44 protein-coding genes and 1 pseudogene (1 of these 45 running past the window's edge) are annotated in these 57,155 nt (G+C 73.1%); 26 read left to right on the top strand and 19 right to left on the bottom strand.

Going from position 1 to position 57,155, the window contains the following annotated elements; genetic code table 11:
- Positions 1–1,228, bottom strand: partial view of a hypothetical protein gene (locus QC283_RS06810; protein ID WP_279560451.1) — the 5' end (the start) only. It extends 2,132 nt beyond the left edge of the window; the window shows 1,228 of its 3,360 coding nt (coding positions 1–1,228); its start codon is at positions 1,226–1,228; the stop codon falls past the left edge of the window.
- A gap of 91 nt (positions 1,229–1,319) precedes the next feature.
- Positions 1,320–1,565: a WhiB family transcriptional regulator gene (locus tag QC283_RS06805; protein WP_279560450.1), complete on the bottom strand. Its 246-nt coding sequence runs from the start codon at positions 1,563–1,565 to the stop codon at positions 1,320–1,322.
- Positions 1,566–1,755: 190 nt separating this feature from the next.
- Between QC283_RS06805 and QC283_RS06800 the strand changes: the two genes are divergently transcribed.
- Positions 1,756–2,544 (top strand): VOC family protein, encoded by a 789-nt coding sequence (locus QC283_RS06800; protein WP_279560788.1) that lies wholly within the window; start codon positions 1,756–1,758, stop codon positions 2,542–2,544.
- Between the two features lie 132 nt (positions 2,545–2,676).
- On the opposite strand, the gene QC283_RS06795 is transcribed toward QC283_RS06800, so the two are convergent.
- Positions 2,677–3,687: a multicopper oxidase domain-containing protein gene (locus QC283_RS06795; RefSeq protein ID WP_279560449.1), complete on the bottom strand. Its 1,011-nt coding sequence runs from the start codon at positions 3,685–3,687 to the stop codon at positions 2,677–2,679.
- A 209-nt stretch (positions 3,688–3,896) separates the two neighbouring features.
- On the opposite strand from QC283_RS06795, the gene QC283_RS06790 reads away from it, so the two are divergent.
- Entirely contained in the window at positions 3,897–6,377 is a 2,481-nt protein-coding gene (locus tag QC283_RS06790; RefSeq protein ID WP_279560448.1) for a ThuA domain-containing protein, read from the top strand.
- A 14-nt stretch (positions 6,378–6,391) separates the two neighbouring features.
- Entirely contained in the window at positions 6,392–8,581 is a 2,190-nt protein-coding gene (locus tag QC283_RS06785; RefSeq protein ID WP_279560447.1) for an OmpL47-type beta-barrel domain-containing protein, read from the top strand.
- A 4-nt stretch (positions 8,582–8,585) separates the two neighbouring features.
- On the opposite strand, the gene ligD is transcribed toward QC283_RS06785, so the two are convergent.
- Together ligD and QC283_RS06775 are read right to left on the bottom strand one after the other, a co-directional pair.
- Positions 8,586–9,608 carry a non-homologous end-joining DNA ligase gene (gene ligD, locus QC283_RS06780; protein ID WP_279560446.1) on the bottom strand — a complete coding sequence of 341 codons (1,023 nt, stop codon included), beginning with the start codon at positions 9,606–9,608 and terminating at the stop codon, positions 8,586–8,588.
- A gap of 95 nt (positions 9,609–9,703) precedes the next feature.
- Positions 9,704–11,404: a TlrC/CarA/OleB/SrmB family ABC-F type ribosomal protection protein gene (locus QC283_RS06775; RefSeq protein ID WP_279560445.1), complete on the bottom strand. Its 1,701-nt coding sequence runs from the start codon at positions 11,402–11,404 to the stop codon at positions 9,704–9,706.
- Between the two features lie 256 nt (positions 11,405–11,660).
- On the opposite strand from QC283_RS06775, the gene QC283_RS06770 reads away from it, so the two are divergent.
- The gene (locus QC283_RS06770; protein WP_279560444.1) at positions 11,661–12,728 is read left to right on the top strand and encodes an ATP-dependent DNA ligase; all 1,068 of its coding nucleotides are present in this window, start codon (positions 11,661–11,663) and stop codon (positions 12,726–12,728) included.
- A gap of 25 nt (positions 12,729–12,753) precedes the next feature.
- Here the strand turns inward: QC283_RS06770 and QC283_RS06765 are convergent, their stop codons facing one another.
- Entirely contained in the window at positions 12,754–13,944 is a 1,191-nt protein-coding gene (locus tag QC283_RS06765; RefSeq protein ID WP_279560443.1) for a zinc-dependent alcohol dehydrogenase, read from the bottom strand.
- A 210-nt stretch (positions 13,945–14,154) separates the two neighbouring features.
- Here QC283_RS06765 and QC283_RS06760 point away from each other — a divergent pair, with 210 nt between their 5' ends.
- Positions 14,155–15,180: a DUF3048 domain-containing protein gene (locus tag QC283_RS06760; protein ID WP_443032560.1), complete on the top strand. Its 1,026-nt coding sequence runs from the start codon at positions 14,155–14,157 to the stop codon at positions 15,178–15,180.
- 59 nt (positions 15,181–15,239) lie between these two features.
- On the opposite strand, the gene QC283_RS06755 is transcribed toward QC283_RS06760, so the two are convergent.
- Positions 15,240–15,707, bottom strand: coding sequence for a MarR family winged helix-turn-helix transcriptional regulator (locus QC283_RS06755; protein WP_279560442.1), 468 nt, complete (start codon positions 15,705–15,707; stop codon positions 15,240–15,242).
- 224 nt (positions 15,708–15,931) lie between these two features.
- Here QC283_RS06755 and QC283_RS06750 point away from each other — a divergent pair, with 224 nt between their 5' ends.
- The 7 genes from QC283_RS06750 to pcaDC are packed head-to-tail and all read left to right on the top strand — an operon-like array spanning position 15,932 to position 22,388.
- Complete coding sequence (locus tag QC283_RS06750) at positions 15,932–16,687, top strand: CoA transferase subunit A (protein WP_279560441.1); 756 nt, start codon at positions 15,932–15,934, stop codon at positions 16,685–16,687.
- Positions 16,687–17,331, top strand: coding sequence for a CoA transferase subunit B (locus tag QC283_RS06745; protein WP_279560440.1), 645 nt, complete (start codon positions 16,687–16,689; stop codon positions 17,329–17,331). The genes QC283_RS06750 and QC283_RS06745 overlap by 1 nt, the downstream gene beginning before the upstream one ends.
- On the top strand, positions 17,328–18,533 hold the full coding sequence (locus QC283_RS06740) for a thiolase family protein (RefSeq protein ID WP_279560439.1): 1,206 nt from the start codon (positions 17,328–17,330) through the stop codon (positions 18,531–18,533). The genes QC283_RS06745 and QC283_RS06740 overlap by 4 nt, the downstream gene beginning before the upstream one ends.
- Positions 18,534–18,556: 23 nt before the next feature.
- Positions 18,557–19,330 carry a protocatechuate 3,4-dioxygenase subunit beta gene (gene pcaH / locus QC283_RS06735; protein WP_279560438.1) on the top strand — a complete coding sequence of 258 codons (774 nt, stop codon included), beginning with the start codon at positions 18,557–18,559 and terminating at the stop codon, positions 19,328–19,330.
- A 6-nt stretch (positions 19,331–19,336) separates the two neighbouring features.
- Positions 19,337–19,942, top strand: coding sequence for a protocatechuate 3,4-dioxygenase subunit alpha (pcaG, locus tag QC283_RS06730; protein ID WP_279560437.1), 606 nt, complete (start codon positions 19,337–19,339; stop codon positions 19,940–19,942).
- Positions 19,939–21,270 (top strand): 3-carboxy-cis,cis-muconate cycloisomerase, encoded by a 1,332-nt coding sequence (gene pcaB, locus QC283_RS06725; RefSeq protein ID WP_279560436.1) that lies wholly within the window; start codon positions 19,939–19,941, stop codon positions 21,268–21,270. The genes pcaG and pcaB overlap by 4 nt, the downstream gene beginning before the upstream one ends.
- A 2-nt stretch (positions 21,271–21,272) precedes the next feature.
- Positions 21,273–22,388 carry a bifunctional 3-oxoadipate enol-lactonase/4-carboxymuconolactone decarboxylase PcaDC gene (gene pcaDC / locus QC283_RS06720; protein WP_279560435.1) on the top strand — a complete coding sequence of 372 codons (1,116 nt, stop codon included), beginning with the start codon at positions 21,273–21,275 and terminating at the stop codon, positions 22,386–22,388.
- Between the two features lie 2 nt (positions 22,389–22,390).
- On the opposite strand, the gene QC283_RS06715 is transcribed toward pcaDC, so the two are convergent.
- Positions 22,391–25,069, bottom strand: coding sequence for an ATP-binding protein (locus QC283_RS06715; RefSeq protein WP_279560434.1), 2,679 nt, complete (start codon positions 25,067–25,069; stop codon positions 22,391–22,393).
- A 323-nt stretch (positions 25,070–25,392) separates the two neighbouring features.
- On the opposite strand from QC283_RS06715, the pseudogene QC283_RS06710 reads away from it, so the two are divergent.
- A pseudogene (locus tag QC283_RS06710) lies at positions 25,393–26,458 on the top strand (DUF2510 domain-containing protein).
- A gap of 144 nt (positions 26,459–26,602) precedes the next feature.
- Here QC283_RS06710 and QC283_RS06705 read toward each other — a convergent pair.
- Positions 26,603–27,217 carry a TetR/AcrR family transcriptional regulator gene (locus QC283_RS06705; RefSeq protein WP_279560433.1) on the bottom strand — a complete coding sequence of 205 codons (615 nt, stop codon included), beginning with the start codon at positions 27,215–27,217 and terminating at the stop codon, positions 26,603–26,605.
- A 211-nt stretch (positions 27,218–27,428) separates the two neighbouring features.
- Between QC283_RS06705 and QC283_RS06700 the strand changes: the two genes are divergently transcribed.
- Together QC283_RS06700 and QC283_RS06695 are read left to right on the top strand one after the other, a co-directional pair.
- Positions 27,429–28,235: a phosphatase PAP2 family protein gene (locus QC283_RS06700; protein WP_279560432.1), complete on the top strand. Its 807-nt coding sequence runs from the start codon at positions 27,429–27,431 to the stop codon at positions 28,233–28,235.
- Complete coding sequence (locus QC283_RS06695) at positions 28,232–29,266, top strand: hypothetical protein (protein ID WP_279560431.1); 1,035 nt, start codon at positions 28,232–28,234, stop codon at positions 29,264–29,266. Before QC283_RS06700 ends, QC283_RS06695 begins: the two co-directional genes overlap by 4 nt.
- A gap of 19 nt (positions 29,267–29,285) precedes the next feature.
- On the opposite strand, the gene QC283_RS06690 is transcribed toward QC283_RS06695, so the two are convergent.
- The 5 genes from QC283_RS06690 to QC283_RS06670 form a co-directional block, all read right to left on the bottom strand.
- On the bottom strand, positions 29,286–31,340 hold the full coding sequence (locus tag QC283_RS06690; RefSeq protein ID WP_279560430.1) for a phosphocholine-specific phospholipase C: 2,055 nt from the start codon (positions 31,338–31,340) through the stop codon (positions 29,286–29,288).
- 380 nt (positions 31,341–31,720) lie between these two features.
- Positions 31,721–33,601 (bottom strand): SWIM zinc finger family protein, encoded by a 1,881-nt coding sequence (locus QC283_RS06685; protein ID WP_279560429.1) that lies wholly within the window; start codon positions 33,599–33,601, stop codon positions 31,721–31,723.
- Positions 33,598–37,116 (bottom strand): DUF5682 family protein, encoded by a 3,519-nt coding sequence (locus tag QC283_RS06680; protein WP_279560428.1) that lies wholly within the window; start codon positions 37,114–37,116, stop codon positions 33,598–33,600. Before QC283_RS06680 ends, QC283_RS06685 begins: the two co-directional genes overlap by 4 nt.
- A 91-nt stretch (positions 37,117–37,207) precedes the next feature.
- Complete coding sequence (locus QC283_RS06675; protein ID WP_443032559.1) at positions 37,208–42,211, bottom strand: DNA-binding protein; 5,004 nt, start codon at positions 42,209–42,211, stop codon at positions 37,208–37,210.
- Positions 42,212–42,243: 32 nt separating this feature from the next.
- Positions 42,244–43,128, bottom strand: a complete 885-nt coding sequence (locus QC283_RS06670; protein ID WP_279560427.1) for a DUF4132 domain-containing protein — start codon at positions 43,126–43,128, stop codon at positions 42,244–42,246.
- Positions 43,129–43,335: 207 nt separating this feature from the next.
- Here QC283_RS06670 and QC283_RS06665 point away from each other — a divergent pair, with 207 nt between their 5' ends.
- From QC283_RS06665 to QC283_RS06655, 3 genes are read left to right on the top strand one after another with little or no spacing between them, the layout of a single operon-like run.
- Positions 43,336–44,409, top strand: a complete 1,074-nt coding sequence (locus QC283_RS06665; protein ID WP_279560426.1) for an aromatic ring-hydroxylating dioxygenase subunit alpha — start codon at positions 43,336–43,338, stop codon at positions 44,407–44,409.
- Positions 44,406–44,600, top strand: coding sequence for a hypothetical protein (locus tag QC283_RS06660; RefSeq protein WP_279560425.1), 195 nt, complete (start codon positions 44,406–44,408; stop codon positions 44,598–44,600). Before QC283_RS06665 ends, QC283_RS06660 begins: the two co-directional genes overlap by 4 nt.
- Complete coding sequence (locus tag QC283_RS06655) at positions 44,597–45,535, top strand: PDR/VanB family oxidoreductase (RefSeq protein ID WP_279560424.1); 939 nt, start codon at positions 44,597–44,599, stop codon at positions 45,533–45,535. Before QC283_RS06660 ends, QC283_RS06655 begins: the two co-directional genes overlap by 4 nt.
- Here the strand turns inward: QC283_RS06655 and QC283_RS06650 are convergent.
- On the bottom strand, positions 45,486–46,331 hold the full coding sequence (locus QC283_RS06650; RefSeq protein ID WP_279560423.1) for an IclR family transcriptional regulator domain-containing protein: 846 nt from the start codon (positions 46,329–46,331) through the stop codon (positions 45,486–45,488). The two genes, QC283_RS06655 and QC283_RS06650, sit on opposite strands and share 50 nt — an antisense overlap.
- Positions 46,332–46,581: 250 nt before the next feature.
- On the opposite strand from QC283_RS06650, the gene QC283_RS06645 reads away from it, so the two are divergent.
- Genes QC283_RS06645 through QC283_RS06630 form a run of 4 tightly spaced genes read left to right on the top strand, consistent with a single transcriptional unit; the run spans position 46,582 to position 49,932 of the window.
- Entirely contained in the window at positions 46,582–47,550 is a 969-nt protein-coding gene (locus tag QC283_RS06645; protein WP_279560422.1) for an ABC transporter substrate-binding protein, read from the top strand.
- Positions 47,547–48,320, top strand: a complete 774-nt coding sequence (locus QC283_RS06640; protein ID WP_279560421.1) for an ABC transporter permease — start codon at positions 47,547–47,549, stop codon at positions 48,318–48,320. Before QC283_RS06645 ends, QC283_RS06640 begins: the two co-directional genes overlap by 4 nt.
- Positions 48,317–49,096 (top strand): ABC transporter permease, encoded by a 780-nt coding sequence (locus QC283_RS06635; protein WP_279560420.1) that lies wholly within the window; start codon positions 48,317–48,319, stop codon positions 49,094–49,096. Before QC283_RS06640 ends, QC283_RS06635 begins: the two co-directional genes overlap by 4 nt.
- Positions 49,093–49,932, top strand: a complete 840-nt coding sequence (locus QC283_RS06630; RefSeq protein WP_279560419.1) for an ABC transporter ATP-binding protein — start codon at positions 49,093–49,095, stop codon at positions 49,930–49,932. Before QC283_RS06635 ends, QC283_RS06630 begins: the two co-directional genes overlap by 4 nt.
- Before the next feature lie 14 nt (positions 49,933–49,946).
- Here QC283_RS06630 and QC283_RS06625 read toward each other — a convergent pair whose 3' ends face one another.
- Positions 49,947–50,606, bottom strand: coding sequence for an MmyB family transcriptional regulator (locus QC283_RS06625; protein ID WP_279560418.1), 660 nt, complete (start codon positions 50,604–50,606; stop codon positions 49,947–49,949).
- 231 nt (positions 50,607–50,837) lie between these two features.
- Here QC283_RS06625 and QC283_RS06620 point away from each other — a divergent pair, with 231 nt between their 5' ends.
- From QC283_RS06620 to QC283_RS06610, 3 genes are all read left to right on the top strand, one after another.
- Positions 50,838–51,494, top strand: a complete 657-nt coding sequence (locus tag QC283_RS06620) for a helix-turn-helix domain-containing protein (protein ID WP_279560417.1) — start codon at positions 50,838–50,840, stop codon at positions 51,492–51,494.
- 32 nt (positions 51,495–51,526) lie between these two features.
- Entirely contained in the window at positions 51,527–52,066 is a 540-nt protein-coding gene (locus QC283_RS06615) for a toxin-antitoxin system, toxin component (RefSeq protein WP_279560785.1), read from the top strand.
- 137 nt (positions 52,067–52,203) lie between these two features.
- Positions 52,204–52,440, top strand: a complete 237-nt coding sequence (locus QC283_RS06610) for a hypothetical protein (RefSeq protein WP_279560416.1) — start codon at positions 52,204–52,206, stop codon at positions 52,438–52,440.
- A gap of 103 nt (positions 52,441–52,543) precedes the next feature.
- Here the strand turns inward: QC283_RS06610 and QC283_RS06605 are convergent, their stop codons facing one another.
- Positions 52,544–53,224: a 4'-phosphopantetheinyl transferase family protein gene (locus QC283_RS06605; protein WP_279560415.1), complete on the bottom strand. Its 681-nt coding sequence runs from the start codon at positions 53,222–53,224 to the stop codon at positions 52,544–52,546.
- Complete coding sequence (locus QC283_RS06600) at positions 53,221–54,090, bottom strand: metallophosphoesterase family protein (protein ID WP_279560414.1); 870 nt, start codon at positions 54,088–54,090, stop codon at positions 53,221–53,223. The genes QC283_RS06605 and QC283_RS06600 overlap by 4 nt, the downstream gene beginning before the upstream one ends.
- A gap of 283 nt (positions 54,091–54,373) precedes the next feature.
- On the opposite strand from QC283_RS06600, the gene QC283_RS06595 reads away from it, so the two are divergent.
- Positions 54,374–55,561: an ATP-grasp domain-containing protein gene (locus QC283_RS06595; RefSeq protein WP_279560413.1), complete on the top strand. Its 1,188-nt coding sequence runs from the start codon at positions 54,374–54,376 to the stop codon at positions 55,559–55,561.
- A gap of 48 nt (positions 55,562–55,609) precedes the next feature.
- Here the strand turns inward: QC283_RS06595 and QC283_RS06590 are convergent, their stop codons facing one another.
- On the bottom strand, positions 55,610–56,947 hold the full coding sequence (locus QC283_RS06590) for a 6-phospho-beta-glucosidase (RefSeq protein ID WP_279560412.1): 1,338 nt from the start codon (positions 56,945–56,947) through the stop codon (positions 55,610–55,612).
- Between the last annotated feature and the right edge of the window lie 208 nt (positions 56,948–57,155).

Genomic DNA, 57,155 nt, shown 5'->3' with positions numbered 1-57,155 from the left:
CGGTGACGGCGGCCGGGTCGCCCCAGCGGGCGGCGTTGCGGACCAGCAGGCGCCAGGCGTGGGCGCGGTCGTCGGCGTCCGGGCGCCCGGTGGCGGCCAGCAGCCGGTCGCGGACCTCGGCGACGGGCAGGAAGGACTCGGCGGTGAGGACCGTGTTCTCGGCGGCACCGCCCTCACGCGCGCGTGCCGCCGCCTTGCGGGCCTCCCGCGCGGCGTGGCGGCGCGGCAGCACCTCCAGCAGCGTCTCGTCGACGACGGCCGTGCCGGTCCCCCGCCCCTCGCGGACGGCCGTCCACAGGGCGTGGCGCCGGGCGGGCGGGAGCGCCTTCAGCAGTCGCGGGAGATCGCCGTAGGGCAGCAGGGTCCGGCCGTAGGCGACGAGTTCGGGCGAGTCGGCGCGGGTCAGCCGGTCGAGCCCCGTGCGCCCGATCCCGTGGACGCTCACGACGGGGGCCCAGGCGGGCGTGGCCAGCAGCCGCAGTACCCCTCGCGGGTCCACGGCGGCGAACGCGGGGAGGTGGCCCCGCAGTTCGTACGGCAGGCGGCTCGGTCCCCGCCGGTCCAGCAGCGTCAGCACGTGCGCGGGTTCGGCGGGCGCGAGGGTGGCCATCGCGTGCGTGTACCGGTGCCACCAGTTGTCGCGCAGGGCCTCGGGCAGCGCGGTCAGCTCCTCCTCCAGCGCGCCGAGCAGTGCGGCACGGTGCCGCTTGGCGAGGGGCGTCCACGTCCGGACGGCGTACAGCAGTCCGGGCAGCAGCCGGGTGACCGTGGGCGCGGTACAGCCCGGCAGCAGCCGGGCCGCCTCGGCGTCGCCCCAGTCGCGCCGCAGTCCGTCGACCAGCCGGTCCGCGAGAGCGGTGCGCCCGCCGGTCACGACGGCGCGCAGCAGGTCCCGGCGTGCCGCCTCGGGGGCGTCGGCCAGCGCGGCCTCGAACGCCGCGTCCGGCACGCCCAGGCTGCCGGCGACACGCAGGGCATGGCCGCGCACGTAGGGGTCGGCGTCGGCGATCCGGTCCGCGATCCATTCGGCGTCGCCCGCGGCGGACGCGGCGACGACGGCGAGCTGACGCCCGTAGGCACCGTGCCGTTCGAGCTCGAGCAGTACCGGCCGCGGTGCGGTCGACGCCCGTGCGCGTACGGCGAGTTCACGCATCCGCTCCGGGTGCGCGAGCGGATCGAGGGCGTGCAGCAGGCCCTCGGCCTCATCCTGGGCGGCGGTTCGCGACATGCGAGGATTCTGCCTGCCGGGGCGGGCACGGCACAGCGAATTAACGGCACGGGCGGCACGGCGTGCGGCACCGGGACCGGGGCGACCGAGGTCAGCGCGGGACGCGCCGCAGCGCCACCCGCTCCTTCTCCGACAGTCCGCCCCAGACGCCGAAGCGCTCGTCGTTGCTCAGCGCGTACTCCAGGCAGGCCGAGCGGATCGGGCAGAGGGCGCAGATCCGCTTGGCGTCCCGTACGGAGCTGCCGGGCTCGGGGAAGAAGAAGTCTCCCCCGGTCTGAGCGCACAACGCCTCCTGCTGCCAGGCGAGGTCGGGCGTCGCGATCGTTTCGATGTGCATGTTCCAGAGCGTGCCGGGCCGCGGAAAACGTTCGATCAACGCGGGATCAACGCCCCGCGGACGGACCCCCGGCCGACCCGATGGTCCCCCGCCGGACGCGGGTGCGCACGGCGGCGCGCGGAAGCGGTTGTCAGTGGTGGGTGCGAGACTCGGCAGGGCAGGCAACGGGACCCTTCCGAGGAGGGCGATGATGCTCACCACCCGTTTCGTCACCGGCGCCCCGAACTGGATCGACGTCGGCACGTCCGACATCGACGGCGCCGCTTCCTTCTACGGTGGCCTCTTCGGCTGGCGGTTCCGGTCGGCGGGCCCCGAGGCCAGGGGGTACGGCTTCTTCGAGCTGGACGGCCGGATCGTGGCCGGCGGCATGCGCACCACGCCGGAGCAGGGCCCGCCGTCCTGGACGGTGTACTTCCAGACCCCGGACGCGGAAGCCGCCGCCAAGGCCTCCGAGCAGGCCCGGGGCAGTGTGCTCGTGCGTCCGGCGGACGTCATGGGCCAGGGCACGACGGCGATCCTCGCCGACCGGGCCGGGGTGCCGTTCGGCGTCCGGCAGCCTCAGCGGCTGGGCGGCCTGACCGTGGCCGGCGAGGCCGGTGCGCTGTGCTGGGTCGAGCTGTACACGGCGGACGTCGCGGCGGCCGCCGCGTACTACGACGCGGTGCTGGGGCTGGAGACGTCCGCCGTCGCCTTCCCCGGCGCCGGGACGTACACGTGCGTCAACCCGTCCGGGGAGGGCGAGGAGAGCATGTTCGGCGGCGTCGTTCCGCTCGCCGACGACCCGGTGGAGACGGACGCCCACTGGCTGCCGTACTTCGCGGTCGACGACACGGACGCCGCGGTCGCCCGGGCCGGGGAGCTGGGCGGCACGGTGCGGATGCCTCCGGCGGACATCGAGGGTGTCGGGCGCCTCGCCCGGCTCGCCGACCCGTACGGCGCCCGGTTCGCGGTGCTCAGACCGATGCCGCGGGAGGCGTAGGGCCTGTCCGGCCGGGGCCTGATCGGCCCTGTGCCGTCGAAACCGGACGCCGCCACGTCCTCCGGCACCCCACGCCCGGCACCCGGCACCCGCGCGGCGCGGGACCCGCGGGGCGCCCGTGCGTGAAGCACCTCAGTGCTGGTGAGCGGAGGGCTCCTCCCCGGTCGTGGACTCCTGCCCGTGCGCGTGCTCGTGCGGGTCGTAGCCGGGGATCGTGCCGTCCGGCTTCTTCACCAGGAACAGGCCCACCATCCCCATGTCGGAGTGGCTCTGCACGTGGCAGTGGTACATCCACGCCCCGGCGCCCACCCCCTCCCCCGCGATGATCTGGAAGCCGAAGGAGTCCGCCGGACCGGTGATCTTGTTGTCGATGACCTGACTCGGGTCGTCGGGCCCGGTGAGCATGCCGGTGCGGTTGTCCGCCCAGCGGTGACCGTGCATGTGGAAGGTGTGGTAATACTCGCCGTGCGTGATCATCACGATCTCGACGCGATCACCCACCGTGGCCTCGAAGTCGGGCCCGGTGTGAGGCGCCCGGTTGTTGATGAGCATGTCGTTGAAGACGATCGTGTGCGTGGCGTCCGGCAGCACGTCGCCCTTGCGGCGCACGATCACCGGGCCGTACAGGCCCTTGCGGATGCCGCCGGTGCCGTGTTCCGTGCCGACGACGTGGTCGTGGTAGTGCCAGTAGCCCGCGCTGCCCGCCCGCCAGGTGCCGTCCGCCCGGCGGCCGGGCCTGTGGGTGCGCCAGGTGTAGGTGCGGGTGCCGCCGGGCTCGACGTCGCTCTTGTTCATCGCCGTGCCGTCGCTGGAGATCTCGTAGTCCAGGCCGTGGACGTGCAGACTCGCCCGCACGTCCATCGTGTTCTCGAACTCGATGTGCAGCGTGTCGCCCTCGTTGAGCTCGATCAGCGGGCCGGGGATGGACGCCTTGCCCTTCTCGAGGCCGTAGCCCATCTGACCGTCGGGCAGCTTCTCGGCGTACATCTTGATGTGTCTCACCTCGCCCCCGGCCGGTGCCGTCTTCGCGCTGACTCCCTTGGCGGCATCCGCCGCGTCGGCGACCTCCGGAGCGATGGACAACGATGTCGCGACGGCCGCGCCGCCCAGCAGGACACGTCGGTTGAAGCCTCGCCTGTCCATGTCGAACTCCCCACGTCGGTACGGAACTTGCGGAGACGTAGCCAATAAGTGGCCTGATTGGCTGTGATGAACCTGTGGGACGGTACCGGTTGCCGCCTCGTTTATCCACACTCAGGACAAAGTTCGTTCGATCCTGGTCATACCTATTGGCGAACCACGCAAAGAGGTCTAACTTCCTTGGCGCTGCTGCCGTGACCGAGGAGGTGCCCATGCACTTACGAGGGTTGAGCACGAGAAGAAGAAAGGGCTGGGCGGCGTTCGCGACCGCCGGATTCGTCGCCGCCGGGCTGCTGTCCGGCCCGGCCGCCAGCGCCCGCCCGGCGCCGGATCCGTCCCTGACAACGATGTCGATCAAGTCGCCGCCGGGCGGTGCCAACGTACGGGTGCTGATCTTCTACGGGTCCGCCGCGGCCGGGGACGAGTCCCCGGTCGTGAACGCCGGGATCGCGGCCATCGAACGGATCGGGCTGTCCGGCCCGGAGAAGGAGCGTTTCAGCGTCGAGGCCACGGACAACGCCTCGGTCTTCACCAACGAGAAGAGGCTCGGCCGCTTCAACGCGGTCGTGTTCCTGACCGGCGGCGGCGACGTCCTGACGCCGGCGCAGGAGGCCGGTCTGGAGGCGTACATGGAGGCCGGCGGCGGGTTCGTCGGCATCCACGACGCGGCCCGCGCCGAGCCCTACTCGGACTGGTTCACCGGTCTGGTCGGGGCCCGTCCGGCCGCCTCCAGCCCGGACAAGGTCCAGCGGGCCACCGTCGAGGTCGGTGACCGGCGCCATCCGGCCACCAAGGACCTGCCGGTGCAGTGGAAGCGGCCCGACCAGTGGATGAACTGGGTGGAGAACCCGTCCGGCGACGTGCACACCGTGGCCCGGGTGCGCGAGTCGACGTACCAGCCCGGGGCGAGCGCCAACGGCTGGGACCACCCGGTCAGCTGGTGCCGGGACTACGACGGCGGCCGGTCCTTCTACACCGGCATGGGCGGCACGGTGTCGTCCTACGACGAGACCGACTTCCGCGCCCATCTGCGCGGCGCCCTGATGTGGACGACGCGGCTGGCGCAGGCCGACTGCAAGGCGACCATCGACGGCAACTACAAGGCCGAGCGGCTCACCGATCCCAACCAGCCCGGCCAGAACGACCAGATCGGCGAGCCGCACGGCCTGGTCACCGCGCCCGACGGCCGCGTGTTCTACATCGGCCGCGGCGGCGCGGACTCCTCCCAGCCCGTGGTGACCGACTGGAACGACCCGGACATCGGCAAGGGCCGGGGCGAGATCCACGTCTGGGACCCGGAGACCGACAAGGTCACGCTCGCCGGTGAACTGACCGTCTTCGGCAACAAGGGCGGCGGCGAGGAGCTGGTCAAGGTCGAGGAGGGCCTGCTCGGCATCGAGCTGGACCCGGAGTTCACGGAGAACGGCTGGGTGTACCTGCACTACACACCCCACTCCGAGATCAACCGCGACACCCACATGGCCGAGCGGCGGGTCTCCCGCTTCACGCTCGACCAGGAGACCAACAAGCTGGACCTGGGCAGCGAGAAGGTGCTGCTGAAGTGGCCGGTCCAGATCCACAGCTGCTGCCACGCGGGCGGCGGCCTGGCCTGGGACTCCAAGGGCAACCTGTACATCGCGACCGGTGACAACAACTCCAGCGGATTCAGCGGCGGTTACTCGGGCAACAACCCGGAGCCCAACTTCAAGGGCGTGTCCTTCGCCGACGCGCGCCGCACCGCCGGCAACACCAACAACCTCAACGGCAAGATCCTGCGCATCCACCCGGAGCCGGACGGGACCTACACGCTCCCCGAGGGCAACCTCTTCACCGGCGAGGAGACCGCCGAGGGCGGCGGCAAGACGCGCGGCGAGATCTACGTGATGGGCGTGCGCAACCCGGCACGCATCTCCGTCGACAAGAAGACCGACACCCTCTACGCCGGCTGGGTCGGCCCGGACGCCGGTTCACCGTCGCCGACGTGGGGCCCGGCGAAGTACGACACGTTCGCCGCGATCACCGAGGCGGGCAACCGGGGCTGGCCGTACTGCATGGGCAACAAGCAACCGTACCGGGACCGGAACCTGCCGGACCCGTCGAAGCCGCTGGGCTGGTACGACTGCGACGCCCCGAAGAACGAGTCGCCGAACAACGACGGCCTGGTCAACCTGCCGCCGGTGACCGGGAACAACATCTGGTACTCACCGCAGGGCGGCGGCCCCGACTTCCCGCGCGACGAGAACGGGATCCCGTCGTACAAGCAGGACGAGGCCACCTACAAGCTGCCCTGGCTCAAGGGCGGCGGCCAGGCCGCGATGAACGGCCCGCTCTACCGCTACGACGCCGAGAGCACCAGCGAGACCAAGTGGCCGGCGTACTGGGACGGCAAGTGGTTCGTCGGTGACTTCTACGACGCCGACCAGCCGCGCAACGCGGTGCTGATGGACCCGAAGACACAGGGTGACGGCGGTCTGCCGGTGCACTCGGAGTCGCTGAAGAAGATCGTGCCGATCGGCAACGACGGCATCAAGAACCTGATGGGCTGGAAGTTCGGCCCGGACGGCGCGCTGTACGTCCTGGACTACGGCCGCGGCTTCTTCACCTCGGACTCCAAGTCGGCCCTGTGGCGGGTCACCTACGAGGGCGGTGGGCCGACGCCGGCCGCCGGACAGCTGGCGAGGGGGTCTGAGTGATACGCCGACGAAGAATGTGGGCCGCCCTGTTGGCCGGCCTGCTGATGATCCTCGGTCTGCAGGCGACGTCCGCGTCCGGGCAGCCCAGGGCGCAGGCGGAGGCCGCCGCCGCGGACCAGGTCCTCACCTGGACCGCCGGGAACGACATCGACAAGTACACGTCCGCCCCCGAGACGGCGGTGGCCGGTCCGGCCACGATCGTCTTCGAGAACAGTGAGGCGACCGGGAACACCACCGGCATGCCGCACACGCTGACGTTCATGACCAGCGATCCCGAGTACAACCAGGACGTCCAGCTGAACATCCTGGCCAACCCGGGCGACGACCAGGGCGGCAAGCACACCGCCGAGGTCACCCTCACCCCCGGCCGCTACATGTACCACTGCACGATCCCCGGTCACGGGGAGATGAAGGGCGTGCTCGTGGTGACCGAGGGCGGCGGTGGCGAGGACACCACCGCGCCCGCGACGTCGGCGGACGTCGGCGGCACGCAGAACGCCGACGGCGCCTACGTCGGCTCCGCGAGCGTGACGATCGGCGCCACCGACGAGGGCGGCTCCGGCGTCGAGCGGACCGAGTACGCGATCGGCGCCGACGGTGCCTGGCAGCCGTACACCACGCCGGTCGTCGTCGACCAGGTCGGCGAGCACACGGTGCGCTACCGGGCGTTCGACAAGGCGGGCAACGCGGCCGCCGAGAAGAGCGTCACGTTCACCGTCGTCGCCCCGGACACCGACGACACGGTCGCGCCGGAGACCTCGGCGACGGTCGGCGGCGAGAAGAACCCGGACGGCGCGTACATCGACATGGCGACGGTGACCGTCACCGCCTCCGACACCGGTTCCGGGGTCAACACCATCGAGTACGCGGTCGGCGACGGCGCCTGGCAGGCGTACACCGCGCCCGTCATGGTGCACGAGGTCGGTGAGCACACCGTGCGCTACCGCGCCACCGACAAGGCGGGCAACGTCGCCGCGGAGAAGAGCGTCTCCTTCACCGTCGTCGCCGCTCCCCCCGAGGACACCACCGCGCCGGTGACCGGCGCGACCGTGGAGGGCACCAAGAACTCCGACGGCGCCTACGTCGGCAGCGCGAAGGTGACCGTCAGCGCCACGGACGAGGGCGGTTCCGGTGTGGCCGGCGTGGAGTACTCGCTCGACGCCGGGCCCTACCTCGCGTACACCGCGCCCGTGGTCGTCGACCGGGTGGGCCGGCACACCGTCGCCTACCGGGCGAGCGACAAGGCGGGCAACACCGCCGAGTCGGTGACCGTGAGCTTCTCGGTGGTGTCGGGCCAGGTGCCCGCGCCGCCCTGCCCGGAGTACGACGAGCGGGAGACGGTGATCGTCGGCACGGTCGACACGGGCGTGCCGAACCGGGTGACGAACAACCGGTGCCGGATCAACGAGATGATCGAGGACGAGAAGGAGTGGACGTCCCAGGCGCTGTTCCTCAAGCACGTACGGGAGGTCATGGACGCGCTCCTGGACGAGGGCGTCGTCGACCGGCGGGAGTACCGGGCGGTCAACAAGGCCGCGCGCCAGTCGAAGATCGGCACCCCCGGCCAGACCGAGGGCTACCGCACGATCCTCGACGGCACGGCGGAGTCCTTCGCCAAGTGGCAGCAGGTGGGCGGCGGTTCGTTCGGACTGAACCCGGACGGGTCGATCACCTCCAGCACCACCACACCGGGCATGGGCATGCTGTGGTTCCCCGAGCGCAAGTACGGGGACTTCTCGCTGAAGCTCCAGTGGCGTGACGACGCCGCGGACACCGCGAACACCAACGGCGGTGTGTTCGTGCGCTTCCCGCAGGTCCACGACCATCCGGAGGAGTCCCGGCCGGAGTGGGTCGCCATCAAGTACGGGCACGAGGTGCAGGTGTTCGACAGCCCGAGCGGCGACATGTACAAGACCGGCTCGGTCTACGGCTTCGACCGGGTGGGTCTCGCCGGGGCCGGCGTGACGGAGAAAGGCACCTGGAACGACTACGAGATCCGCGTGGTCGACCAGCACTACTCCGTCTACCGCAACGGCGTGCTGATCAACGAGTTCGACAACACCGGCGGCCAGGACTTCACCCCGCCGCGCTCGGACGACCCGGGCACGGACGGGCGGCGGTTCGCCTCCGGTTACATCGGACTCCAGGTCCACGGCACGACGGACGTGGTCTCGTACCGCGACGTGAGGATCCAGGAGTTGTAGTCCGCTATCCCTGGGGCCGCGGCTTCTTCGCGCGGCTCGGCTGTACCCGGCTGGGTTCCCCCGGCATCTTCGGATACTCGGGCGGGTACGGCAGATCACCGAGCCCGTGGTCGTGCTCGTCCTTCGTCGCCAGTTCCAGCAGGGCGTCGAGGGAGTAGGCCTCTTCGTCCATGCCCGCGTGCACGTCGCCGAGTTCGGCGAAGCGCGCGGGCATGGTCGTGATGTCGAAGTCCCGGGGGTGCGCGACGCCCACCTCGTCCCAGCGCAGCGGCGCGGAGACGGGGGCGTGCGGGCGGGGGCGTACGGAGTAGGCGGAGGCGATGGTGCGGTCCCGGGAGGTCTGGTTGTAGTCGATGAAGATGCGCTCGCCGCGCTCCTCCTTCCACCACTTGATGGTGACCTGCTCGGGCATCCGCCGTTCCATCTCGCGTCCGACGGCGATGGCGGCGCGTCTGACCTGGGTGAAGGTCCAGCGCGGCTCGATCGGCACGAAGACGTGCAGTCCGCGTCCGCCGGAGGTCTTGGGCCAGCCGTGCAGCCCGCCGAACTCCTCCAGTACCGCGCGCAGTTCGTGGGCGGCGCGGACAGCGTCGTCGTAGTCGGTGCCGGGCTGCGGGTCGAGGTCGATGCGCAGTTCGTCGGGGTGGTCGACGTCGTCACGGCGCACCGGCCAGGGGTGGAAGGTGAGGGTGCCGTACTGGGCGGCCCACAGGACCGCGGCCTCCTCGGTGGGGCACATCTCGTCGGCGCTGCGTCCGCTGGGGAAGGTGATGTGCGCGGTGGGGATCCAGTCGGGCATGCCCTTGGGGGCGCGCTTCTGGTAGAACCACTCGCCGGTGACGCCGTCCGGGTAGCGCTGCAGGGTGGTGGGCCTCTCGCGCAGGGCGCGCAGGAGGCCGGGGGCGACGGCCTGGTAGTACCGGGCCACGTCGAGCTTGGTGTAGCCGTGCTCCGGGAAGAAGACCTTGCCGGGGCTGGACAGCCGCACGGTCCGTCCGCCCGCTTCCAGTTCCACCGCTTCCGCCATGCGAGCCACGGTAGGCGCACCGCGTGGACCTCGCACATCAGACGCCGGCCCACCCTGGGGCCGTGCCGCCGTCTCTACCCGGCAAGGCCTCCGTTCTACCCGGCCAGGCGTCCGTTGCTCATCCGGACGCGGCGGCCGGTGAACCGCCGGGCGACCATGCGGTCGTGCGAGACCATCACCAGTGCGCCCCGGTAGTGGTGCAGGGCCTCCTCGAAGTCCTCCACCAGCGCGGGCGAGAGGTGGTTCGTCGGCTCGTCCAGCAGCAGCAGATCCACCGGGTCGCGCAGCAGACGGGCCAGCGCCAGTCGGCGCAGTTGCCCGGTGGACAGGTCACCGACCGCCGTCGTCAGGTCGGACGGCCGGAACAGGCCGAGGCCCAGCAGCGCGCCGCGGTGCTCCTCGTGGGCGCCCGGCAGTCCGGCGGCGAAGGCGGCCAGCAGTGTGCGCCGCGGATCGGTGATCGCGGTCTCCTGCGGCAGCCAGCCGATACGGTCCGGGCGCGCGCACGTGCCCCGGTCGGGGCACAGGTCTCCGGCGAGGACCCGCAGCAGGGTGCTCTTGCCCGCGCCGTTCGCCCCGGTGACCAGGATGCGCTCACCGGGTTCGACGGTGAAGCCGGGGACGTCGAGCCGGTCGCCGACGGCGACCCGGTGGAGGTCGGCGACCGGCCCCTTGTGGTCTGACTCGCCGCCCTCGACCCGGGCGTCGAAGCGCAGGGGCTCCGGGGGCCGCGGCACCGGGTTCTCCTCCAGGCGTCGTACCCGCTCCTTCGCCTGCCGGACGCGCGCGGAGATCTGCTTCTCCACGCTGCGCTGGTGGCGCTGGTTGTCGCGGTCGGCGTTGGAGCCGCGCCGGGGTCCGGCGGCCATGGTGTCGGCGGCGCGGCGGGCCAGGGCACGCTGCTCGGCCAACTCCCGCTGCCAGTCGGCGTACTCCCGCTCCCAGCGGCGCCGGGCGCCCTCCTTCGCCCGGAGGTATCCCGCGTAGCCGCCGCCGTGCCGGTGGACGGTGCGGCGTTCGCCGTCCACCTCCCACAGGGCGGTGGCGACGCGTTCCAGGAAGACGCGGTCGTGGGAGACCGCCAGCACGCTGCCGCGGTGGGAGCGCAGATGCTCCTCCAGCCACTCCACGGCCGGGACGTCGAGGTGGTTGGTCGGCTCGTCGAGCAGCAGCAACCGCGGTGCGGACGCCAGCAGACAGGCCAGGCTGAGGCGGGCCTGCTCGCCGCCCGAGAGGCTGCCCAGCCGCCGGTCGGGCGCGATGCGCCCAAGGCCCAGTCCGTGCGTGGCGGCCTCGACGCGGGCGTCGGCCGCGTAGCCGTCCCGGGCCTCGAACGCCTCCAGCAGTTCCCCGTACGAGGCGAGCAGGCCGTCGAGTTCGTCGGGTCCGGCCTCGGCCAGCGCCTGCTCGGTCCGGCGCAGGGCGCGTTCCAGGGCGCGCAGGTCGGCCAGGGCGTGGTCGACGGCGTCCTGGACGGTGTCGTCCGGGGGAAGGTCCGGGGTCTGCGGCAGGTATCCGGCGCCGCCCGGGCAATGGAGGCGGATCCGGCCCGCGTCCGGCCGGTCGAGGCCGGCCAGCAGGCGCAGCAGGGTCGACTTGCCCGTGCCGTTCTCGCCGATGACGCCGATGCGCTCGCCGAGCGACACCGACTGGTGCACTCCGTCCAGCAGCGGCCGGCCTCCCGGCGCGCGGACGACGTCGTCCAGGACGACCTGGAACGAACCGGAGCCGGAGTCCGAGCCGGTACCGGATGGGGTGGATGGGCAGGTGGTGGTGCCAGAAGTGGGCTGAGGCATGCGTGATCCGCCATATCGGAAGGCGTGGGCAGGTGGCCGATACGGAGGGAGGGGTCGTCGTCGCGCGGCGAAGCGGCGCGGGAATCGGCGAGATGGCCGACCCGGGGACCCTGAGGGGCAGCCGGAATCACACCGCGTACGCGCGGCGGCATCGGCGCCCGGTCTCCCGGGGTGCTGTCAGATGTAGAAGTAGTAGAACCTGATCACCAGGCAAGCCTAACAGGCAAGGACCACGGGCCGCTCATACAGTCGGAGCATGGATCTGCCCGTCATGCCGCCCGTGAAGCCGATGCTCGCCAAGTCCGTGGCGAAGATCCCGCCGGGCATGCACTACGAGGCCAAGTGGGACGGGTTCCGGGCGATCGTGTTCCGTGACGGCGCCGAGGTCGAGCTCGGCAGCCGTACGGGAAAGCCGCTGACCAGGTACTTCCCGGAGCTGGTGGAGGCGGTGCGGGAGCGGTTGCCCGAGCGGTGCGTGGTGGACGGGGAGATCGTGATCGCCCGCGAGGGGCACCTGGACTTCGACGCGCTCACCGAGCGGATCCATCCGGCGGACTCCCGGGTGCGGACGCTGGCCGACCGGACTCCGGCCTCGCTGGTGGCCTTCGACCTGCTGGCACTGGGCGACGAGTCGCTGCTCGGCGTGCCGCTCGCCGACCGTCGGGCGGCACTCGTGACAGCCCTGTCCGGGGTCACCGCCCCGGTGCACGTGGCGCCGGCGACGGACGACATCGAGGTGGCCCGGCGGTGGTTCGAGCAGTACGAGGGGGCGGGTCTCGACGGTGTCGTCGCCAAGCCGCTCGATCTGCGGTACCGCCAGGACGAGCGGGCCATGTACAAGATCAAGCACGAGCGCACGGCGGACGTGGTGGTCGCCGGGTACCGCCTCCACAAGAGCGGTCCCGTGGTCGGCTCCCTCCTGCTCGGCCTCTACGACGACCGGGGCGTCCTCCAGCACGTGGGGGTGAGCGCCGCCTTCACCATGAAGCGGCGCGCCGAGCTGGTGGAGGAGCTGGAGCCGCTGCGCATGGACGACGTCCGGGGTCATCCCTGGGCCGCCTGGGCCGAGGAGTCGGCGCACGAGACGTCCCGGCTGCCCGGCGCCCCGAGCCGCTGGTCGGGCAAGAAGGACCTGTCCTGGGTGCCGCTCAGGCCGGAGCGGGTCGTCGAGGTGGCGTACGACCACATGGAGAACGGGGCGCGCTTCCGGCACACGGCCCGCTTCCGGCGCTGGCGCCCGGACCGGACGCCGGAGAGCTGCACCTACGCCCAGCTGGAGGAGCCGGTCCGCTACGACCTGGCGGAGATCCTCGGCGGCCCCTGAGGGCGCTGCCGAGGACGCCCGGTCCCTACGGCTTCAGCAGCACCTTGACCGCGCCGTCCTGCTTCTTCTGGAACATCTCGTACGCGTGCGGCGCGTCCGTCAGCGGCACCCGGTGGGTGGCGAAGTCGTCGACGCCGAGCGGGTCCTCGTCCGTCAGGTACGGGATGATCTCGTCGCTCCACCGGCGTACGTTGGCCTGCCCCATCCGCAGCTGGATCTGCTTGTCGAACAGGGTGAGCAACGGCATCGGGTCGGCCATGCCGCCGTACACGCCGGACAGGGAGATCGTGCCGCCGCGGCGCACCAGTTCGATGGCGGTGTAGAGGGCCGCGAGCCGGTCGACGCTGAACCGTTCCGCCAGGGGGCCGCCGAGGGCCCGGGGCATCACCGCGGCGGTCTGCTGGACCAGTTTGGCGACGACGCCGCCGTGCGCCTCGGTGCCGACCGCGTCGATCACGGCGTCGGGGCCGCGGCCGTCGGTCTGGTCCTGGATCGCCGCGACGAGTTCCTTCTCGTTGTCGAAGGACCGCAGGTCGTACGTCTCCACGCCCCGCTCGCGGGCCCGCCGCAGCCGCTCCGGCACCAGGTCCACGCCGAAGACGCGTCCTGCGCCCTTGGCCTTGGCGATCCGGCAGGCCATGTCGCCGATCGGGCCGAGCCCGAGCACGGCGAGGGTGCCGCCCTGCGGGACGGCGGCGTACTGGACGGCCTGCCAGGCGGTGGGCAGGACGTCGGAGAGGTAGACGAAACGGTCGTCGGCCGGGCCCTCGGGCACCTTGATCGGTCCGTACTGGGCCTGCGGCACGCGCAGGTACTGGGCCTGCCCGCCGGGGACGGCGCCGTACAGACGGGTGTAGCCGAACAGTGGGGCGCCCATGCCCTCGCCGGTGACCTGGGTGGTCTCGCACTGGGTCGGCAGTCCGGTGCCGCACATGAAGCAGTGCCCGCACGCGATCTGGAACGGCACCACGACCCGGTCACCGGGCTTCAGCCCGGTCACCTCGGAGCCGACCTCCTCCACGATGCCCATGGGTTCGTGGCCGAGGATGTCGCCCGGTGTCATGAACGGAGTGAGCACCTCGTAGAGATGCAGGTCGGAGCCGCACAGTCCGGAGGACGTGACGCGGATGACCGCGTCCGTCGGCTCCTGGATCCTCGGATCGGGCACGTCCTCCACCCGCACGTCCCGCTTGCCCTGCCACGTCACTGCCTTCATCGCCTCGCGCTCCCTCCGTCGCCCGTGCGCCTCGGTTCTGTGTGGCGGCCGGGTACCCGAGGCGTCCCGCAGCGAACCGCCGCCCCTTTCGTCCGAACAGCGGATCATGTGCCCCGCTCCGCGTGCCGTATCAGATTCGGTCATGTATGGCACTAAAAGCTTTCAGAAGCGCACAATCAGTGACACGGGATGGGCGGACGGGTGGTCGGGATGCGACAGACGCACACGCACAGGTGGCGCGGGACGCAGCGGCGGGACGGAACGCACGGGCGACGCGGCGCCGCGCTGCTGACCGCGGCGGTGGCCGTCTCGCTGATGGCGGGCTGCACGGTCGGATCCGGGCCCGAACCCGTGAAGGAGGACGACCGACGCGCACCTGACCGGGAGTCGTCGCCCAGCGCGAAGGGCCGGGGAGGCTCGCTGCTCGCCGTGAAGGTCGACAACGTACGAGCGGCCCGCCCGCAGACGGGCCTGGACGCCGCGGACGTGGTCTACGTGGAACCGGTGGAGGGCGGGCTGAGCCGTCTGCTGGCGGTCTACGCGACCGAACTGCCCGAGTCGGTCGGGCCGGTGCGCAGCGCCCGCGAGTCCGACCTGGAGCTGCTGCGCCAGTTCGACCGGCCGACGCTGGCCTTCTCCGGTGCGCAGAACAAGCTGCTGCCGCTCATCGACAAGGCACCGCTGCGCGCGGAGCCGCCCGGCGGGGAATCCGACGCCTACGTCCGCGACGAGGGCCGGCCCGCCCCGCACAACCTCTATGTGCGGCCCGGCCGGCTGCTGCCGGGACCCGCGGGCGCCGAGGCCCTGACCACGGGCTTCCGCCACGGCGAGGCTCCCGAGGGCGGCACGGCCGCGTCCTTGCGCACCGTGCGCTACCCGTCGGCGTCCTTCACCTTCACCTGGTCCGGGAGCCGGGACCGCTGGCTGGTCTCCATGGACGGCGCCCCGGCCCGGACGGCCGGCGGCGGGCGGCTGGCACCGGCGACGGTGGTCGTGCAGCACGTGAACGTACGCGAGTCGGACTTCCGCGACTACCTGGGCAACAACTCGCCGTACGTCGAGTCGGTGGGCTCCGGGCGGGCGGAGGTACTGCGCGACGGGCGCGCCCACGCCGCGACCTGGAAGCGCGGCGCGGCCGCGGACGGCACGTCCTTCACCACCGCGGACGGCACCCCGCTGAACTTCGCCGAGGGCCAGGTGTGGGTGGTGTACGCCGATACGACGAAGCAGCCCTGATCAGCCCCGCTCTACCCCGCTCGACCCCGCTCGGCCCTTCCCGCCCTTCCCGGACCTGCTCAGCTCGGGACCGCCGCGGGCGCGGTCGGGTTGCGCAGCCCCTCGGTGGCGTCGGCGACCCGCCGGATGAGGTCGAAGAACACGGCCTGCTCGTCGGCGGAGAGCGGGGCGAGGAAGACCTGGTTCATCCGGGCCGTACGCACGGTCAGCTTGCGGTGGACGCGCAGCCCCTCGTCGGTGAGGCGCAGCAGGAAACGACGGCCGTCCCGCGGGTCACGGACCTTGTCCAGCAGTCCGCGGCGGCCGAGCCGGCTGATCACCTCGGCGATGGTGGACCGGTCCAGGCCCACTCGTTCCCCGACGGTTCGCTGGTCCAGGCGGTCCGGCTCGCTGACGAGCGCGTTGAGGACCGCGAACTGCGGCGAGGTGATCTCCTCGGAGACCATCGTGTTCCACAGCAGGTAGTGCGCCTGCTGCAGCCGCCGGGCCAGGTGCCCGGGATGGGTGGTCAGGTCGACCGCGGCCATGTGCGCTCCTGTGATCCATTTTCGTCGGTGCACTGACGATACATCGGGCAGACAGGGACTGTCCGCTGCCATGTCAAGCGATTCACCTCGTGTTTTTCGAGGTCTTGACGCCCCGGCTGTCCGGTGGCAGCGTGTGGGGAACCTCGCTGAAATACTCAGTGCCCTGACTAATTCGCCACTTCGGTCCGCGATCCGGGGCGCTTGCAAGAGATGGGGCTTCTCGGATGGACAAGGTGGTGGCCACGGCCGGTGAGGCAGTGGCCGACGTGCGGGACGGCGCGTCGCTGGCGGTGGGCGGTTTCGGGCTGAGCGGTGTGCCGAACGTACTGATCCAGGCGCTGCACGAGCGTGGGACCGGCGGACTGTCGGTGGTCTCCAACAACTGCGGCGCGATGGAGTCAGGACTGGCGGTCCTGCTGGCCGCGGGCCGGATCGCCCGGGTGACCGGGTCCTACATCGGGGCGAACAAGGAGTTCGCCCGGCAGTACCTCGGCGGGGAGCTGGAGGTGGAGATGATCCCGCAGGGCACGCTGGCCGAGCGGCTGCGGGCCGGCGGGGCCGGGATTCCCGCCTTCTACACCCCTGCCGGGGTGGGCACACAGGTCGCCGACGGCGGGCTGCCGTGGCGCTACGACGGCTCCGGCGGCATCGCGCTGGCGTCGCCGCCGAAGGAGGTCCGCGAGTTCGACGGAACCCAGTACGTGCTGGAGCACGGCATCCGTACCGACTTCGCGCTGGTGCGGGCCGCGAAGGGCGACCGGCACGGGAACCTGGTGTTCAACAAGTCGTCCCGGAACTTCAACCCGCTGGCCGCGATGGCCGGGCGGGTGACGGTCGCCGAGGTGGAGGAGCTGGTGGAGCCGGGCGAGATCGACCCGGACGCGGTGCATCTGCCGGGGATCTTCGTGCAGCGGGTCGTCGCGCTGACGGCGGAGCAGGCGGCGGACAAGAGGATCGAGCGGCGGACGGTGAGTTCCTGATGGCCTGGACACGTGAACAGATGGCCGCGCGGGCCGCGCGTGAGCTGGAGGACGGGCAGTACGTCAACCTCGGCATCGGCCTGCCCACGCTGATCCCCAACTACCTCCCGGAGGGTGTGGAGGTGACCCTGGAGTCCGAGAACGGGATCCTGGGCACCGGCCGGTATCCGACCGAGGCGGAGGTGGACCCGGACCTCATCAACGCCGGCAAGGAGACGGTGACGGTCCTGCCGGGCGCCTCCTTCTTCGACTCGGCGCTGTCCTTCGGCATGATCCGCGGCGGGCACATCGACGTCGCCGTGCTGGGGGCCATGCAGGTCTCGGCCGGCGGCGACCTGGCCAACTGGGCCATTCCGGGCAAGATGATCACCGGGATCGGCGGCGCGATGGACCTCGTCCACGGCGCCCGCACCGTGATCGTGGTGATGACCCACACCGCCAAGGACGGCTCCCCCAAGATCCTCCAGGAGTGCGCGCTGCCGCTCACGGGCAAGGCGTGTGTGAACCGGGTCATCACCGATCTCGGCGTCCTCGACGTCACCGACGACGGCCTGGTCCTGGTCGAGACCGCACCGGGCGTCGGCGTCGACGAGGTCGTCGCCAAGACCGACGCCGAACTCGTCATCGTGGAGGACCTGAAGTGAAGGACGTCTACATCGTCGACGCGGTGCGCACCCCGTTCGGCAAGTACAACGGCTCCCTGGCGGACGTACGCCCGGACGACCTGGCCGCGCACGCGATCCGTGAACTCCTCGCCCGCACCCCGGACCTGGACCCCTCCCGGATCGAGGACGTGTATTTCGGCAACGCCAACGGCGCCGGCGAGGAGAACCGCAACGTCGCCCGCATGGCGGGACTGCTGGCCGGCCTGCCCACCACCGTCCCCGGCGTGACCGTGAACCGGCTGTGCGCCTCCGGCCTCGAAGCGGTGATCCAGGCCGCCCGTGCCATCGCCGTCGGTGACGCCCGCGTCGCCCTGGCGGGCGGCGTGGAGTCGATGACCCGGGCGCCGTACGTGCTGCCCAAGTCGGACCGGCCCTTCCCGGCCGGGCACACCGAGCTGTACTCCACCACCCTGGGCTGGCGCATGGTCAACCCGAGGATGGACCCGCAGTGGACGATTCCGCTGGGGGAGTCGGCGGAGCTGATCGCGGACAAGCACGGGATCACCCGTGAGCGGCAGGACGAGTACGCCCTCGCCTCCCACCACAAGGCCGCCCGTGCCCAGGCCGACGGCCTGTTCGACGGCGAGATCGCGCCCGTACCCGTGCCGCGGCGCAAGGGCGACCCGGTGGACTTCGCCGCCGACGAGTGCGTACGCCCGACCGCTTCGCTGGAGGCGATGGCGAAGCTCAAGCCCTCGTTCCGGAAGACCGCCGACGGCACGGTCACCGCCGGGAACGCCTCCCCGCTCAACGACGGCGCCGCCGCCCTGCTCCTGGTCGACGAGGAGGGTCTGAAGGCCACCGGCCGCGAGCCGCTCGCCCGCGTCCGAGCCACCGGTGTCTCGGCGACCGACCCGCACTACTTCGGTCTCGCCCCCGTCGAGGCGGTCAACCGCGCCCTCGCCAAGGCCGGCCGCACCTTCGCCGACCTCGACGTCCTCGAACTCAACGAGGCGTTCGCCGCCCAGGTGCTGGGCTGTGTGGCCGAGTGGCCCGACTTCGACCCCGCGATCCTCAACCCCCACGGCGGCGCCATCGCGCTGGGCCATCCGCTGGGCGCCTCCGGTGCCCGCCTCGCCGGCACCGTCGCCCACCAGCTCGCCCGCAAGGGCGGCGGCACCGGCGTCGCCACCCTCTGCATCGGTGTCGGCCAGGGCCTCGCCCTCGTCCTCGACCGCTAGCCACGTCACCCACGGGAATCACGATGACTCTCACCCAGCACGACATCGACGCGGAGATCGCGGCCGAGCACGCCGCGTACGAGAAGCGGGTCGCCGGCGGCGCGCCCGTCGAGCACCACCCGCGCCGCGACTACGCCCCGTACCGCTCCTCGGTACTGCGCCACCCGAAGCGGCCGCCGGTCTCCATCGACGTCTCCAAGGACCCGGAACTGGTGGAGCTGTCCTCCCCCGCCTTCGGGGAGCGGGACATCACCGAGATCGACAACGACCTGACCCGGCAGCACACCGGGGAGCCGGTCGGCGAGCGCATCACCGTCTCCGGGCGCCTCCTGGACCGCGACGGCAGGCCCGTGCGCGGCCAGCTCGTCGAGATCTGGCAGGCGAACTCGGCTGGCCGCTACGCCCACCAGCGCGAGCAGCACGACGCCCCGCTGGACCCGAACTTCACCGGCGTGGGCCGCACCCTCTCCGACGACGACGGCTTCTACCGCTTCACCACCGTCCAGCCCGGCCCCTACCCGTGGCGCAACCACGTCAACGCCTGGCGCCCCGCCCACATCCACTTCTCGGTGTTCGGCTCGGCCTTCACCCAGCGGCTCGTGACGCAGATGTACTTCCCCAACGACCCGCTGTTCCCGTACGACCCGATCCTGCAGTCCGTGACGGACGACGCCGCCCGGCAGCGGCTGATCGCGACGTACGACCACAGCCTGTCCGTGCCCGAGTTCTCGCTCGGCTACCACTGGGACATCGTGCTCGACGGCCCGAACGCCACCTGGATCGAAGAAGGACGCTGACCCGCCATGACGAAGACCGACACGAGCATCCCGGAGAACGTGCTGCCGACGCCGTCGCACACGGTCGGCCCCTTCTACGGGTACGCGCTGCCCTTCCGCGGCGGCGAGGACATCGCACCCGCCGGGCACCCGGACACGGTCACCGTGCACGGGTACGTGTACGACGGCGAGGGCGCCCCCCTGCCGGACGCGCTCCTCGAGGTGTGGGGGCCCGGCCCGGACGGCAAGCTGCCGACGGCCGACGGCTCCATGCGCCGCGACCCGGCCTCCGGCGGCTTCCTCGGCCGCAACGGCGTGGAGTTCACCGGCTTCGGGCGCATCCAGACCGACGCGAACGGCCACTGGTACGCGCGGACGCTGCGGCCCGGGGCGCGCGGGGGCAGCGCGCCGTACGTCAGCGTGTGCGTGTTCGCGCGCGGGCTGCTCGTGCACCTGTTCACCCGGATCTACCTGCCGGGCGACGAAGCGGCGCTCGCGGCTGACCCGCTGCTGTCCCGGGTGGACGCCGAGCGCCGCGACACGCTGATCGCCACGGACGAGGGCAACGGGACGTACCGTTTCGACATCCGCCTTCAGGGCGAGGGCGAGACGGTCTTCCTGGAGTTCCAGTGACATCAGCTACCGACACGGGCGGCCTGCTCGCCCCCGGATGGACGGGCTCGCCGGCCGCCGACGCCACCGACGACCGCGCCTTCCTGCGGGCGCTGCTCGACGCGGAGGCGGCGCTGACCCGTGCTCAGGCCGGGCTGGGACTCGCCCCGGCCGAGGCGGCTGCGGCGGTGACCGACGCGGCCGACCCGGACCGGTTCGACGTCCGCTCCCTGGCCGAGCGCGCCCGCGGCGGCGGGAACCCGGTGATCCCGCTGGTGGCCGACCTGACGCGGGCGGTGGGCGAGGAGTACGGGCCGTACGTGCACCGGGGCGCGACCAGCCAGGACATCCTGGACTCGGCGACGGTTCTGGTCGCCGCCCGCACCCTGGACCTGCTGCTGGCCGACCTCGCCCGCACCGAGCGGGCGCTGGCCCGGCTGGCCGCCGAGCACCGGGACACGGCGATGCCGGGCCGGACGCTCACCCAGCACGCCGTGCCGACGACCTTCGGGCTGAAGGCGGCCGGCTGGCGCACGCTGGTCCTCGACGCACGGGACCGGATCACCGCCGTACGCGACGCGCTGCCCGCCCAACTCGGCGGCGCGGCGGGCACCCTGGCCGCCTTCGGGGCGTACGGCGCGACGGACCCGACCGCGCTGCCGGCGGCGTACGCCCGTGAACTGGGCCTGCGGGCCCCCTTGTTGCCCTGGCACACGCTGCGCACGCCGGTCGCCGACCTGGCCGGCTGCCTCGCCTTCACCGCCGGGGCGCTCGGGAAGATCGCGGCGGACGTGCTCGTCCTCTCCCGCACCGAGACCGCCGAGGTCGCCGAGGGCAGCGGAGGCGGCTCGTCGGCGATGCCGCACAAGGCCAATCCCGTACGGTCCACGCTGATCGCGGCCGCCGCCCGGCGCGCGCCGCAGCTCGCGGCCACGCTGTACGGCTCGCTGGCCGCGGAGGACGAGCGGCCGGCCGGTGCCTGGCACGCCGAGTGGGAGCCGCTGCGGGACCTGCTGCGGCTGACCGGCGGCGCGGCCCGTGACGCCGCGGAGCTGACCGAGGGGCTCCAGGTCCGCCCGGACGCGATGCGTGCGCACCTCGGCCTCACCCACGGGCTGATCGTGTCCGAGCGGCTCTCCGCCGAACTGGCGCCGGTGCTCGGGCGCGCCCGCGCCAAGGAGCTGCTCACCGAGCTGGCCGGGCGGACGTACGCCGAGGACCGTGGTCTGGGTGAACTTCTGGCCGAGGTACCGGAGTTGTCCGGCCTCGACCTCGGCGCGCTGACCGACCCCGCCCGTTACACCGGCTCCGCCGAAGCCCTGACCGACCGTGCTCTGGAGCGACGTTGACCATGCTTAACCACCTGTCCGAAGGCCCCCTCTCCGCTCCCCCGGTGCTGCTGGGTCCCTCGCTGGGCACCTCGTACGCGCTGTGGGACAAGGTGGCGCCCGAGCTGTCCATCGGGCACCGGGTGATCCGCTGGGACCTGCCGGGTCACGGGGGTTCGGCGGCGGAGCTGATCGGGCCGGGCGCCACCGTCGGTGACCTCGCCGGCCTGGTGCTCGCGCTCGCCGACTCGCTCGGGGTTCAGCGGTTCGCCTACGCCGGGGTGTCGCTGGGCGGCGCGGTGGGTCTGCATCTGGCCGTGCACCATCCGGAGCGGGTGTCGTCGCTGGCCGTCGTCTGCTCGTCGGCGCACTTCAACGGTGCGAAGGCGTGGGAGGAACGGGCCGCGACGGTGCGCGCGGAGGGCCTGGCGAAGCTCGCGGCGAGCGCGGACGACCGGTGGTTCACACCGGGGTTCACCGTGCCGGAGCTGGTCCGGGACCACCGGGACGCCGATCCGGAGGCGTACGCCGCCTGCTGCGACGCGCTGGCCGCGTTCGACCTGCGGGACCGGCTCGGCGACATCACCGCGCCGACACTGCTGATCGCGGGCCGCCAGGACCCGGCGACGCCGCCCGCGCATCTGCGGGAGATCGCCGACGCGGTGCCGGACGCGACGCTGACCGAGCTGCCGGGGGCCTCGCACCTGGCGCCGGCGGAGCGTCCCGAGGCGGTGCTGACCGCGCTGCGGGCGCACTTCGACGGCGGTGCCAGGCGGGGCATGGCGGTACGGCGCGAGGTGCTCGGCGACGCGCACGTGGACCGGGCGCAGGGGCGGCAGACCCCGTTCACCGCCCGCTTCCAGGACTTCATCTCGCGCTACGCCTGGGGCGAGATCTGGACCGACGCGACCCTCTCGCGCCGTGAGCGCAGCATGATCACGATGACGGCGCTGGTCGCGCACGGCCACTACGAGGAGCTGGCCATGCACGTACGGGCGGCGCGGCGCAACGGGCTGACGCCGGACGAGATCGGGGCGGTGCTGCTGCAGACGGCGGTGTACTGCGGGGTGCCGGCCGCGAACTCGGCGTTCGCGGCGGCCCAGCGGGTGCTGGCCGAGGAGGACGGCGCCGCCGGCTGACCTCAGCTCAGGGAGCCCGCCGCCAGTGCCTCGCGGGCCCGTGCCACCAGCCCGTCCGCGCCGCACGAGTCCGCCAGCGCCAGGCCACGGTTCAGCTCGGCCGCCGAGCGGGCCGCGATGCCGTACTCCACGCGGGCCGCGGCGTGCTCGTACTGGCAGGGCGACGACTCGAGATAGGCGACGGCCTGGGCGGCGAGCCGGACCGCGCGCTGGCCGGTCTCCAGCGCGGCGGCGCAGCGCAGGGCCTCCCCTATCGCGGTGTCCGTGCCGAAGCGCTCGGCCTGGCGACGGGCGTCGGAGGCCAGTCGGGCGGCGCGGGCGGGGTCCTCCGCGGCGAGGGCCCGGGCGAGCTCGGTCGCCCAGGGGGCCACCACCGGGTTGTGCCGGCCGCGGGCGGCCGCCGACTTCTCGGCGGCCTCCAGTTCGTTGATGCCCTCCTTGACGCGGCCCGTGGCGAGCAGCAACCGCCCGCGTACGGAGCGGGGTTCGGGCAGCACGATCGTGGACGGGTACGGCGGGTCGAAGCCGTACCGGTCGGCGACCGACCTGGCCTCCTCGACATGGCCGCGGGCCAGCAGGACGTCGACCAGGTTGCAGACCGCGGACCAGTACAGCGGCAGGCCGCGGCCGACGCGTTCCGCGATGCGCAGTGATTCGCGCAGGGTCGCCTCGGCCTCCTTGAGGCGGCCCCGCCTGCGATGGCCGAGCCCGACGTAGGTGTGCGCGAGGGCGAGGTGGCCGCCGCTCCAGCCGGCGGTCTCGTAGGCGCGCAGGGCCTCGGTGAACAGTGCCTCGGCGCGGTCGAGGCGGTCGGTGTAGGCGTAGCAGTTGGCGAGCATCATGGGCAGTTCCAGGCCCCACTCGTTGTCGGTCCAGCCGAGCCCGGAGGCGAGGCGGCCGTTGACGAGGGTGCGGTCGCACAGTTCGACGACCTCCTCGGCGTTCTCACCGCGGGTCATGGCGTCGAAGCCGCGCAGGATGAGCAGGGCGCGCTCGGTGTTGTCCCGGCCGGTGCAGGTCCCGGCGAGATCGGCGAGGCGCGCGGAACGGCCGGGCGAGGACGTCTCGCCGGGGTGGATGCCCTCCCACATGTACTGGACGGCCTGCATCCGCAGCCGGGCGGACGGGTCCGGGTTCCGGGCGGCCTCCGCCTCGACGGTGCGGACGGCCTCCTCCAGCTGGTTGTTGTGGACGAGGGCCTCGGAGAGCCGGAAGACGGCGTTGAAGCGTTGTTCGCCGTCGAGGCCGGGCATGGCGAGGGCGGTGCGCAGATGCCCGATGGTGGTGGCGGGAGCGGTGAGCAGGGACGCGCAGCCCAGTTCGTAGAGCACGCGCGCGTGCCTGTCGGGCAACGGCGGTTCCTCCAGGGCGCGTTCGAGGCAGCGGCGGGCCGCGTCCGGCGCGCCGACGGCGAGGTGCTCGCGGGCGGCTTCGCGCAGCTGTTCGACGACCTCCGGATCGTCGTCGGGATACACCTGGAGCAGATGGCGGGAGGCGGCCGCGGCACCGAGTCGGGAGTCGGCGAGCAGCTGGGCCGCTATTCCGTGCATCGCCGTGCGCAGCGCGCCGGGGATGGAGTTGTAGACGGCGGTGGCGATCAGCGGGTGGACGAACTCCAGCTCGCACACGTCCGGTTGACCGGCGGCGGGGTCGGTCGCGGCGAGGATGCGGGCGTTGCGCAGCAGTTCGGCGCAGCGGGCGGCGTCGTCGTGGTCGAGGGTGGCGAGCCGGGCCACCATGTCGACGGTGATGCCGCTGCCGAGGATGGCGGCGGCCCAGGCGAACCGGGTGGAGTCGACGCCGAGTTGCTCGAGGCGGGCGACGAGGCCGCCGCCCCGGGCGGAGCGGTTCAGCGGGCGCAGTTCGGCGGCCTGGGCCTCGACCGGTTCCAGTTCGCTGTCCTGGGTCCTGGCGAGGAGTTCGACGGTCTCGTAGGGGTTGCCGCCGGTGACGGCCCACACCTCGCGGCAGAACGCGGCGTCGGCGTGGTCGCCCAGCGTGGCGCGGGTGAGTCCGGCCGTCGCTTCGGGGGTGAGGGCGTTCAGCGGGGCGAGCGGGCGGCCCAGGGCGGAGGCCGCGTCCAGGAGGCGGGCGCTGTCGCCGCTGACGTCGCCGGGGCGGCGGGCGATCACGACCAGGACGGAGGTCTCGTCGAGCCGGTCGGCGAAGGCGGCGAGCCAGCGCAGGGTCTCCTGGTCGGCCCAGTGGGCGTCGTCGATCAGCAGCACGAGCGGCCACTCCCGGCGGGCGAGCCGGCGTACGGCGGCGACCAGGCCGTCGCACACACCCTGCGGGTCGGCCCGCCGCTCGCCGGGGTCCGCGATACCGAGGGCGGGGCCCGCGATGTCGTACCAGTCGCCGAGGTACTCGCGCGCCTCCTCCGGGAGCATGGACACGAGCGCGGGCTGGAGCAGTTGGCGTACGACGTTGAAGGGGACGGACCTGAGGGTCTCGCCGCCGCGCGCCGACCAGACGGTGCAGCCCCGGGCCTCGGCGATCCGTCGGGTCTCGGCGAGCAGCGCGGTCTTGCCGAGTCCGGCCTCGCCCCGGGCCTCCAGGAGGCTGCCGGAGGACGAGCGGTCCGCGCACAGGGTGTCGATCGCCCGTGTGAGGGTGGCGACTTCCTCCTCACGCTCCCACAGAGAGGCCGATGCGGCGCCCGTCCGCCGTACCTCCGTCATCCCGCTACCTCCCCGAGTCGCCCGAATGACGTACGACCTTGAGCCTAGCCGCCCGATGGCGCAAGTGGTGGGTGTCGGAGCAGCAGTTGCCGTGACGGGTGACATGCGGTAAAGCGCGGACGACGCGCCAAGCCCGTCATCAGCGACGGTACCGGGCGACGGCCGTCAACCCGCCGTGAGCGGCGCCGGACCGGCGAGCCGTACCGCGGACCGGCGGATGTCCTCCGGGCGGGTCGACGGGCGGCCCGCCCAGGGGGGCGCGGCGGGCGGACCGGCACCGGGCCTCTCATCCCGCTTTCACCGACGCCTCATACGGTGGGCACATGACGCAGGTGACTCCTCCCGGGTGGTACCCGGACCCCGGACAGAAGAATGACGGTCCCGCCACCGAACGCTGGTGGGACGGCAAGGCGTGGACGGACCAGGTCCGCCCCGCGGGACCGGCCGCCGCGTGGGAGCCTCCTACGCCGCCGCCGGCACAACCCCCGGCGCAGACGCCCGCCCAGCCTCCGGCGCAGCCGCCCGTGCACGACACCGTGCCCGCGTACGACACCGTGCCCGCGCCGTATCCCGTGCACCCGGGCTATCCGGGGCTCCCCGTCCAGCCGCCGTCCGCGCGGCGGCGCCGGCTGCGTACCGGTATAGCCGTGGCCGCCGCCGTGGCCGTGCTGGCCGGCATCGGTGTCGGCGTGTACGTGCTGGCCGACGACGGTCCGGGCGGCGACAGCGCCTCCTCGCAGGCGGACCGGCGCGGCCCCGGCGGCCAGAACGACCCCTTCGGCGGCCCGGGCGGCGGCGAGGGCGGCGAGTCGCCCGCGCCCGACTCCCCGGACGGATCCGAACCGCCCACGATCGACAGCGGATCGGTGACGGACCCGGTCAGCGGGATCAGCCTGCCCATTCCGGACGGCTGGTCGGGCCAGCAGATGTCGGTGGGCGCGACGGTTGACGTCGGACGACAGCTACGAGTGCCCCGGCGACACCTCCGCGACCTGCACCAAGGGCGGCGCCTACTCGGCTCCCGCGGTGGTGCTGGGCACGAAGGGCGGCACCGCCGAGGCGGTCGCGAAGGCCGACATCGAGGCGAACGCCGAGGAGTCCTACGGCGGTGAGTCCTACGGCGGGATCACCTCGCACGAGGAACTGGCGTCCAAGGCGGTCACGGTCGCCGGACAGAAGGGCTATCTGGTCCGCTGGAAGGCGGTCACCAGCGAGGGCTCCGACGGCTACGTCGAGTCGCTCGCCTTCCCGGCACCCGCCGACCCCGAGCGCATCGTCGTCGTCCGGTTCGGCGTCGACGTCGGGGAGCGGCAGTCGGTGATCGACGAGATCACCAAGGGCATCGAGGCCGACTCCTCCGCAGGCGGCGGCGACGGACAGGACGTCTGACCGGCCCCCGGACAGCAGTCGGCCGGGTGGGCCCCCTTCCGCTCAGAGGGGTCCCACCCGGCCGGGGGTGCGCGCCGCCCCCGTCCCCACGGTGCGGCGCGGGCAGGCCACCGTCCAGTCATCCCATGGACGGCGACCTGAGTCTCAGGGGAGGCCGAGCGCCGGCAGCACGACGGCCTCCACGAACCCGACGAGGTACTCCGCGTCGGCCTGCTCGCCCTCGACGACGGGCCGCATCCGCAGCATGCCGAACAGCTGCGCCGGTACGTACTCCAGTGCCGGATGGCCGGCGGGGATCTCTCCCCGCGCGACGCCCCGCCCGAGGATCTCCCTCAGCGCGGCGATCTCCGGCTCGACGAGCGCCTCGCGCAGCGCGCACTGGAGCTCCGGGTCCTGCATGACCGCGTGGCCGAGCGCCTGGAGCAGCCCGGTGTCCTTGCCCGCTCCCTCGCCCGCGGCCCGGGCCGCCTGGCGCAGGTCCTCGGCCAGCGACCCGGTGTCGATGCGGACGAAGCGCGCCCGGCGGCGGGAGCGCAGCGCCGCGGCCACGAACTGCGGCTTGGTCTTCCACTGCCGGTAGAGCGTGGACTTGCTGCACCGGGTGCTGGCCGCGACGCCGTCCATGGTGACGGCGTCATAGCCGCAGGCCCGGACCTGTTCGAGCACGGCGTCGAAGAACTCCTGCTCACGCTCCGGCGTGAGCTTGGAGCGGCGCGAGGTGCCGACCGTTTCCGGTCGGTCCGCGGCCTGCGGCGTCATCTGCTCTGCTCTCCTCTTCCGGTCCAGCGGCGCTGGTGGCCGCCTCGAGCGGCCTACGACAGTGTGTCGCGTGTCTATCGATACACGAGTGTACCGGTACATCAGCGTATCGGTACACTGGCGTATCGGAACGAGGTCGTATCGATGAAAACCGTCACATGCCCCCGTGCCCGTGAGCCACAAGCACCACCGTCAGCGAAAGGGCCGGGGGATGAACGCCCGCACCGAGCCTGCAGAAGCAGGGCAGGACGCGCACGCGCGCCCGGCGCTCGTCCGTGAGCTCCTGCTCGTGGCCGGGCTCTTCCTCGTGTACAAGCTCGGCCGGCGGCTGGCGACCGGCCACACCGCCGAGGCCTTCCGCAACGCCCACCACGTGTGGGACTGGGAACGCGCCCTCCGGCTGCCGGACGAGGGCGCGGTGCAGTCCCTGCTCCTCCACGGCGACGGCCTCGTACACGCGGCGAACACCTACTACGCCGCCGTCCACTTCCCGGCCACCGCGGCCTTCCTGGTCTGGCTCTACCTGCGACGGCCGGGACACTACGTGTGGGCCCGCCGGGTGCTGGCCGCCGTGACCGGCGCCGCGCTGGTGGTGCACCTCCTCTTTCCACTCGCCCCGCCGCGCTTGCTGGGCGCCACCGGGCTGATCGACACGGCCCGGGTCTTCGGTCCCTCGGTGTACGGCCCGCCGAGCACCGACCAGTTGTCGAACCAGTTCGCGGCCATGCCGTCGCTGCACTTCGGCTGGGCCCTGATGCTGGCGGTCGGTCTGATCGTCGCGACGCGGTCGCGCCTGCGATGGCTGTGGCTGCTGCATCCGCTGCTGACGCTGCTGGTGATCGTGGGCACCGCGAACCACTACTGGCTCGACGTGCTCGTGGCGGCGGCCCTGATCGGTCTCGCCCTCGCGGTGATCCGACCGGCGCACCGGCCGCGGGGTGCCGTGACACACCGCCGGCCCGAGTTCCGCCGCCGGACGGCGTCGGAACGGCACGAGCTGGTGGGGGCGGGCCGATGAGCGCGGCCCTGATCGCCGTCCTGCTGTCCCTGGTCTCCGCCTGTGCCTACGCCGCCGCGGCAGTCGCCCAGGAACGGCTGGCCTCCCGCGACTCCGGCACGGGCGCGCTGCGGCTGCTGGCGTCCGGCGCCTGGTGGTGGTCCGTCGCCCTCAACGCCTCGGCCGCGCTGCTGCACGTCGTGGCCCTGAAGTACGGTCCGCTCACCGTGGTCCAGCCGCTCGGCGCGCTCACCCTGGTCGCGGCGGTGCCGCTGGGGGCGCGGCTGGCGGGCCGGCGGGTGAGCGCGGTCGAGTGGCGGGGCACCGGACTGACCCTGCTGGGGCTGGGCGCACTGCTGCTCACCGCGTCCGGACCCGCGCCCGACGACGTACTGAGCGTGTCCGAGGCACTGGCGGTCTCCGGCGCGACGGCGGCGCTGATCGGCATGCTGTCGTGGCCCGGCGCCCGGCCCGGACTGCGGCACGCTTCGGCGTCGGGCATCGCCTCCGGGGTCGCCTCGGCACTCACCCAGACCGTCACGGTCGCCGTCACGGACCGCTCCGGCCCGCTGCTCAGCGCACAGGTGATCGGGGTGGCGGCGCTGGTGGCGGCCTTCGCGGCGGGCGGACTGCTGCTGTCGCAGACGGCGTACCGGGGCGGTCTGGGCGCACCGCTGGCGGTGGTGACCCTGGCCAACCCGGTGGCCGCCGCGGTGATCGGGCTGTCCCTGCTCGGTGAGCGGCTGCGGGGCGGCCCGGCCGGTGTGCTGCTCGCGCTGGCCGGTGCGGCGCTGGCCGCCTGGGGCGTGGTCCAGCTGAGCCGGGCGACACCCCGGCGGCCCGACGACGCCGGTTCACCGGCCGCCGCGCCGGAGCCGGCGGCGACCGTGACGGCGCGGGCGACAGTGGGTCGGACATCGGCCGGGCGGGAACCGGTGGGCAGGGACCCAGTCGTACCAGCGCAGGTGAAGCAGGACCAGGTCGGACCCGCACCGGTGGGGCCGGTGACAGTGCCCCGGCAGCCGGGGCCGGGGCGCCTCACGCGGCTGTAGGACGTCCTGCCGGCGACCGTCAGTCCGTGACGATCGCCGGGTCGCTCACCCCCGGCCGGCCGTTCTCCACGTGTCCGGCGAGGCGCCGCAGAAACGCGGGGTCGGCCTCGGAGGTGACGCTCAGGTCGTACCAGCGCCGGCTCCCCGCGAGGTCGACGGTGTGACGCACGGTGGCTCCGGGGCGCACGGTGATCGTCCGGCTCCGCCCGCCGTAGGCGTTCGCGACCCGGAGACGGACCGTCCCGGTCCCGGTGTTGGTGAGCGTCAGCCGGACGTCGTCGCCGGTGTGCCGCGCGGTGACCTCGGGTCCGGTGACCGTGTTGGGGCCCCGGAAGACGCGCAGGAAACCGTTGGGGCCGTGCACGGTCAGGTCGTACGAACCGTCGGAGTAGGCCGAGTTCCAGGTGTCCGCGATGCTCTTGCCGGCCTCGGTGGTGTACGTCCAGGGGCCGTCGGTGCGGTTGCCTGAGGTGACGAGGAAGGCGGCACCGGCACCGGCGCCGGAGGCGAACGTGAGCGTGAGCTTCCCTCCCGCCGCGTCCACGGCCCCGTCCACCCGCGGGGCGTACCGCAGGGGGCGGGCGGGGCGCAGGCCGCGTTCCTGCCGGGGCATGTCCGGGTCCGCGGGCGGCGTCGGGCGGTAGTCCGGGTGGCGTTCGCGGTCCGGCGGCTCGTAGGCGTCGGTGTCCGGCAGGTCGGCCGGCCGGCTGTCCTCGCGGGAGAAGTCGAAGGCGGCGGTCAGGTCGCCGCAGATCGCGCGCCGCCACGGCGAGATGCCCGGCTCCCGCACGCCGAAGCGGCGCTCCATGAACCGGATGACCGAGGTGTGGTCGAAGGTCTCCGAGCAGACGAAGCCGCCCTTGCTCCAGGGGGAGACGACCAGCATGGGCACGCGCGGGCCGAGCCCGTAGAGGCCCTCGCGGTGGGTTCCGCTGCCCTCGAAGACGTCCAGGGAGACGTCGACGGTGGACAGACCCCGCGCCGCGGACTTCGGCGGCAGCGGCGGCACCAGGTGGTCGAAGAAGCCGTCGTTCTCGTCGTACGTGATGAACAGGGCGGTCTTCGCCCACACAGCGGGGTTGGACGTGAGCGCGTCCAGCACCTGGGAGATGTACCAGGCGCCGTAGTTGGACGGCCAGTTGGAGTGCTCGGAGAAGGCCTCCGGGGCGGCTATCCAGGAGATCTTCGGCAGCCGGTCCGCCTTGACGTCGGCGCGGAGCCGGTCGAAGTAGCCGTCGCCGTTCTTCGCGTCGGTGCCGGTGCGGGCCTTGTCGTACCAGGGGTCGCCGGGCTTGGCGTCGCGGTACTTGTTGAAGTACAGCAGGGAGTTGTCGCCGTAGTTGCCGCGGTAGGCGTCGTCGATCCAGCCCCAGTGGCCGGCCGCGTCCAGGCCGTCGCCGATGTCCTGGTAGATCTTCCAGGAGATCCCGGCCTCCTCCAGCCGCTCGGGGTACGTCGTCCAGTCGTAGCCCAGTTCGTCGTTGCCGAGGACCGGGCCGCCGCCCTTGCCGTCGTTGCCCGTGTGCCCCGACCACATGTAGTAGCGGTTGGGGTCGGTGGAGCCGATGAAGGAGCAGTGGTAGGCGTCGCAGACGGTGAAGGCGTCGGCGAGGGCGTAGTGGAAGGGGATGTCGTCGCGGGTCAGGTACGCCATGGTGGTGGTGCCCTTGGCGGGCAGCCAGCGGTCGTACTTGCCGTTGTGGTACGCGTCCTGGCCGTCGGACCAGCCGTGCGGAAGCCCCTCCAGGAACCGCATGCCGAGATCGTCGGCCTCGGGGTGGAAGGGCAGCACGTCCGTGCCGTCGCCCTTGGGCTGGTGCCACACCGACTTGCCGGTGTCCAGGGTCACCGGATGCGGGTCGCCGAAGCCGCGGACGCCGCGCAGTCTGCCGAAGTAGTGGTCGAACGAACGGTTCTCCTGCATCAGGACGACGATGTGCTCGACGTCCTCGATGGTCCCCGAGCGATGGTTCGCCGGGAGCGCGGCGGCCCGCTCGACACTCGCCGACAGCGCGCCGAACGCCGTTGTCGTGCCCGCGAGTTGGAGGAACCGGCGACGGTTGACTTCGGGCATGGGGTGAGGAGCCTCTCGCCTTGGGGGGCCAACCGGCCGGACGGGTGCCGGATGGTGACGGAACGCGCGCGGAAGGAGTGTTTCAGGAGCGGCGAACGTCGGGGAAGGGACCGGTGGCGCCCAGGTGAAAGTCGCCGGTACACGTGAGGGAGGCGCGCGTGCGGAGAGCGGGCGGCAGGAAAAACACCTCGCCCGGACGGGCCCGCGTCCCTAGGCTGACCGGAGCGGGAGCGCGCGCTGCCCGCAGGCTGCGGGGCCGTGGCAGAGCGGCCCATCGCGATCGACGTGGACGAGGCTCCGTGCATGTCGACTGACGGGAACCGGGCGGGCCCTGCCCCTCCTGTCCGCGGGTTCGAATCCCGCCGGCCCCGCCGCCGAGCTCATCCGCGCCAGCTCGCGTCGCGCAGGGCTGCCTCGGCTCCGGCGAGGTAGACGGCGGTGGCGAGCCACTGGGCCGCATACCGGTCCTGATCGCCGTCGTCGAGGCGGCCGAACGCGTCGCGGGTGCGCCGAGCGGCCACCGTGCCGAGCGTGGCGGCCAGTGCGGCGCCCGTGACGAATCCGCCGCGGCGCAGCGCGAGCACGTGGCCGTGGCGGTCGTCGTCGCGCGCGGGTTCGGCGGCGGCCCGGCGTCCGCCCGCGACGGCCAGCTCGACCAGCCGGCGAACGCGCCAGAGCGGCGAGTCGGCGGCGGTGGCCGGCGCGGGAGCGCCGAAGGGCGCGGACGGAGGCGGGAGGTCCGGTGGCAAGTGGTCGCTCCCGAGATGGTCGTAGCCGAGATCGGCGCGGCCCTGCCAGGCGCCCGGGAGGCGCAGGGTGGCCTCGGTACCGGGTACCGCGCCCACGGCCAGCGGGCGGAGGGTGGTGGCCCGGTCGGGGTCGACGCGCCCCAGGACCCGGATCCGCAGCCCCGGACGCGCGCCGAGCCGCCGCAGGTTGGCGGTGTGGGCGAGACCGGGATGACGGTGCGCGGGGGCCAGCCTGACCGGCGGTCCGGGAGTGGGTCGTCCTGCCGGGGACGCGTCGCCACCCCGCCCCGGCACCACCCGGACCACGAGTTCCTCGCCGTCGGCCGCGAGGATCTCCACGTCGCAGCCGGTCAGTGGCCGGGCGTGCCCGGCTTCCCCGGGGCCACCCGTGAGGGCCGCCGGGAGCCGGTCGGTGGCGGACCCGGTGACCTGGCCGGCGGCGACCGGCGGCGCGTCCGCGGCGGTCCAGGGGCGTCCGGCGGCGAAGGTGGCACGGACCCCCTTCTCCGGCAGGAGGCGACCGTCCGGGGAGACCGCGGCGCCGGAGAGGATCAGGCCGCCGCGGGACATCTGGAAGTGGTCGCTCAGGAAGGACCGGATGGCGACATGGGCGGTGCCGGCTCGGCGGGCCCGGGCCGGGCCGCCCGGCTCGACGTCGCGGAGCGTGTACCAGCGGCCGTCGTCGGCCACCAGGTGGGTGACCACTCCGCCGAGGCCGTCCGGCCCGATGACCGGTTCGCGGCAGACTCCGTAGAGCCGCAGCGGTCCGTCGGGGTGGTGGTTGCGGCGGACGGAACCGACGAGTGCCGGGTCGGGGTCGCCGTCCTTCACCCGGCGGGTGACGAGGAGGAGTTCACGCAGGGCGGCGACCAGGTCGGCGAGGCTGTGGGGGCGGTCCGGGTCCCGCGCGTCCCGCAGGTGGCGCACCACCCCCAGGGCGGCGGTCTCCGCGCGGTGCAGGCCCGCCAGCCGGGCCGTGTGGGCGGCGCGGAGCAGTTCGGCCTGAACGACCGGTCCCGCACCGGCCCTTCCGGCGGAGAGCACGGTCGCCCCCGCCGCCCACAGTCCGGCCGCGGCACGAACCTGGTCGGCCTGGACCGCCGGGCCCCCCGCGTCGGGCGGACGGTGCGCAGACCGCGGTGCTGCCTCGGCTGTGGACCCGGTGGATGCGGAGGGGGTAGAACCGGCGGGCGGGGCGGGTTCGGCGTCGGCGACCGGGCAGGCGCCCAGGACCGCCGTCCGGTGCAGGCAGCGCGGTGCCAGGAGGCAGGTGCAGCGGGCCTGTGCGGCGTCGGTGACCGCGCCGGACGGGCCCGGCGCCAGTGTCACCGTGACGTCGTCGCCGCAGCGGACGCCGAACGTCCCGTCCCCGGTGGTGACCTGCGCGGCGGCCAGGGCCTCGACCGCCGCGTCGAGTCTGCCACGCAGCCGCGTGGTCAGACTCTCCACCGCGGAGGCGAGGACCTCCGGCGCGACCGGTGGGAGTGGGCTGTCCGGACGGGTGGGGGTCATCGGGTCGCTCCACGGACGCGCTCGCCCACCCAGCGGGCCAGCGAGAGGGGACTGAGGGCGGCCACCGGCATACCGGCGGCGACGAGTCGCCGGGTGACCGGCACCGAGTAGCGGGGCACCCCGTCACCGTCCAGGGCGGCGCAGCCCAGCGCCTGGACACCGGCACCGACCACGGCCCTGACCTCGGCCAGCAACCCCTCGATCGCGGCTCCCTCCTCGAAGTCACTGACGACCACCATCAGCGTGCGGTTCGGCACCCGCACCAGCGTGCGGGCGTGCGCGACTCCGGCCGCGATGTGCGTGCCGCCGCCCACCCTCACCTCCAGCAGCAGGGAGAGCGGGTCTGCGACCCGGTCGGTGAGGTCGACGACCTGTGTGCCGAAGGTGAGGAAGTGGGTGGAGAGCATGGGCGCGCCGCCCAGTACGGCGGCGGTGATCGCCGACCAGATGACCGAGGACTCCATGGACGCGGAGACGTCGACGACGAGGATCAGCCGCCAGTCGTTCTCCCGTGCGGCGCGGGTGGTGAAGACCGGCCGTTCGGGGATGACCTCGACCCCGCCGTCCTCCAGACGGCGGGTGTGGGTGAGGTTGGCCCGCAGCGTGCGGGGCAGGTCGAGCCGGCCGCCGGGGCGCCGGGTGGGGCGCGGCGTGGTGAGGCCGGTCAGCGTGGGACGCAGCCGGGTGGCGAGTTCCCGGGTGAGGTCGTCGATCAGCCGTTTGACGAGCGGCCTGAGGCTCTCCACGCGCTGTTCGGGCATCCCCCTGGCGAGCGACAGCACGGCGGACAGCAGCTCCACGGAGGGGCGTACCGAGGCGGGGTCGAGGTGGGCGATGACGTCCGTACGGCCGCTCTCCACGGCGCGTCCCAGGACTTCCTCCCGGATGTCCGCGCCGAAGAGTGCCTCGAGTTGCTCGGCCCAGTGCCGGGCACTGGGAAAGCCCGGGCCCCGGCCGCCGGTGCGGTCGCCGTCGTCGTCGCGGCCGCCGGGCGGGTCCGCCTCACCGCCGTCCTCCTCGCCGCCGCCCCTGCTCTCCCCGTCTTCCGTCCCGTCCTGCCCGAACAGCTCGTCGAGGGCCCAGGCGTACGGCATGAGGTCCGGGGGCAGCTTCGCCGTGTCGCGGCTCAGCAGCAGCCGCCAGCGGTCGGCGGGGCGGATCCGTGCGGCCCCGGGCCCCGGCCGGTTCGGGGCCGGGTCTTGCGTGTGCGGCGAGGAAGGGGCGCCGGTGTCCGTGCGCGCCGGCGCCGAGGGACTCACCAGCCCGGCCAGCCCCACCGCCCGCAGCACGGCGAGTCCTTCGTGGTCGGCCTCGGCCCACCGTCCGGCCAGCTCGGCGGAGGCGGGGAGCCGCAGGTCGGGCCGGTGGCCCAGACGGCCGGTCACGGCCGCGAGCAGTCGGCCCCGGCCGGCCGGGGTCAGCGCCCGGAAGCCGCCGCGCAGTGCGGGGAGCCGGTCGAGGAAGTCGCGGTCGCTCATGGTCTCGACGCGCTCGAACAGCGGGTCCAGGGCGGTGGGTACGTACTCCATCAGTGGACCGGCGGCGATGAGCACCCCCGTGAGCCGGCGCTCGAGCCGACGCCGGGTGTCCGGTCCGGTGGCCGTGTCGACCCACCCGGCGAGCCTTCGGCCGAGCAGGTCCGAACCGTCCAGGTCGAGCAGCACCCGGGCGGCGAGGGCCGCACCCTGGACCAGCGGGGACCCCGTGACGGAGAGCCGGTACAGCTCGCCGTCCAACCGCAGGCCGAGGCGTTCCTCGCCGCTTCGGACGGCCAGGGTGACGATCGCGAGAGCGTCCTCTTCCTCGCCGCTGCCCGCCAGCCCCGGCAGGGCACGCACGGCTGCTTCCAGCACGGTGTCGAAGAGCCCGGCCGCCCGGAGGCGTACCCGTTCGGTGGTGCCGGGCAGGTGTTCGCGCCGTATGGACTCCAACAGGTCCAGGGCATGGAGCAGTTCGGGCAGTGTGGCCGTGGCGGGCAGTACGCGCGCGGCCTCGGTGAGGCAGTCGCCGATCAGGTCGGGCAGCGCGCATCTGGCCGCGGCGCCCAGGACTTCGACGACCTGGGCCGGGGTGGTTCCGCCGGCGGCCCGCGACGCACGACGGTGGTTCTCGCGGAGAGTGCCGTCGGCCGCCTGGGCGGCGGTGACGCCTCTGACTCCCACCAGTTCGAGCCGGGCGACGACCGCCGGGGTCCAGGCCGCCCGCCAGCGGGTGGTGAGAGCGCTCCCGTCCCCCGTGGCGGACACCTCGGCAGGCTCGGCGTAGCCCACTCCGCACTCCCGCAGGCGCTGGAGCAGGATCTCGCGCCGGGCGTCGAGGGCGGAGCGGAGCGGCTGGAGCCGGAGCTCCCGGCGGTCGGGGCCGCCCGGGCCGGGCAGCCGCAGCGAGGCGAGCTCCGCCTCCACCCAGGGGCCGAGTCCGGAACGGGGTGTGCCGGGGGCGAGGTGACCGCGCTCCGCGCCGACGAGTACCGGTTCCAGGACCCGGCCGAGCGGTTCGCCCTGGCCCAGTACGGACGTCACCGCTTCCAGCAGTTCGCTTCGGCCGGGGGCGGGCAGGCCGCGCAGGGTGCCGAGGTCGCAGGCCAGCCGCAGGGTCTCGATCGCCTCGCCGGTTCCCGCGGTGTGCCCGGACGCGCGGATCTCCCGGCAGAGTTCGGTGATGACGCGCGCGGCGGCGTCGCGTATCCGGCCGGGATCGCCCCCGGCGTCGAGCACGGCCTGCCGCCAGCGCGGGTCGCGGACGCCGGCCGGGTAGCCGGAGCGGGGGTCCAGCAGGGCGAAGGCGTAGGGCACGAGCGAGGTGACGACCGCCGAGCCGCCACCGGGAAGGCCGTCGGCAGGCGCCGCCGGCCGCGGAGGTTCCTCTTCGCCCGTCAGGCCGGGGGCGTGGAAGGCGCCGATCACCGCCGCGACCCGGCGCCCCTTCGCGGCGGCGACGGCGGCGGCGCGGCGCATGTGTGCCTCGCGGGCCAGGTCGACGGCCGCGACACCGCCGTGCGTCCGCCGGTACCGGCGCAGCGCCCGGCCGACGTGCAGGGCGGCACGGCGTACGGCCTCGGGAGTGCTGCCCGGAGCCGACGACTCCACGGTGCGGTCCCACAGGTCGTCCTCGTCCGGCCCGGCCGGTCCCGCGCAGGCGTCGGCTCCGGCCGGCCACCGGGGGTCGGTGAGGGGGAGATCGGCGCAGATCACCTCCGCGCCCCGTGCCCGTGCCCAGCGGATCGCCGCCAGTTCCGGAGAGAAGTCGGCGAGGGGGTACGAGCGCAGCCGTCCGTCCTCGTACGCGCCGGTCAGGGCCACCGGCGCGGCGGTGCGCGGGTCGGAGAGGTACGGCAGCCACGGCTGGAAGTCGGCCGGCAGTTCGACGCAGACGACGTCGGCCGCCGCGGCGTCCAGCAGCCGGGGTACGGCGGCGGCGAGTGCGGGACTGTGGTGCCGTACGCCGATCAGGTAAGGCCGGGTGCGGGTCTCCGGCGCGGCCACCTGAGCGGCCGCCTCTTCTCTCGCGGTCATGCGGTCATGGGTCCCAGTGAGTGGTTCGGCGGGGGACGGCCGCACGCGGCGACCGTCCCCTCTCCTGGTGGTACTCGGTGACTGACGGAACTCAGCGGCGGCGCTTGCGCGGTCGCGGCACCTCCAGTGCCTCCAGTTGCGGCCCGTCCCCGTCCAGGACCCGCTGCCAGGCCTCGCGGTACAGACCGGCGACGGGCCGGGTGGGTACGACGACGCCCAGTACGGGGCTCTCACCGTGGAGCAGGTCGTACATCGGCAGCTTCCACCGCTCCAGCGGCAGGTGCGGATTGGCGAACTGTGCCCAGCCGCCGGGCAGGAACAGCGAACGTCCGGCCTTGGAGCGGTTGCCCTCGACCACGAGGTCGGTGGCCGCGAGTTCGGCGCGGGCGGCGCGGAGCCGGGCCGTTCCGCCGCGCTGCTTCCCCCAGCCGGTCCAGCGCGCGGTGTTGCGGTCGGTGGGGTCCGGCATGGCGAGCAGCATCAGGTAGAGGACGGCGGCGTCCGCGCCGACGCCGCACCGCTCGGTCACCTCTTCGACCAGGTCGGGCACGGACCGGGCGGGGTCCTGCGGCCACCACAGCCCGTCCGCGTCGCGCTCGCCCGCCACCGGGTTCCCGGGGTCGGCGAGCAGCTCGGCGAAGAGCCGGTCGTGGACCAGGCGCAGGGCCCTTGTGACGACGGTCGGCCGTTGACCGGGGAACAGCGCCGCCATGTGGGGGTCGTTTCCGGCCGGGTCGAGCAGGGCGGTCCGCAGGGCGGCGTACGGCATGGAGCCGGCGACGCCCAGCACGACCGCGCCGTGGCGTTCGAAGCCGTCGCCGGTCTCCGTGGGGTCGCCGGCGGCCAGGCGGTACGCCTCCAGGTCGAGATTCCCGCCGAGTGCGAGCAGCAGTCCCGGGTGAGCCAGCCGGTCGCGTATCGCGGTCAGCACTGAGGGCAGGACGGCCCGCATCGGGTCGCCGGACGGGAGGCGGTGGGCCAGCCACGCGGCCAGGGGTACCGCTGTCTTCAGCGCGCGGTCGTCGAAACCGACCGTGCCTTCGGCCGATACGGGACAGTAGTTGCCCGCCGTCCACGTCAGGTCCTTGCTCAGCCGTGGTTCGGCGCTCACGTCGAGGAAACCGCGCAGTGCCTCGCCCGGTGCCCAGCCCTGTGACTCCACGGTGCGGGCGGCGTCGTGGAGTACGTCCTCGGGGACGGGTACGCGCCGGCCCAGCCGCTCGTTCCAGACCTCGGCCGCCGCGGCCACGTCGGGGCCGTCCGTCCACAGCCGGGACGGCTCGGTGGGCAGCAGCGCCGCCACGACGGCCCGCAGGGCGCCGATGTCGAGGGACCTCAACTCGTCCTTGGCCACGCGGGCGTCGGCCGACTTCACACCGATCACCTTGAGGGTCGTCGGGGGCACGGCCTCGCGCTTGTCGTCGATCTGCGGCATACCGGCGAGCACCAGCCGGGCCGTGGTCGGGGTGAGACCCGTGAGCCGGGCGAACTCCTCGGCGGCCTCGGGGCGCCAGGGCGCGGGGCCGCGCTCGGCGAGCTCGGCCCGGAAGGCGGCGACCCAGCCGGGGGCCCGCGTCGGCTCCGGGACGAACGGTTCCTCGGAGACCGGTGTGTAGGGGGCGGGTGTCTCGAACCGGCCGGACGGGTCGTGGTGGATCGCGCCGTAGTGCCGGCCCCTGATCTCGTGGTGGCCGTACTGGTGGACGAACCGGTACCAGTCGTCGGGGAAGACGAGGAACGCGCCCGCGCCCAGGTCGAGGACGGTCTCGTCCGTGTAGCCCCGCACGGCGTCGGGCCCCTCGAAGAGGCTGGTCTCCAGACACAGCCGGACGCGGCGCCAGTGGCGGGGGTCCAGCTCCGTCAGCTCCCGCGCGTCCAGTTCCTCAAGGAAGGCGTCCAGGGCCCGCCGGTGTTCCTCCACGGTGGACTCCGAGGCGGCCCGCAGTGCCAGTACGGCGGGCAGTTCGGGCAGGGCCAGCGCGTTCAGGTGCTCCAGCGGTCCCTGTTCGGGCAGGGACAGGTGCGCGGTGCCCGCGGCGGCGGGTTCGGCCAGGCCCTTCATGGACCGGAAGAGCAGTTGCGGCAGCTCGAAGATGCAGTGCCGGAAGTCGTAGTACCCGCGTGCGTCGCGCTCGGTCAGACCGACGCCGTTCAGCGCCGAGGCGAGCAGCCGGTCGCCGAGCGCGGGGCGTGGCTTGACGGGGGTGGCACCCTCGATCTCCAGGTCGAGCCGGGCGCGCGCCGCGTCCAGGACGCGCTGCTGCTCGGCGGCGAACCGCACCACTCCGGTGATGCCCGCGCGCAGCGCCTCGTGGCCGACCTGCGGCAGCAGCTTTTGGATCAGAGCGGGCACCGCCTCCGGGTCCTCCGTCTCGTCCCCGGCCTGCGCCATGACCGCTTCCAGGAGCGCCGCCGCGGTGTCCTCGCCGATCCGGCGAAGGGCCATGGACCCCTGCGGGTCGCGGGGCTGGAGCAGATGCCAGTAGCGAACCGGCGGGAGCAGGGCGGTGCCCGCGGTGAAGGGGCCGGCCTTGTGGCCCGAGAGGGCGGCGAGCACCGATCCGCGCGGGTCGCGCAGTTCGATGTCGCGTCCCTTCCGGGTCACGGCCACCGGCCGGTCGGCGCCGGGGAACAGCAGTGCGTGGTCGAGGCTCCACCTCGCTCCGGGCGGCACGACGACCGAGCGTCCGGTCAGGTCCTCGCCCTGCTTCGAACCGTCGGGCAGCGTGACCACACGCCAGCCGAGCACCCCGTCCACCGGGGCGCACATCGGGCCGGGCGCGGCCAAGAGGGCGGGCCGCAGCCACGCGGTGTCGAGGGTGCTGCCCTCCGGCGCGGTGCGCAGGGCGTCGTCGAACCAGTCCGGTGCTCCGGCCTCGCCCACCGTGTCGCCGACCGGGTCGTACTCCCGCCAGCCGTACCGTCCGTCCTCGGTCTGCTCCCTGGCCCACACCCAGTACGAGACGCCGTCGCCGACGACCAGCCGCATGCCCGGTACGAAGGCGTCCCCCCGGCGCAGCACTCCGCGGCCGCTGGTCCGGCCGCCACCGGGCAGGGGCAGGGACACGGGAGAGAAGCCCCCGTTGACGCCGTTGTCCCCGTTCACGTCGCACGGGTGGGAGGAGTAGGTGGAGCCCTCGACCATCACGCGGGGCGAGGCGGTGGTGCCGTCGTGCCAGTATCCCTCCCAGTCGGACGCGCCGGTCGAGCGCCAGTAGACGAACAACGCGCCGTCGACGTACTGGTAGCAGACCGTCCAGGGCCGGTCCCGGCCGTCCGTCAGGCGCGGCTCACACGCGAGCACCGTGCCTTCCGCCCCGATCACCCGGACCTCCGGCCCCGACAGCACGATGAGGTACGGCCAGCTGTCGGTGACCCTGACGCGCGGCTCCTCGTCGCGCGACGCGGCGGACCGCAGGGCCTCCTCCCATGCGGGCCAGCCCAGTTCGTCGAGGACGCCGGTGCGCAGGGTGCGGGCCAGGGCGGGTGCGACGCCGGTGGCCAGGGCTTCCCGTACCTCGTCGGCGGCGACGGCCAGCACCTCTCCGGGCAGCCAGGACAGTGTGTGCAGAGCGCCGGAGTAGCCGGAGAACTCGGCCAGTTCGCTGGTGAGGTACTTCCGGCTGATCTCTTCCACCCAGGTGGCGAGCATCGGTCGTCCGCCGGGAGACCGGGCCAGGTTGACGACGGTCTGCTCGCTGTAGCCGTGGTCCGAGTCGGGGCAGCTGTACCGGAACGCCGGATGGAAGCGGGCGTCGGCCGCCAGCGCGAGGAGATCCCGCCGGTGCTCGCAGGCCGCCCAGTTGTGCAGGTGGAGCCACCGGTCCTCGCCGGGATCCGCCACCGGTACGCGCAGGGCCAGAAGCTGGTCGAGCAGGTTGACGTCGCCGCCGGGGGGCTGCAGGGCGTCCCCGTGGGCGTGGAGTTCGGCACGCAGCACGTCGGCCATGCGGTCGACCAGCGGGTACAGTTCCGGCGGCGCGGTGTGTCTCCGGTCGGTGTCGCACAGGGCCAGGAATCTGCGGGTCCATCCGACCGTGCCGTCGGGGGAACGCTCCTCGGCGGGCAGCGTGGCGTCGCACAGCCCGGCGGTGGCCCCGGACTTCTCCAGCAGGTCGATCCACTGAGGCAGTTCGTCCCGCTCCCACTGGGTGGGCAGCAGCCCCAGCAGTGTGCCGCGGACGGCGGGCTCCCGCCGGGTCAGTTCCAGCAGGGCGGCCCGGTGGGCCTTCCACCAGCCGGTCGGTGCCTTGGCCGTGCCGGGCAGCGGCAGTATCTCGCGGAGGTAGGTCATCTCCTCGGCGAGCGCGTTCCCGCCCGCGACCGCCTTCGCCAGCCGCCGCAGGTCGGCCGCGCCCGGACTCGACGGCGGGACGCCGTGCGCGGCGAGCCGGACGAAGAGCCCGCGCAGGTGCCGGTAGGCCGCCCTGGCCGGTACGCGGGACGACAGGCCCTTGGCGTAGCTGGAGAGGATCTTCGTCGGTACGGCACCGGCCAGGGCGAACTCGAGGAACACCGCGTCCATGCGCGCCTCGTCGAAGGGCAGCCCGTGTGCCGTCTCGGCCTTGCGGGCGTTGACGAACATCTGGGACGCGTACGCCGTCTGGTCGGCGCCCAGGAACACCCGGCCGGCCTGTTCGTAGAAGGTCGGCAGGAAGTGCGGTACGGATCCGGCGAGGCGTTCGCCGATCGACTCGTAGGTGGCGCGGGCCTTCTTCGCCCGGGATCTGACCATCCGCGCGACCTTGTCCATCTCCTCGACCAGGGACATCGCCAGGTGGCCGTCCGAGGGATGCCGGACCAGCACCCATTCGGGGAAGCCCATGGCCCGGTGCTGCCCGACACCGACCTCCACCGGGTCGCCCAAGGGTTCGAGTCCGAGGAAGCCCGTGCCGGTGCTCTCGGTCCGGTCCTCGGCGATCAGGCGCACCACGGTCCGGCCCTCCAGCGCCGGATGCCGGTAGGCCCGGGTGAACACGGGCACGGCCCGGTCGCCTCCCCCGGCGGTGCCGGGCGGCAGCACCGCACCGGCACGCAGCAGTTCCTCCGTCTTCGCCGCCGCCCTGTCCCGTGTCGTCCCGTCGCTCATGCTCATGTGCCTTTCCTGGGTGGGCGTACCGCTGCCGTTCACTCGGCGCCGTCCGTGGTCACGGTGCGGCCGGCGTGCAGGGCCGCGGCCATGCGCATGCCCTCGGACCAGGCCACGGGGCCGACCTCGGTCAACGGGAGGTTCCGGCCGGGCCCGTCCTCGTCGCTCCAGGTCAGGTCGCCGGTCCAGGCCTGTTCCTCGGTGTAGGGATCGCTCATGCCGACCGTGGCGGTGATGACCCGTCCGGCGTCCCGGATCCGGTCGACGACGCCGCTGCCGGAGATCCGGTAGCCGAGGGACGTGGCACGGGAGGAGAGGTGGAACCACGAGCGGTACTCGGCGTCGGCGAACTCGGTGACCGCGTGCGCCCCGAGGTCGATCCCCTCTGGTTTGCGCCAGGTGGCGCGGTGGATCTGCTCGACACCCTGCACCACGCCCAACTCAGCGGCGAATACGCGGAGTTCGTCAAGATCGGAGAGGAGGACCGGGTGCGGCATGGTCACCGTCCGGGCCGCCAGGCGGACGGTCTCGCCGTCCAGATTCACCACCCGCAGTCCGCCCGAGTCGTCCGCGTCGCGCAGAAAGCCGACGTCGCCCGGGCCGTCACCGACGACGACGATGTCGCGGAGCGCCGCCTGCCATGCCTCGTCGGGCCAGACCCGCGCCAGCAGCGCGGCCGGCACGGGCAGTGAGGACACCATCCAGTCGCCCACCTGTGCCGCGCACTCGGCCGCGTGCCGGTCCAGCCACTCGGCGAAGCGCTGGAGTTCGACGACCTCGGGACGGTCCCGGATCTCCGCCGGCAGGGCTCTGCCCCGCTCGCCCTCCTGCCCGGCCGGGGACGTCCCCGACGCGGCCCGGGCCACCACCCGCCCCTCCACCAACGCGACTTCGTAGGTGCCGCCCGCTGCCAGCCAACCCATAGGTTCTTCGCCTCTCCCACCACTCGGAACACGGCACGGCGCAGCAGACGGCCCTGATCGGCGCGCCCCGCGGTGACGTTGGCGAAAGACTAGGGGCACCCACCGACAGTCCCGCCCGATCCCCTTCCGTGAGACGGAAGAAGCGTTGCCGGGCCGTGCCGTCCTCCCCGACGATGCCCTCACCCACGACGGACGGGAGCCGCAACGATGCCGCACATGACCGCCTTCGCCAGGAACCAGTGGTACGTCGCCGCCTACAGTCAGGAGGTCGGCCGCGAGTTGCTGGGACGCACGGTTCTCGGTGAGCCGCTCGTCCTCTACCGCACCGAGGAGGACGGCACCCCGGTCGTCCTGCACGACCGCTGCGTGCACCGCCGCTACCCGCTGTCCGAGGCACCGACGCGGCTGGACGGCGACCGGATCGTGTGCGGCTACCACGGGTTCACGTACGACACGACCGGGACCTGCGTGTACGTGCCGGGTCAGAAGCGCGTTCCGCGTACCGCCCGCGTCGCCTCCTACCCGGTGGCCGAGCGGGACTCCCTGGTGTGGGTGTGGATCGGCGACCCGGCCCTGGCCGACCCCGGGGCCGTCCCGCGCGCCCCGCACCTGGACTCCCCCGGCTGGGTCACGGTCCGGGGCATGGAGCCGATCGACGCCGACTACGGGCTGCTGGTCGACAACCTCCTCGACCTCTCCCACGAGACATACCTGCACGGCGGCTACATCGGCACGCCCGGGGTCGCCGAGACGCCGATCACCACGGAGGTCGACGAGGGCGCCGGGATCGTACGGGTGAGCCGGCACATGGACGACGCCGAGTGCCCGCCGTTCTACGCCAGGTCCACCGGCATCAGGGGGCGCATCGACCGGTGGCAGGACATCGAGTACCACGCGCCCTGTCTGTACCTGCTGCACAGCCGGGTCGCCCCGACCGGTGTGGTGCCCGAGGCGGACGGCAGCGATCCGAACGGCTTCCACACCGAGATCACCTACGCCATCACACCGTCCGGCGACGGGAAGGTGTACGACTTCTGGGCCCTCTCGCGTGACTGGGCGACGGACGACACCGAGGTCACCGAGTTCCTGCGGAAGAACAACCGCACGGTCGTCATGCAGGACGTCGACGCGCTCAACCTGCTCCAGCGCACGCTCGGCTCCGAGCGCACCGGCTACCAGGAGCTGAGCATCAACATCGACACCGGCGGCCTGGCCGCCCGCCGCATCCTCGCCCGGCTGGCCGAGGAGGGCGACAAGCCCGTCGAACGGGCGGCCCGATGAGCGGGCGCACCGGCGAGGTGTACCGCGTCGACTGGCTGCCGGGCACCGACGTCCTGCACGGCACCTGCCACTGCGGCGCCGAGCACACCGCCGAGGACCCCGTCACGATGTGGGACTGGATGCTCGCCCACCCGCGAGGCCACTCCCGGGTACACCCGCGAGTCCACCACTCCCCCGGAAACGGCTCATGATCCCGTACGAAGACGAACTCGTCGTAGAACGCCGGGGGATGGCGGCCGACGGCGTGCTCTTGCTCGCCCTGCGTCATCCGCTGGGCCGACCGCTGCCCGCCTGGGAGCCGGGCGCCCACATCGACGTCGTCCTCGGACCGGACCTGGAGCGGCAGTACTCCCTGTGCGGCGACCCGGCCGACCGGGCCGTGTGGCGGATCGCCGTACTGCGCGAGGCCGCGGGGCGCGGAGGATCCGCGTACGTCCACGACGAGTTGAGGACCGGCGACAAGGTCCGGGTACGAGGACCGCGCAACCACTTCCGGCTGGACCCGGCAGCCCGCTACCGCTTCGTCGCCGGCGGCATCGGCATCACCCCGATCCTGCCCATGCTGGCCGCCGCCGAGGAGGCGGGCGCCCGGTGGAGCCTGCTCTACGGCGGGCGGACACGGGACACCATGGCGTTCACCGAGCGGTTGGAGCGGTACGGCGACCACGTGACGATCGTCCCCGAGGACGAGTCCGGGCTGCTGGACCTCGCCTCCGTGCTCGACGACGTGCCCGAGGGGACCCTCGTCTACTGCTGCGGGCCCGGGCCGCTGCTGGACGCGGTCGAGGCGCGCTGCCCGGCCGGGATCCTGCGCGTGGAGCGGTTCCGCCCGAAGGAGGCGGAGCCGAGCGGCACGGACACGGAGTTCGAGGTCGTCCTCGCGCGCGGCGGGCGCACGGTCACCGTCCCGCCCGGCGTCTCCGTCCTGGACGCCGTCCGCGCAGCCGGCGTCGAGGTGCTCCACTCGTGCACGGAGGGCACCTGTGGCACCTGCGAGACCGACGTCGTCGAGGGCGACCCGGACCACCGGGACTCGGTACTGACCGACGCGGAACGGGCCGCCGGGGAGACCATGCTCATCTGCGTGTCCCGCTGTCGTGGCCGGCGGCTCGTGCTGGACCTGTGACGCCCTGACCCGCGATGCCCTGACCGGTGATCCTGAGGTCCGCGTCGATCCGGGTGACGGTGGCCAGGAGGTACGGCAGCAGGTCCCGGCGTACGGACTCCAGGGAGGTGCGGCCGGCGTGCACCGCGATGTTCACGCCGGCCACCACCTCGCCGTCCCGGTCCCGCACCGGCGCGGCGACGGATCTGAGGCCGTCCTCCAGTTCCTGGTCGACGAGCGCGTAACCCTGGCGCCGCACCCTGCGCAGTTCCGCGCGCAGGGCGTCCGCCGAGGTGAGGGTGCGGGCGGTGTGCGGGCGCAGGTCGGCACGGGCGAGCCGGGATTCGGTCTCGGTGTCCGGCAAAGCGGCGAGGATCACCCGCCCCACGGAGGTGAGGTGCGCCGGGAAGCGGGTGCCGACCGTGATCGACGCGGTCATGATGCGGCTGGTCGGGACACGGGCGACGTACACGACGTCGTCGCCGTCCAGGACGCACAGCGAGGACGACTCCCGTACCTGCGCGACGAGTCGCTCCAGGTGCGGTTCGGCGATCTGCGGCAGCGTGAAGCCGGCCAGGTAGGAGTAGCCGAGCTCCAGCACGCGCGGGGTGAGGCGGAAGAGCCGGCCGTCGGTGTGCACGTAGCCGAGGTCGGCCAGGGTGAGCAGGAAGCGGCGGGCCGCCGCGCGGGTCAGCTCGCAGGCGCGGGCGACCTCGCTCAGGGTCAGCGCCGGGTGGTCGGCGTCGAAGGCCCGGATGACGGCGAGGCCCCGTTCGAAGGACCTGACGAAGTGCGGTGCGCGGGCTGCATCGGGCATCTGGCCTCCGGCAAGAGCCTCACGGCAGGACGTGCGGCACGAACGGCCGTACGCAGGGCGCACGCTACGAGTGCGCGTCCCGCACTGTCAACGATGCCCGGTTGAACGGTCAACGGCCCATATCGACAGGGGCATTGACCTGGCCTCGCGCGGGCCCTACGTTCCCGCTGAACACGTTCTCGCTGAGCACAACCGTGCTGTCCGCGCACAGCCTGTCGGAGTACCTGGTCCGGTCCCACAGGGGGAGTTCATGCGTCGTCTGTTCGTCGGCCTCACGGCCGTGTCCGTCCTGGCCGCCGCGACGGCTTGCGGCTCGTCCGGTTCCGGAGGGTCGGACGACGCCGGTTCGTCCGGCGGCACCACCGAGGTCGAGGTGGGCCTGATCCCCATCGTCGATGTCGCGCCCCTGTACCTCGGCCAGAAGAAGGGCTTCTTCGAGAAACGCGGGCTGAAGCTGTCCTTCTCCAGCGCGCAGGGCGGCGCGGCGATCGTGCCCGGGGTGGTCAGCGGGCAGTTCGAGTTCGGTTTCAGCAACATGACGTCCTTGATGATCGCCCAGTCCAACAACGTGCCCGTCAAGGCGGTGGCGAACGGCATCGCCTCGACCGGCGTGGTGGGCGAGGACTTCGAGGCGCTCACCGTCAAGGGCGACAGCCCGATCACGTCGGCGAAGGAGCTGGAGGGCAAGAAGGTCGCCATCAACACGCTGAAGAACATCAACGAGACCGCGGTACGGGCCTCGGTCGGCGCCGCGGGCGGCGACCCCGACAAGGTGGACTTCGTCGAGCTGGCCTTCGACCAGATGCCGGCCGCGCTCGACGGCGGACGGATCGACGCGGCCATGGTGGTGGAACCGGCACTGGCCACCATCAAGAACCAGGGCGGCCGGGAGATCGCCTCCCCCATGGTCGACATCGCACCGAAACTGACGGTCGCCATGTACTTCACCTCCACCCGGTACGCGCAGGAGAACCCGGAGGTGGTGAAGAAGTTCCAGGAGGCCACCGCCGAGTCCCTCGCGTACGCCGACACCCACCCCGACGAGGTCCGCGAGATCGTCACCACGTACACCAAAATCCCCGCGGATGTGCTGGCGAAGGTGACCCTGCCGAAGTGGCCGGTCGAACCGAACCGCTCCTCCCTCATCGCACTGGGCAAACTCGGTTACGCGGACGGCCTGTTCAAGCGGTCCCCCGACCTGGACGCGCTGCTGCCGTGAAGGGGGCGAACGCCGCGCTGGGCGCGGCCGGCCTCGCGGCCTTCCTCGCCCTCGGCGAGGCGGTACCGCGCCTCGGCCTGGTCGAGGAGGAGTACTTCCCGCCGACCAGCCGCATCGCCGACGCGCTCGCCACGGAGGTCGCGGACGGCGCCTTCTGGACCGCGCTCGGCGACACCCTCACCGGCTGGGCGCTGGGCCTGACCCTCGCGGTCGGCGCCGGGATCGTCGTCGGGGTGCTCCTGGCGGTGGTGCCGTACCTGCGCGAGGCGACGGCGTCCACGATCGAGTTCCTGCGCCCGATCCCGTCGGTCGCGCTGATCCCGCTGGCGGTGCTGCTGTACGGCACCGAGCTGGGTTCGGTACTGCTCCTGGTCGTGTACGCCGCCTTCTGGCAGGTGCTGATCCAGGTCCTGTACGGCGTCCAGGACGTCGACCCGGTCGCCGAGGAGACGGCGCGGTCGTACGGTCTGGGCGCCTGGGCGCGGGTCCGGCACGTGCTGTGGCCGACCGCGCTGCCGTACGTCATGACCGGGGTGCGCCTCGCGGCGGCCGTCGCGCTGATCCTCGCCATCACCGCCGAACTCGTCATCGGCGCCCCCGGGCTGGGCGCCCGGATCGCCGTCGCGCAGACCTCGCAGGCCGTGCCGGAGATGTACGCGCTGATCGTCGTCGCCGGTCTGCTCGGACTGCTGATCAACGTGGGTGCCCGGTCGGTGGAGCGACGGGCGCTGGCCTGGCACCAGTCGGTGCGCGGGGAGGTGGCGGTGTGAGGCGCGTACTGCTGCGGCTGGTGTACGTACTCGCGCTGCCCGCCGTGCTGGTGGCCGTCTGGTGGGCGTCCTCGGCCGGCAGCGAGGACGTGTACTGGCCGCCGCTCGGCACGGTCCTGGAGACCTTCCCGGACGTGTGGACCGGCGAACGGTGGCGCGGTGACGTACTGCCCAGCATGCTCAGGCTCGCGGCGGGCTACTCGCTCGCGGCCGTCGCCGGCGTCGCGCTCGGCACGCTCATCGGCTCCTGTCGGTGGGTGCGGGCGGTGTGCGAGCCGGTACTGGAGTTCCTGCGGGCCGTGCCGCCACCGGTCCTCGTGCCGGTGATCATGCTGTTCGCGGGCATCGGCGACACGATGAAGATCGTCGTCATCGCCACCGGCTGTGTGTGGCCGGTGCTGCTCAACACGGTCGAGGGGGTGCGGGCCCTCGACGCGGTGACGGCCGAGACGGCCCGCTCCTACGGCATCACGGGCGTCGCGTGGCTGCGGCACGTGGTGCTGCGGGCGGCGAGCCCGCAGATCTTCGCGGGGCTGCGCCAGGCCCTGTCGATCGGGATCATCCTGATGGTGATCAGCGAGATGTTCGCCGCGAGCAACGGGCTCGGTTTCACCATCGTGCAGTTCCAGCGCTCCTTCGCCATCCCCGCCATGTGGACCGGCATCCTGCTGCTCGGTCTGCTCGGCTTCGTGCTCTCGGTCCTCTTCCAGCTGGTCGAGCGGCGGGCACTCGCCTGGTACCACGGCCTGCGCGCCGCCGCCCGGCGGCCTGGATGAAGCTTCTGAAAGGGCGGTCCATGCTCGACGTACGCGGTCTGAGGAAGGTGTACGAGGGATCGGGACGGCGCGTCGAGGCGGTGCGCGACCTGACCTTCACCGTGGCGGCCGGAGAACTCGTCTGCCTGGTGGGTCCGTCCGGCTGCGGCAAGACGACGCTGCTGAAGTGCGTGGGCGGACTGCTCGACCCGACGGCCGGCGAGGTGTACCTGGCCGGACGGAAGGTGACCGGTCCGCCGCCCGGCATGGCGTTCGTCTTCCAGGAGTACGGACGCAGCCTGTTCCCGTGGATGCGGGTCGGCGAGAACGTCGAACTCCCCCTGAAACAGAAGGACCTGAGCAAGGCGCGGCGCCGGGAGCTGGTCACGGACGCTCTCGCCTCGGTCGGCCTCGCGGACGCCGCCGGGGCGTATCCGTGGCAGCTGTCCGGAGGCATGCAGCAGCGGGTGGCCATCGCGCGTGCGCTGGCGTACGAGCCCGAGGTGCTGCTGATGGACGAGCCGTTCGCGGCGGTCGACGCGCAGACCCGCGCCGAACTGGAGGACCTGGTGCGGCGGCTGTGGCGGGAGCGCGGGATCACCGTCCTGTTCGTCACCCATGACATCGACGAGGCCGTCTACCTGGGCGAACGCGTGGTCGTGCTGTCCGCTTCCCCCACCGTCGTGCGGGAGCAGCTCGAGGTCGACCTGCCGACCGAACGGGACCAGGCGCATACGCGGGTGGCCCCGCGCTTCGCCGAGCTGCGCACCCATGTGTACGAGCAGATCCAGGCGGCGAAACGCGGTGCGGCCCAGCCGGTCAAGACGGACGCGCCGCCACCTCACGGGCCTGGGTGACCGCGCGCGGCGGGTCACTCGGGGGCGGGCACCACTCTCAGGTGGGCGGCGCCGCGGCGGGGGCGCGCGGGGCGGTGCGGAGTGCGGCGCGGCTCGCGCAGCACCAGCGTCAGCCGGGTGTAGCCCAGCTCCTCCAGCGCCCGGGGGCTTTCGACCACGACGCGGCACTCGGTGTCGCCCCAGCGCGGATCGGGGTGGTGCAGCGGCCGTACGGCACCGTCGTGTTCGACGGCCTCCGCGCCGACGGCCCGGATCCAGTGCGGCAGGCCCTGGCGGTAGGCGGCCTCCATGATCGGGTCCTGGGCGATCTCGCGCCGGACGGCCTGCAGGCCGGCGTCGTGGCCGTGCCGCTCCAGGGCGGCGGCGAAGTGCGCCAGCATGGGCAGGCACCAGCTGGACTCGTGCTCACCGAGCACCGCGGACGCGTCCGGGTGGAAGAGGACGAACCTGAGGAAGTTGTCGCCCGGCATGGCCGTCGGGTGCGGTCCGGTCCCCCGGAAGAGTGTCCGGAAGGCACCGTTGGCCAGCACCACGTCCCAGCGGTGGTCGACGACGAGGGAGGGGAAGGGGAGGGCGTCGAGGAGCGTGGTGTAGTCCTGGAGGTACGCCTGGGCCTCGGGGGTCGCGGGGGCGGGCCGCGGCGCCGGCCGCTGCCCTCCTGCCTGAAATGCCATCGGGAGGTCACCCCTCTTGCCTATGCGGCCTTCTCGCGGCGTCCCGATCCTGGTGCCCCGACAGAGGCGTGTCAACTATCGTGGCATTTCGTGCCTGTTCACGGCTGAAATTGGCCACAGTTGTGGCGAGACCTGGATGTGAGTTCGAACCGCAGGCTACTCTCCGGGAAGTTCACGGCAACCGCTTGTGAGAAGCCTGTGAGGCCTGTGAGAGACGTAGGAGAGCTGTCGGTGACGGATGGCTTCGAGGGTCCGGGTGCCATGCCGACGACCGCGCTGCCGGCCGTCGTCGCCCGCGTCACCGCACTCGCGAACCGGCTCGGCGTACCGCACACCGAGGTCTTCGACGTCGGCCGTCTGTCCGCCGCCTCCGGCGTCCCCGAGCCCGTGCTGGGAGCCCTGCTGGGCGGCCGGGCGGCGGGTGAACCCGACGTACAGGCCCGGTTCGTGCAGCGCCTGGACCTGCTGCGCCGTACCCGGCTGAAGCCGAACGGCCGCAGGTACACCCAGCAGGAGATCGCCGACGGCGCCGGCATGTCCCGGCAGCAGGCGGGCGCCCTCATCAACGGCGACCGCCGGCCCACCATGGAGCACTGCGACGCCATCCAGCGCTTCTTCCGGGTGCACGCCGGATTCCTCACCGCCGAGGACCCCGAGGCGCTCGCGGGCGCCCTGCAGCGCACCGAGCAGGAGCTGCTGCAGCAGCTCGCCGACCGGGAGCGGGAGGCGGCGGCCGCCGACGGCGACCCGCTGGAGCGGCTGTTGCAGGACCACGGCGTGCGCGGAATCGCCTGGCGGGCCGCCCAACTGCCCACCGACCAGCACCGCGACAAGGTCGCCGAGTGGCTGGACATGCTCCTGGAGAGCGTCAAGCGGCCCGAGTCGTGAGCCTGGGGAGAAACGTGGGCATCGGTAAGGAGATGCGCCGCCTGTGCGGCGAGTTGGTCAGGGAGCTGACGCTTCCCGCCCCGGCGCGGCCCGCCGAGCTGCACACGGCGCTGTGCGAGGCGATGAGCAGGCGGCGGGGCCGTCCGGTGCTGTTCCGCATGGCCGCCTTTCCGCCCGGGACCGCCAGCGGCCTGTGGCTCGACATGGCCGACCAGGACCTGGTCGTCGTCGAGGAACGCACCGCGCCCGATCACCAGTTGGTCATCCTGGGGCACGAGCTGTGGCACATGACGGCGGGGCACCGCGGCCACCACGTCGAGGGCACGGCGGTCGCGGCCCGGCTCCTCGCCGGGGACGGCCCGGACCGGGACGACGAGGCACTGCGCGCGACGGTACGCGCGGTCGCCGCGCGTTCCCGCTTCGACCTCGCCGACGAGAAGGAGGCAGAGGCCTTCGGGCTGCTGCTGGCCAGCAAGTGCCGGACGTGGCTGGCCGGTTCCTCGCTGCGCGGGCCGGTGCGGCGGGACCACCTGGCGGGGCGGATCGGCGCGTCGCTGGGCTACCTGGGCTGATGACTCGATCGGGCTGTCGCGGGCCGCGTACGGGGCGCGGCTCGGCGGGATTGTCAGTGGTGGGCGGCAAGCTGGGAGTGTGCCGCCGCTGTGCGGGGGCGCGTGACCGCTGACGTCGTTGTGGGGAGAGCCGACCGATGACCACCGCCGTACTGACCGACCACGAGCGCACCGCCGTTCAGGCCTACCTGCGGCTCCTGCACACCGTGCGGGCCGGTTTCGACACCGCGGCGGGACCGGAGGGCGCCGCTCGTCCGCCCGTCGTACCGCCCTCCGTACTGGCCGAGGCGGAGGAGGCGCTCAAGGCCGCGGGACTCGCGGGCAACGAGGAGGAGTTCTTCCGGCTGCTGCGGAGCTGGTGTCCCCGGCCGTGACGCGGGGCCCGGCACTCCTTGCTCCGGCGCGCGGAGGGCGCCGCCGGGCAGGGCGGGCGGCGGACAGCGCGGGCGGCGGGAACCACCGGCGGTGCCGGAAGGCTCAGGTGTGCGGGACCGCGACCGCCGTGGCGATCAGACCGTGCCGGGAGGTCCAGCGGCCGTCGAAGTGGGTCAGGCGCCGTCCCCGCACGGTCGGTCCCGGCACCAGGAGGGCGGCGCGCAGGGTGCCGCGGCGCGGATCGACGGGGTCCGCGGAGATCTCGATGGCGGCCTCCGTGAAGTCCAGCCACTGCCCGGTGAGGGGGAACCACGCCTTGTAGACCGACTCCTTGGCGCTGAAGAGCAGCCGGTCCCAGTGGACGCCGGGACGCTCGTCGGCCAGCCGGCGCAGCCGCTCCGCCTCGACGGGCAGGGCCACGCCGGGCAGGATTCCGTCCGGGAGCGGCGCGTCGGGTTCCGCGTCGATGCCGAGGGAGGCGAGGTCGGTGACGCGGACCAGGGCGGCGGCACAGTAGCCGTCGCAGTGGGTCATGCTGCCGGTGAGGCCCTCCGGCCAGCGCGGCGCCCCGCTCTCGCCGGTCAGCACGGGCTGCGCGGGCACGCCGAACTTCTCCATGGCCCGGCGGGCGCAGGACCGGACGGCGGTGAACTCCCGCCGGCGCTTGGCGACCGCCCGTGCCATCAGTGCCTCCTCCTCGGGGTAGAGGGGCAGGTGCCCGGCGTCGTCGTGGCCGTGCGCCTCCACGGCGACGACCGTGTCGGGCAGCAACTCCTCGATCACCGGTCCACCTCCTGTCTCGACGGCGACGGCAGGATACGGCGCGGCCGTCCCGGAGGTTCGTTCCGCCTGCGCCACTCGCGGGGGTAGCCCACCGACACCTCCTCGAAGCGGACACCCTCGTGCCAGGTGGTCCGCGGGATGTGGAGATGCCCGTAGACCATGGTGTCGACCCGGAACCTCCGGTGCCAGTCGGCGGTCAGGCGGGTACCGCACCACATGGCGAACTCGGGGTACCACAGGACGTCGGTGGGGTGCCGGTCCAGCGGGTAGTGGTTGACCAGGATTGTCGGCAGCCCGGCGGGGAGGGCGGCGAGCCTGCCCTCGGTCTCGGCGACCCGCGCCCGGCACCACGCCTCGCGGCTGGGGTACGGGTCGGGATGGAGCAGGAACTCGTCGCTGCACACGACGCCCGTGCCGTCGGCGTACGCCAGTCCCTCGTCCTTGGTCGCGCATCCGGCGGGCAGGAACGAGTAGTCGTAGAGCAGGAACAGCGGTGCGACGACCACCGGGCCGCCGGCTCCGTGCCACACGGGGTACGGATCCTCGGGTGTCGTCACGCCCAGCTCGCGGCACATCTCGACGAGGTGCTCGTAGCGGGCGGCCCCGCGGAGGGTGACGGGGTCCTTGGGGTGGGTCCACAGTTCGTGGTTGCCGGGGGCCCAGACGACCCGGCGGAAGCGGTCCGCGAGGGTGCCGAGGGCCCAGCGGATGTCGGCGACCGTCTCCGCCACGTCGCCGGCCACCAGGAGCCAGTCGTCGTCACAGCCGGGGCGCAGCTCCTCGACCAGGGCGCGGTTCTCCGGGTAGCCGATGTGCAGGTCGCTGATGCCCCACAACTGCCCCGCGCCACCGACCGTCGATGTCATCCCCACCCCTTCCGGACGCGCGCTCGACGTCACGAGATCACATCCCGGGCTCGGGTCACAAGGACGGCTCGCCCCCGGACCAGGACCCCCGGCCCCCGGCCCCCGTGGCAGCGCTGGTGCGTCCGGGCGACGCGCTTTGCGTTCGGAGGCGGGGGACCCCCTATGATCGGCCCAACACCACCGCCACGATTCCCTCCGCGCAGGGCGGCTTGGTGTCCCTCCAACCCCCCGGCCGGGCACGGCCCCGCTTCGCCCTGCCCGCGAACCGTGAAAGGCGGCCCGCATGGTTTCTCCCGTACGCGTATGGCTCAATCGCACGTACGCGGAGAACGTCTTCTTCATGGATCAGCTGCGGAGGAATCCCGCCGACCGGGCCGTCGAGATCCATGCCACGCACGGCGACCCGGACTCCCCCGTACTGGCCGCCGCGGACACCGCCGACCTGGAGCCGGAGGGCCTGTCCCCGGGCGGTTACGTCGAGTACGCCCTGGACCAGTGCGCGCGGCGCGGCATCGACGTGTTCGTGCCCCGGCTGCACCAGGCCGCGGTCGTGGCCCACCGCGCCGAGTTCGAGGCGGCCGGTACGGCGCTGCTCGCGCCGCCGCCGGAGGCGGTGGCCGTCTTCCAGGACAAGGTGATCGCCTACGAGGCGGTACGGGCCGTCGGCGTCCCGGTGCCTCCGTGGTGGCGGGTCCGCACGGCCCAGGAACTCGTCTCCGCCGTCGAGGAGCTGGAGGCGCAGGGCCACCAGGCGTGCTTCAAACCGGCGTCCGGCGCGGGCGGCGTGGGCTTCCGGATGATCACCCGGGATCCCTTCTCCCTCACGCACCTGAGCGGCTTCCCGAGTCCGTCCGTGCCGCTGCGCATGGTCGTCGAGGCGCTGCGGGAGGCACAGGAGCCGGTCGACTGGCTGGTGATGCCTCGGCTGGAACAGCCGGAGGTCTCGGTGGACTGCCTGACGGGGCCCGACAACCGGGTACGGCTGGCCGTGGGCCGCACCAAGAACGGCCGCCGCCGCGGGTTCACGCTCCATGAGCGGTGGCTGGCGCCGGCACGGCGGATCGCCGAGGTGTTCGGGCTGCACCACCTGTCCAACGTGCAGTTCCGGATGTACGGCGACCGGCCCGTCCTGATGGACGTCAACACCCGCCCGGCCGGAGGGCTGCACCAGCTGGCGCTGTGCGGGATCAACGTGCCGTGGGCCGCGGTCCGGCTGGCCCTCGGTGACGACCCGGGCGAGCTGACGCCGCCTTTCCTGGGCCAGGACTACACGGTGTTGTCCGGACCGCGCCCGCTGCGGCCCGTGGCCCTGCCCCACCAGCGCGCGGACCTCCCCGCCACGCCGGCTCCGGCTCCGGCTCCCGCGTCCGCGTCCGCGTCCGCGTCCGCGAAGTATCCGGCGGCCACCGCACCGGCCGTCGGCCCGATCGCCGCCACCGCACCGGACCCGGCCGCCGGAACTCCCGCGTAGGACGACGCGCGAGGGCCGGCCGCCCGGCGGCCCCCGAGCGGCCTCCGTCTACCTCAGATACCCCAGGCCCGGATGGACCGCCGTGTATCCGTCCACCAGGCGGTGGGCGACGTTGACCGAGTCGACCAGGGGGTGCAGGGCGAAGGCGCGTACCGCTGCCGCGCGGGAGCCGGAGTCGGCCGCCGCCAGGACCTCGCGCTCCACCGCCTTGACCGAGCAGACCAGGCCGGTGGCGTGCCCCGGCAACGGGTCCACGGCCACCGGGTGGGCGCCGTTGGCGTCGACCAGGCACGGCACCTCGATCACGGCGTCGGCGTCGAGGACCGACAGCGTGCCGCGGTTGCGGACGTTGAGGATGAGCGTGGTGCGCTCGTCCCGGGCGACGGCCCGCATCAGCGCCAGCGCCACCTTCTCGTAACCGCCGGACAGGTCGTCGGCCTCGCGTTCGCCCGCGCCCGCGGTCTCCCGGTTCTCCGCCATGTAGGTGGCCTCGCGTTCGGCACGGGTGCGGTCCCAGGCCGCCAGGGCCGGGGCCTCGGGGCGGCGCATCTCGTCGTAGAAGCGGGCCTGCTGGTCGCGCAGGAAGGCGCCGCGGGTCCGGTCCGCCTCCTGGTAGGCGCGGACCGTCTCCCGGTTGAAGTAGTAGTAGTGCAGGTACTCGTTGGGGATCGCGCCCAGGGAGCGCAGCCACTCGGGGCCGAAGAGCCGGCCCTCCTCGAAGGAGCCGAGCAGCGCCGGGTCGGCGAGCAGCCGCGGGAGTTCGTCGCGGCCGGCGACGCGCAGACCGCGGACCCAGCCGAGGTGGTTGAGGCCGACGTAGTCGATCCAGGCCCGGTCCGGGTCGGCACCCAGCACGCGGGCGACGCGCCGGCCCAGGCCGACCGGCGAGTCGCAGATGCCGATGACGCGGTCGCCGAGGTGCCGGGACATCGCCTCGGTGACCAGACCGGCCGGGTTGGTGAAGTTGATGACCCAGGCGTCCGGCGCCAGCCGGGCCACCCGGCGTGCGATGTCCACGGCGACCGGGACGGTGCGCAGGCCGTACGCGACGCCGCCCGCGCCGACCGTCTCCTGCCCGAGGACGCCCTCGGCGAGCGCCACCCGCTCGTCGTCGGCCCGGCCCTCCAGACCTCCGACGCGGATCGCGGAGAAGACGAAGTCGGCACCGCGCAGCGCCTCGTCCAGGTCGGTGGTGGCGGTCACCTCGGGAGCGTCGGGCACCCCGGCGGCCCGCTCGGCCAGTACCCGGGTCACCGCGGAGAGCCGGGCCGTGTCGACGTCGTGCAGGACGACGTCGGTCACCCGTCCCTCCGCCCGGTCCCCGAGGAGCGCCCCGTACACGAGCGGCACCCGGAATCCGCCGCCGCCCAGAATCGTCAGCCTCACGCCCGCACCCTTCCCTCACCCGGCCCGACTTCCGCCTGGCGCCGATCATGGCACGCCCGGCCGGCCGGGCGCAGGACCGTGCCCTCCCCGCGATGACCGGCGGCGGCCCACGCCCGGACCCCTGTGCCGGGCCCCTGTTCCGGGCCCGGCGGGCGCCGTACGCTCGGCCCGACAACCCGCCCCACCCCACCCCACCCCGCCAAGCCAC

It is taken from the genome of Streptomyces sp. DH41, assembly GCF_029813785.1.
Lineage (GTDB): Bacteria > Actinomycetota > Actinomycetes > Streptomycetales > Streptomycetaceae > Streptomyces.
The sequence above is the reverse complement of the archived record's forward strand: the minus strand, read 5'-3'. Positions and strand labels throughout refer to the sequence as shown.

What these genes read in the sequence shown, in the direction of transcription:
- QC283_RS06805 (WP_279560450.1), bottom strand. Translation starts at nt 1,565, where the DNA reads ATGCACATCGAAACGATCGCGACGCCCGACCTCGCCTGGCAGCAGGAG.
- QC283_RS06800 (WP_279560788.1), top strand. Translation starts at nt 1,756, where the DNA reads ATGCTCACCACCCGTTTCGTCACCGGCGCCCCGAACTGGATCGACGTC.
- QC283_RS06795 (WP_279560449.1), bottom strand. Translation starts at nt 3,687, where the DNA reads ATGGACAGGCGAGGCTTCAACCGACGTGTCCTGCTGGGCGGCGCGGCC.
- QC283_RS06790 (WP_279560448.1), top strand. Translation starts at nt 3,897, where the DNA reads ATGCACTTACGAGGGTTGAGCACGAGAAGAAGAAAGGGCTGGGCGGCG.
- QC283_RS06785 (WP_279560447.1), top strand. Translation starts at nt 6,392, where the DNA reads ATGTGGGCCGCCCTGTTGGCCGGCCTGCTGATGATCCTCGGTCTGCAG.
- ligD (WP_279560446.1), bottom strand. Translation starts at nt 9,608, where the DNA reads ATGGCGGAAGCGGTGGAACTGGAAGCGGGCGGACGGACCGTGCGGCTG.
- QC283_RS06775 (WP_279560445.1), bottom strand. Translation starts at nt 11,404, where the DNA reads ATGCCTCAGCCCACTTCTGGCACCACCACCTGCCCATCCACCCCATCC.
- QC283_RS06770 (WP_279560444.1), top strand. Translation starts at nt 11,661, where the DNA reads ATGGATCTGCCCGTCATGCCGCCCGTGAAGCCGATGCTCGCCAAGTCC.
- QC283_RS06765 (WP_279560443.1), bottom strand. Translation starts at nt 13,944, where the DNA reads ATGAAGGCAGTGACGTGGCAGGGCAAGCGGGACGTGCGGGTGGAGGAC.
- QC283_RS06760 (WP_443032560.1), top strand. Translation starts at nt 14,155, where the DNA reads ATGCGACAGACGCACACGCACAGGTGGCGCGGGACGCAGCGGCGGGAC.
- QC283_RS06755 (WP_279560442.1), bottom strand. Translation starts at nt 15,707, where the DNA reads ATGGCCGCGGTCGACCTGACCACCCATCCCGGGCACCTGGCCCGGCGG.
- QC283_RS06750 (WP_279560441.1), top strand. Translation starts at nt 15,932, where the DNA reads ATGGACAAGGTGGTGGCCACGGCCGGTGAGGCAGTGGCCGACGTGCGG.
- QC283_RS06745 (WP_279560440.1), top strand. Translation starts at nt 16,687, where the DNA reads ATGGCCTGGACACGTGAACAGATGGCCGCGCGGGCCGCGCGTGAGCTG.
- pcaH (WP_279560438.1), top strand. Translation starts at nt 18,557, where the DNA reads ATGACTCTCACCCAGCACGACATCGACGCGGAGATCGCGGCCGAGCAC.
- pcaG (WP_279560437.1), top strand. Translation starts at nt 19,337, where the DNA reads ATGACGAAGACCGACACGAGCATCCCGGAGAACGTGCTGCCGACGCCG.
- pcaDC (WP_279560435.1), top strand. Translation starts at nt 21,273, where the DNA reads ATGCTTAACCACCTGTCCGAAGGCCCCCTCTCCGCTCCCCCGGTGCTG.
- QC283_RS06715 (WP_279560434.1), bottom strand. Translation starts at nt 25,069, where the DNA reads ATGACGGAGGTACGGCGGACGGGCGCCGCATCGGCCTCTCTGTGGGAG.
- QC283_RS06705 (WP_279560433.1), bottom strand. Translation starts at nt 27,217, where the DNA reads ATGACGCCGCAGGCCGCGGACCGACCGGAAACGGTCGGCACCTCGCGC.
- QC283_RS06700 (WP_279560432.1), top strand. Translation starts at nt 27,429, where the DNA reads ATGAACGCCCGCACCGAGCCTGCAGAAGCAGGGCAGGACGCGCACGCG.
- QC283_RS06695 (WP_279560431.1), top strand. Translation starts at nt 28,232, where the DNA reads ATGAGCGCGGCCCTGATCGCCGTCCTGCTGTCCCTGGTCTCCGCCTGT.
- QC283_RS06690 (WP_279560430.1), bottom strand. Translation starts at nt 31,340, where the DNA reads ATGCCCGAAGTCAACCGTCGCCGGTTCCTCCAACTCGCGGGCACGACA.
- QC283_RS06685 (WP_279560429.1), bottom strand. Translation starts at nt 33,601, where the DNA reads ATGACCCCCACCCGTCCGGACAGCCCACTCCCACCGGTCGCGCCGGAG.
- QC283_RS06680 (WP_279560428.1), bottom strand. Translation starts at nt 37,116, where the DNA reads ATGACCGCGAGAGAAGAGGCGGCCGCTCAGGTGGCCGCGCCGGAGACC.
- QC283_RS06675 (WP_443032559.1), bottom strand. Translation starts at nt 42,211, where the DNA reads ATGAGCATGAGCGACGGGACGACACGGGACAGGGCGGCGGCGAAGACG.
- QC283_RS06670 (WP_279560427.1), bottom strand. Translation starts at nt 43,128, where the DNA reads ATGGGTTGGCTGGCAGCGGGCGGCACCTACGAAGTCGCGTTGGTGGAG.
- QC283_RS06665 (WP_279560426.1), top strand. Translation starts at nt 43,336, where the DNA reads ATGCCGCACATGACCGCCTTCGCCAGGAACCAGTGGTACGTCGCCGCC.
- QC283_RS06660 (WP_279560425.1), top strand. Translation starts at nt 44,406, where the DNA reads ATGAGCGGGCGCACCGGCGAGGTGTACCGCGTCGACTGGCTGCCGGGC.
- QC283_RS06655 (WP_279560424.1), top strand. Translation starts at nt 44,597, where the DNA reads ATGATCCCGTACGAAGACGAACTCGTCGTAGAACGCCGGGGGATGGCG.
- QC283_RS06650 (WP_279560423.1), bottom strand. Translation starts at nt 46,331, where the DNA reads ATGCCCGATGCAGCCCGCGCACCGCACTTCGTCAGGTCCTTCGAACGG.
- QC283_RS06645 (WP_279560422.1), top strand. Translation starts at nt 46,582, where the DNA reads ATGCGTCGTCTGTTCGTCGGCCTCACGGCCGTGTCCGTCCTGGCCGCC.
- QC283_RS06630 (WP_279560419.1), top strand. Translation starts at nt 49,093, where the DNA reads ATGAAGCTTCTGAAAGGGCGGTCCATGCTCGACGTACGCGGTCTGAGG.
- QC283_RS06625 (WP_279560418.1), bottom strand. Translation starts at nt 50,606, where the DNA reads ATGGCATTTCAGGCAGGAGGGCAGCGGCCGGCGCCGCGGCCCGCCCCC.
- QC283_RS06615 (WP_279560785.1), top strand. Translation starts at nt 51,527, where the DNA reads ATGCGCCGCCTGTGCGGCGAGTTGGTCAGGGAGCTGACGCTTCCCGCC.
- QC283_RS06610 (WP_279560416.1), top strand. Translation starts at nt 52,204, where the DNA reads ATGACCACCGCCGTACTGACCGACCACGAGCGCACCGCCGTTCAGGCC.
- QC283_RS06600 (WP_279560414.1), bottom strand. Translation starts at nt 54,090, where the DNA reads ATGACATCGACGGTCGGTGGCGCGGGGCAGTTGTGGGGCATCAGCGAC.
- QC283_RS06595 (WP_279560413.1), top strand. Translation starts at nt 54,374, where the DNA reads ATGGTTTCTCCCGTACGCGTATGGCTCAATCGCACGTACGCGGAGAAC.